The following is a 47,892-nucleotide window of genomic DNA, read 5'->3' as shown; positions in this document are numbered from 1 at the left end:
AGGAGAAGAACGTCGTGGGGTGCTCATGCGGGGTCCCCGCGGCGTTGTTCGGGGGAGCGCAGCGGAGGAGAAGAACGTCGTGGGGTGCTCACGACTCCAGCACCGCCTTCATCCGCTCCAGCGTGGTGCGCATGCCGTGCCGGTTCGTACGCCGACGCAGCGGCCCGAGGACGAGCCAGTAGAGCCGCGTCGGGAGGTTGGGGTCGAGCCGGAAGTACTCCGTCACCAGCGTCCCGCCGTCCTTCGGCTCGAGCCGGTAGCCCCAGTTGTTGACGGTCACCGCGTCGCTGCCGACGGAGAACTCGAAGACCTCCTCCGGCTCGCACTGGGTGACCTGGCACAGGCTCCAGTAGGTCGGGCCGACGCCGTTGCGCTTCACGTGGCCCTTGAAGTAGGCGCCCACTTCCGGCCCGGTCGAGCCGCGCGTCCACCTCGCCTCGAACGTCTCGGGGCTGAACTCCCCGATCCGGGTCACGTCGCTGACGAGGTCCCAGACCGCGGCGGGCGGGGCGTCCATCCAGACGGAGACCTTGTCCCCCAGGGACGGCAGCGTGATCATCGTGTTGCTCCTTCGGTGGTCATGACGTGTAACCCATCAGCTTCGCCGTCAGGTCGCGCAGCACCTCGTCGGCGCCGCCCCCGATCGGCAGGATCCGGGCGTCGCGGTAGTGCCGCTCGACCTCGGAGCCGTGCATGTAGCCGGTGCCGCCGAAGAGCTGGACCGCCCGGTCGCAGACGTACGCCGCGCAGTCCACCGCGGTCTGCTTGGCCAGGCACGCCTCGGCCACGACGAGCTCCCCGGCGACGTGCCGGGCGGCCACGGATCGCGTGTAGGTCCGCGCGACCTCGACCTGGCGCCGCATCTCGACCAGCGTGTGCTGGACGGACTGGCGGGCGATCAGCGGCCGGCCAAAGGTCTGCCGGTCGCGGCAGTAGCGCGCGGAGAGGTCGAGGGACCGGGCCGCGATGCCGTAGCCGTGCACCGCCAGCGCGATCCGCTCGACGACGAACTGGTCGGCGATCTGGCCGAACCCCGCGCCCTCCTCGCCGACGAGGTTGGCGACCGGCACGCGTACGTCGGTGAACTGCAGCTCGGCAGTGTCCGAGCAGTGCCAGCCCATCTTCTTCAGGGACCGGTCGACGCTGAATCCGGGCGTGCCCTTCTCGACGACCAGCAGTGAGATCCCTGCGTGACCGGGCGCGCCTGTGCGGACCGCGGCGGTGACGAAGTCGGCGCGGACGCCGGAGGTGATGAAGGTCTTGGCGCCGTTGACGACGTAGTGGTCATCCTCGAGCACCGCTCTCGTGGTGATCCGCGCGGCGTCGGACCCTCCGCCCGGCTCGGTGATGGCGAGCGAGCCGATCAGGTCGCCGGCGAGCGTGGGACGGACGAAACGGTCGATCAGGCCGGCGTCGCGGCTGGCCGCGATGTGCGGCAGCGCGATCCCGGCGGTGAAGAGGCCAGCCATCAGGCCGCTGGACGCGCCCGCCTCGAACATCGCCTCCTGCATCGCCACCGAGTCGAGCAGGTCACCACCTCCGCCGCCGACCGACTCGGGGAAGGCGATGCCGATGAGGCCGAGGTCGCCGGCCGTGCGGTGGAGCGAGCGCGGGATCTCGCCCGCGTCCTCCCACTCCTGCAGGTGCGGCGCCACCTCGCGGCGTACGAACTCCGCCGCGGTCGCGCGCAGGGCCTCGCGCTCGTCCTCCTCGTCGCTGGTCGAGGAGGGACGAAGTCCCGTCACGAGACCCGGGTCGTTCACAGCAGGCTCTTCTCGATCGAGACCAGCCGCGAGCGCAGCCACTCCCCGAGGCCCTTGGCCTGGGGGTCGAAGCGGGTGGAGGCCGCGACGCCCTGACCGAGCAGGTCGTGCACGACCAGATTGACCGCGCCGAGGTTGGGGAGCAGCCACACGTCGACGTCGAGCTCGGCCGCCTCGGGCAGGAGCCCGGGGATCGCGCGCGGCGAGAGCATCTTGAACAGCCACTGCACGCGGGCGTCGTACGTCTCCTGGTCGGCGCCGTCGTGCGCGACCCAGAGGCCGATGTTGGCGTCGCCACCCTTGTCGCCGGACCGCGCGTGGACGAAGGTGCCGAGCGGCAGGCGCCGGGTCAGCGAGTCCGCGCGGCCAGGGTAGGGCGACGGGCGGGCGCCGGGTGCCTCGCCGGTCGGTGAGCACACGCCGGGGTCGGCGACGACCTCGCGGCGACCGTCGGCGTGCACGACGGTGTGAGTGACGTCGGCGCGGTCGACGTACTGGGCGCGGTAGATGCCGTACGGCGTGGCCGGCGCCGGCGGCGCGGTCATCGTGAAGCCGGGGTAGGAGCCCAGGGCGAGCTCCACCGCCGCGGACGTGAAGACGCGGCCCACGGGATCGGGCGAGCTGTCCTTGACCGTGCAGCGCAGCAGCGTCGAGGCGGCCTCCTCGGTGTCGGCGTCGAGCGCCGGGACGGAGACGTCGGACCACGTCACCTCGGCCGCGGTGAGCAGGGAGCCGAGCTGGTCGCGCACCCACGCGGCCTTGGCCTCCACATCGAGGCCGGTCAGCACGAACTCGGCGCTGTTGCGCCAGCCGCCGAGCTCGTTGACGCAGACCTTGAGCTTCTCGGGCGGTGCCTCGCCGACGACCCCGGTGACCGCCACCCGGTCCTCGCCGTCCTGGGCCAGGTGGATCGAGTCGAGGTGGACGGTGACGTCGGGGCCGAGGTAGCGCGTCGACTGGACCTCGTAGACCAGCTGAGCGGTGACGGTGTCGACGGTGACCGAACCGCCCGTGCCGGCGTGCTTGGTGATGATGCTCGACCCGTCTGCGGCGACCTCGGCGACGGGGAAGCCCAGCGGGAGGTCGCGGCGCGGCAGGTCGAGGAAGCCGCTGAAGTTGCCGCCGGTCGCCTGGGTGCCGCACTCGATGACGTGGCCGGCGACGACCGCCCCCGCCAGGGCGTCGTACGACGTCGGCGCCCAGTCGTGGTGCGCCACTGCGGGGCCGACGACGAGCGAGGCGTCGGTGACTCGGCCGGTCACCACGATGTCGGCACCGGCGGTCAGCGCCGCGGCGATGCCGAAGCCGCCGAGGTAGGCGTTGGCAGTCAGGACGCCCTCGCTCCATCCATTTCGAGGGCCGAGGTCGCGTACGTCGTCGCCCTCGACGTGGGCGACCTGCGGGTCGAGGCCGAGACCGGCGGCGACCTCGCGGATCCTGTCGGCCAGGCCGGCCGGGTTGAGCCCGCCGGCATTGGCGACGATCCGCACACCGCGCTCCAGTGCGAGGCCGAGGCAGTCCTCGACCTGGCGGACGAACGTGCGGGCGTAGCCGAGGCTCGGGTCCTTGAGCTGGTCCTTGCCGAGGATGAGCATGGTGAGCTCGGCGAGGTAGTCGCCGGTGAGGACGTCGAGGCCCCGCCCATCGTCGCCGGTGCCCTCGAGCATCTCGCGCATCGCGCTGAGCCGGTCGCCGTAGAAGCCGGAGCAGTTGCCGATCCTGATCGCACGTGTGCTCATCGCGCCCCCCTCCCCTCGCCCGGCTGGCCCGCGAAGGCCTGGGCGATGTCGAGCCAGCGGTCGACGTCGGCGCCGGCGGCGACGAGGTCGGTGTCCGCGCGGTGCACCCGCTGGGTCACGAGGCGACAGAAGTCCCCGGCGCTGCCGGTCAGGGTCTGGGCGGCGTTCTCCGGTCCCCAGCTCCAGACGTCCCCGGACGGCGCGACGAGGTCGATCCGGAACTCCTCCGACGGCGCCTCGAGCCCGTGGACGCTGAACGCGAAGCTGCGAGTGCGTACGCCGAGGTGCGCGACGTGACGGATCCGGTCCGTGTCCTCCACCGGCGCCCCGAGCGCTTCGTGCACGTCGAGGCCGTGCGCCCACGTCTCCATCAGGCGGGCCGTCGCCATCGAGGTTGCCGACATCGGCGGGCCGAACCAGGGCATCTTCTCGCCCCGCGGGTGGGCTCCGAGCGCCTTCCGCAGGTCGGTGCGAGCGGCACGCCAGCGGTCGAGCAGGTCGGGCTCGCGGGCGAGGCTGTAGGCGCACCGGTCGACGTAGCCCCCTGGGTCGGCGATCGCTTCCAGGACCACGGCGTCCCAGGCGTCCTTGTCCGTCGCAGCCGCGAGCGCCACCTCGTCGGTCCAGGTGAGGTGCGCGACCTGGGTGGCGACGTCCCATCCCACGGCCGGCGTCGGCGTGCGCCAGCCGTCGTCGTCGAGGCCGGCGACCAGCGCCTCGAGCCGGTCGCCCTCGGCGGCGAGGTCGGCGAGCACCTGGGTGAGCACCTCGGTCATCCCGGGGTCCCTGCGGCGTTGTCGGACGGAGGAGCGGAGCGGGGGAGTGCGGGAACGTCGTGGGGTGGATCGAGCTCCTTCTCGAGGACGTCTGCCCACTGCCGCAGGATCCGGCAACGGCGCGCGGAGTCGTCGGAGATCGTGGAGGCCAGGCCGAGGCCGCGGACCAGGTCGAGGGTGGCCTGGACGAGCTCGCGGACACCCGGCTGCTCCTCGTCGGCACCCAGCGCGGCCACGGTCATCCGGTGTGCCTCCCGGCCGACACGCTGCTCGAGCGGTGCGACGGCGGCGAGCAGGGACTCGTCGGTGCGGGCCGCGACCCACAGCTCCAGGGCAGCGGCGAAGACGGGCGACGAGAAGTGGTCGCCCAGCATCTCGACGACCGCGCGCGTGCGCCGCTTGCCGGCGGACAGCTGTGCGACGGCCTCAGCCAGCTCGGCCCCACGGCGCTCGGTGAGGTGCTCGACCGCCGCGACCACGAGGTCGTTCTTGGTCGGGAAGTGGTGCAGCTGCGCGCCGCGGCTGACGCCCGCCCGCTCGGAGACGAGGGTGGTCGACGTGCCGGCGAAGCCCCGCTCGACCAACAGCTCCACCGTCGCCTCCAGCAGCCGCGCCCGCATGGCGCGGGTCCGGTCCGCCTGCGGCACGCGGGTCGCCTGGGCCTGTGAGGTCACCGCGCCAGCATGTCGGCGTACAAACAAACAGTCAAGCCTGACTGTTAGTTCAAAGCACCTGTGTGAGCGTCCCGACGACTCCGCAGGCCGAGGTCGATCCGAGCCAGAGGTCGCCCTCGGGCACCGAGGCAAGCCATGCGTACCAACCGCTCTGCTCGACCTGGAAGCTGAGGGACGAGAACGTCCCGTTGCCCGGTCGGCGTTGGGTGACCTCACGATGGTTGCCCGTGCAGGCTTCGCCCGCAGTCGCATAGGGGCCGTAGAGCGCGGTGGTGACGTCGACCGGCCCGCCGAACGGCAACCCCGTGACAGTGACCTGTGCGGAGATCACGTCGAACGGTGCGGCGGTGGCCGGGGCCGCGACCGACACCGCTGACCGGGCGCGCACCTTGACCGGCGCGTCGCACGCCGTCACGGGGAGACTGGTCTCCGTCCCGTCGACGGCCACCCGCCACGCGAAGTAGCCCCCACCGGACGGCGTGATCGACGGCAGGGCGTAGGCGCCGTCGCCGGCCACGGACGCCGAGACCTGCCCCGCTGATGCGCCGGCACAGTTCACAGCGGTCGCCGAGGCAAACGGTCCCTGGAGCGACGCCGTGGCCGTGCGACGGGTGCCGTCGCCGCCGATCGTGGCGACGACCCTGGCCGGGGCGCCGACCACGACCAGGCTCGGATCGGCGGCGAGCGTCAGGGTCTGGGGACCGCGGACGGCAGCAAGCGTGCTGGCGACCACGGTGCGCCGAGCACCCGCTTCTGCCACCGCCGCCTGGCCCTTGCGGTCGGGGCCCCGGACGTGCAGTCGGTGATCGGGTACCTGCCGGACCTCGGCGGTGACCGTCCGCCAGCCGGCCTTGGGCGCGACCAGGCGCACCTGCGCTCGTCCGTCGTCCCCCGTGACGGCCTCGATCGGGCCCGCCGCGGGGGTCGAGGGTCCGCCGTCGGGCGATGTCACGCTGACCGGGAGCCCCGCGACCGGTCCACCGCCACCGTCGGTCACGCGGACCGTCACAGAGGTGACCCCGCCGACGTCGGCCGCGCCGGCGCTGACGCTCGCGTGGTAGGAACCCGCACTGGCGCGTGACTGGCGCAGCATGAGGCGTACGAACCGACGCACCGTCGCCGGATCGCCGCTGGCCCTGACGCGCGGCGCCCCGCGAACCCCGCCGAGCTGCCAGGCGGACCCTGCCAGCAGGTGGAGGACCGCCGCGTCCACGGCCGCAGCCTGGACCGGGTCCTTGTAGCCGCCGTACTTGGAGAGGACCCATGCCGCGCGCTCGGTCTCACGCGGAGTGGCGCCCTTCCTCCCGGAGAGGTCATCGGTCGTCCTCGCAGGCCGGAATCCGGCGCGGTTGGGCTTGCGTCCGGGAGTGACCACGTACACCGGTGTGTCGCCCACCCGGTAGGCCCCGATCCAGCCGCCGGAGGCCCGACCGTTGCCCGGGATGCGATAGCCGGACCAGCGCTCAGCGGTGTCGTCCGCGGCTGCCGCTGCCTCGGACGGAGGCACCACCAGGACGGCAAGCACGAGGAGGACGGCCAGAGCCGCGGAACGTGGGGCCGTGACGGGGCGGCACGACGTGTCGGTGCGGGACATGCGACTCCTCCTCACCCCACCGGGTCCGGCTCCGTGGTGCCGGGGTCGGTGGGCTCGCTGGTCGGGCTGGGTTGCGGGGTCGGGCTGGGATGGGGGGTCGGACTCGGGTGCTGCGTCGGGCTCGGGGTCGGCGTGGGCGTCGGGGTCGGCGTCGGGGTCGGCGTCGCCACGACGACCGGCGTCGGGGTCGCCTGTACGCCGGGGGTCGGCGCGGTCGTGGCCGGCGGCTCAGATCCACCATCCTCCTGCCCGGCTGCGGCCGCTACCTGCGCCTGCTGCTGCGCCACCCGCACCTGACCGGCGACCGGGTCGGCGGTCGGAGAGGTCGCTGACCACGCGTAGGTGCCGGCCTCCAGTCCCTCCACGACGAGCCGCTGGCCGTCGCGGCTGCGCACCACGACGCTGCGCACGACGTTGACCCCTTCGGGGCCGACCATCTCGAGCCGGACGCGCGCCGGCAGACGGGTGGCCCTGACGACGAAGGCAGCCGCGCCGTCCACGGTCCTGCCGGCGCGGACGACGACGCGCCGGACGTCCTCGCCCAGGTCGGCGGCGGCAGGCCCCTCGACCGCGCCGTCGGTCGACGCCCTCGTCCTGCCGCCGCTCTCCGGACCGACGCCGGCCACGACGACGGAGCCGGCCAGGACCAGAGCGGCACCGGCCGCGAGCCGACCGAGCGCACCTCGCAACGCCGGGGTGCGCGGCTCGGGCACCGGTAGCGCCCGTGGCGGCACAAGGTCCTGCTCGGCGACGTCCGGCACGAGCAGCGCCCGCGACCGCGGGACGCCCGGCTCGGCGACCTCCGGGGCGGGGACGGACCGCTGCCGCGGCACGCGCACAGGAGCGGCGGGAAGCGCGGTCACCTGCTCCGCGGGCGGTCCGGGACGCTGGGGTGCGGGAGGCACACGAGCCCCGACCGAGCCGACGAGCGCCTCGAGCGCCGGCGAGGGGACGACCCCGAGGTCGTCCTGCAGGACGACGCGATAGCGGTCCAGCTCCCGTACGGCCGCAGCGCGGTCGCCATGACCCAGGTGAGCGCGGATGGCGAGCTCGCTGGCCGACTCACGCAGCGGCTCGATGGCCACGGCTGCGTGGGCCGCGTCGGCGGCGAACGCGTGCTCCCCGCGGTCCAGGGCCTGACGTGACACCTGTTCCAACGCGCGGACCCGCTGCTGCTGGAGCCGCTCACGCTCCGGACCGACCCACTCGTCGTACCAGTCGGGCAGCAGCTCCTCACCCACCAGGGCTGCGAGCAGGTCAGGGTCCGCGTCCATCGCACCGGCCCGTGACACGGCGGCTCTCAGGTCGTCGACGTCGACGACGACGTCCGGCGCCAGCGCGATGCTCGTCCGGTCCACCAGGAGCAGACCGGGGCTGCGCCGCTGGGCCTGGAGGACGGCGCGCCGAAGGCTCGCGAGCGCCCTCGCGTCCGTGCTGTCGGGCCACAGGATGCCGGCCACCTGCGCCCGGGCCCGGTGCCCGGTCATCGCAAGGAGCGCAGTGAGCCGTTGCTCGCGCCCGCCCATCGCGACTGGCGCACCGTCCACGATGAGCCGCCACCCGCCCAGAAGGCGCAGTCGACGGCTCACGGTGGCATCGCTGTCCTCCGGCATGGCCCACTCCCCGAGCTCCGGCGCCCGGGAGGCAACGGCGCTCCGGGCCACGGCATGTCTTGCCCGTCGACAATGCCGGAGTCGCATCAGGTCCACCCGGAGCACACACGTTCTTCCCCAGGATTGGGGTCGTGCTTCGAGGCTGATCCGGCTAGTGGGTCGGTGATCACGCACGAGTCACGCTCCGGTCACGCAGCGCACGGTGCCATGGCAGCCACAGATCGACCGCAGCCACGGGGGGAGGTGAACATCATGCGGGAACTGTCATTCACCGAGCTCGACTCCGAGCGCACCGAGCTTCTTCCGACGCGGGAGACGCTGACCTTCGGCAACTACAACTGGGCGAACATCGTGGCGAGCAACTCGTCCATGGCCCTCAACGCCGCGTCCCTGTACGCCGTCGCGAACAGCGCCGCCGCACAGACGATCGTGGTGACCCAGGGCTGACGCCCTCGCGTGGCCTCCCCTGCCGGGAGGCCACGTGGGACGACCGCCCGACGACCCGACCAGCACGAGAGGAGGTGAACCGGCATGGTCCGACGAACCGAGATCGACATGGCCCAGCTGGACGCCGAGACGGCCACGCCATTGCCTCGTCGCGAGACGTTGAGCTGCCAGTTCGCGTGCGTCAACGTCACCAACGTCGTGGGCGTCAACCTCGCCCTCGCCATCAATGCGGCGACCATCAATTCCCAGGCCCAGGCACTCGCGCTGCAGTACCTCGCCTCCACCCAGGTGCACATGCCGTGAGCCCGGACCGGGCGGCGGGTGCGTTGCTCTGGCGCATCCGCCGTCCAGCCAGATCGATCGACCCAGAGCACCCGCAGAGCACCCGCAGAGCACCCGCAGAGCACACCAGAGCACACCAGAGCGATCATCGTGACAACCACCGAGCACCTCACCGAGCCACCGCGGACCACCGAGCCGCGGTGGCGACGCGCGCGCGGCCTGGAGTTCCTCGGCCCGGTCCAGGGATCCGGCCTCAAGGACCCGGCGTTCCTGGTCCGGCGCGAGGACGACCAGGTGGTGCAGCTGTCCGAGCTGCTCCACCTCGTCCTCCGTTCCGTCGATCCTCCACGACCGGCGGCCGAGGTCGCCGACGACGTGAGCGCGGCGTACGGCCTGACGCTCACGGTGGACGGGCTCGCTCACCTCGTCACCACCCGGCTCGAGCCGCTGGGGCTCGTCCTGCCCGACGAGGCGTCCGAGCCTGCGCGACCGCTCCGGGCGCGACCGCTGCTCGCCCTCACGGCCAAGGGCACGCTGATCCCGGCACATCTGACCGGACGCCTGGCCGGCGTGCTGGCACCGTTGTTCTGGGGCCCTCTGGTGCTCGCCGCTCTCGCCGCGCTCGTCGTTGCCGACGTCGCCCTGCTGGCGGGGGGCGGCTTCTGGGCGGCCGTCGCCGAGCTCTTCGCGACCCCGACGATCGCTCTGCTGATCTACGCCCTGCTCACGGTCTCCGCGATCGTTCACGAGCTGGGTCACGCCGCGGCGTGTCGCTACAGCGGCGCGCGTCCCGGTGAGATCGGCTTCGGGCTCTACCTCGTCTTCCCGGCGTTCTACACCGACGTGACCGACTCCTACCGGATCGGTCGGTCCGGACGCGTGCGTACGGACCTGGGTGGGCTCTACTTCAACGTGCTGACGGTGCTGGCGCTGGGGGCGGGGTACCTCGCCACGGGGAGCGCGGTGCTGCTCCTGACCGTCGTCGTGCTCCAGCTCCAGATGCTGCAGCAGCTCATCCCGGTCGTGCGCTTCGACGGCTACTACGTCCTCTCCGACCTCGCCGGGGTGCCGGACCTCTTCGCCCGGGTGGGCCCGGTCCTCCGCAGCCTGCGGCCCGGGCACCTCGACGACCCCCGCGTCAGAGAGCTGCGCCCGCGCTCGCGACGGTTGGTGACCGGATGGGTGCTGGTGGTGGTGCCGCTGCTCACGGCGGCGTTCGGCTGGGCGATCTGGCACCTGCCGGAGTTCGTCGCCCGGGGGCGCGACGGGGTCCGGCTCCAGCAGCTGGTCTTCGACGTCGCCTGGGAACGGCGAGACTGGGCGGGCCTCGCACTGGCGGTCGTCTCGATCGCCCTCCTGCTGCTTCCGCTCCTCGGTGCTGTGCTGGCCATCTGGCGGGTCCTTGAGACCCTGGGCGCCCTCGCCCGGGGACACGTGTCGGCGCGGCTCGCGAGCGCGGCGGACACGTACGACGCGGTGGCGCCGCCCGACCCACCGCACGTCGTCTCGGCCGCCGACTTCACCGACGAGGTGATGTACGCCGCTCCCGCCCCGGTCCCGCGCCATGGCTGGCGCAGCGCCGTCTACCGCGGGAGCGGCCACCTGCTCAATCCCGGCCCGAGCGCCCCGGAGCAGCGGCGCCGAGAGCTCGAGCACCGCCTGCGGACGCCGATCGACGGCTCGCGCCGGGTGGTGGTGATGAGCCGGAAGGGCGGTGTCGGCAAGACCACGATCACCCTGGCGCTGGGCAGCACGTTCGCCCTGCTGCGGGGCGACCGCGTGATCGCGGTGGACGCGAACCCCGACGCGGGCAACCTGGCACACCGGGTGGCGCCGCCGCACGACCGGACGGTCACCGACGTGCTGCGCGACCTCGGGCAGATCACGACGTACGCCACGCTGCGCCGCTACACCTCCCAGGCCGCCGAGTCGCGGCTCGAGGTGCTCGCCTCCGACGACGACCCCGGCATCGGGATGGCGCTCGGCCGCGACGACTACCACCGCCTGATCAGCCTGCTCGACCGCTTCTACAACCTGATCCTGCTCGACACGGGCACCGGGATCCTCGACAGCGCCAACCAGGGGCTGCTCACCGAGGCGGACCAGGTCGTGCTCGTGGTGCGCGCGGGGCTCGACGGCGGACGGGCCGGCGCGCTGACCCTCGACTGGATGGACCAGCACGGATTCGACGACCTCGTCGCGCGCACGGTCGTGGTGGTCAACGCGGAGCGGCGCGGGGGCGAGCCGCCCGCCCCGATGATCCGCCACTTCGAGAAGCGCTGCGCGCGGGTGGTCACGGTCCCGTGGGACGCCGCCCTCGAGCCCGGTGCACTGACCGACATGTCGTCGCTCCACCGCCGGACCCGCGAGAGCCTCGTCGACATCGCGGCGGCCGTGGCGGACAACTTCGTCGCGGAGGGGCCATGAGCGTCCGGGAGCTCGCCGTCCTCGTCGTCACGACGGGGCTGCTGCTGTCCGGATCCGCTGACCCGTCCCCACGCCCGGGCCGTACCCAGGCACGGGATCTCGACCTGGTCGCGAGCGCGCAGCCCTCCCCTTTGCGTCTCCACGACCGGGACTCGGCCGTCGCCGAGGTGGCGGCGAGAGGCGGGCAGGTCAAGGCCGACGCCGTCGCCACGACCGCGACGACCTGCGCCGGGTGTCGGGGAGAGAGCACCACGCTTCAGGTGGTCTACGTGATGGCTCCGGGCTCGGCGCGGCTCGACAACGTCGCCTCGGCCTGGACGCAGGACTGCTGGGACTGCACCGCGACGGCGCTGTCGGTGCAGCTGGTGGTCGTCGGGAAGGACACGCGTGCCCGGCCGAGCAATCGGGCGCTGGCGGTGGGTGAGGCGTGTGCCACCTGTCGCACCGCGACGGCGGCCTTCCAGCTCGTCGTGCAGGTGCCCGAGGTGGGTCCGCTCCCGGACAACATGCTCGACGAGGTGCGGGCGTGGATGGATGCCGAGGACGCGGCGCTGCGAGCCGCCGTGGCCGCGGGCGCGGCGCGCCGGGGTGCCGAACGGGCGGCGACGCGTGCGCTGCTCGATCTCCGAGGGATGGTCGTCGCCGAGCTCGACGGGCGCACGCTGTCGGCCCGCGCGCAGGTCACGCGTTGAGCCCGACCCTTGCGCGGCCTCAGTCCAGCCGCGCCACCAGCGGCAACCGGGACCGCGCGGTCAGCCCCACCACCCCGGCGGTCAGGAGCGGCAGCACCAGCACGATCGTGGCGATGAGCAGCCAAGGGATGGCGAGGAACGGACCTTCTTCGCTGCTACCAGGGCCGAGATAGCCGATCGCGGTCAGTGGCCGCGAGATCGCCACGCCCGGGACGAAGCCGACGGCAGCTCCGAGGATCGCGCCGACGAAGCCGATGACGAGTGCGTACGCCGCTGCCACCCGCCGCCGGGTCCGGGGCGCCGCGCCGACAGCCGACAGCGTGGCCAGGTCGGGCCGCGCGTCAGAGAGGGCCAGGAAGGTGGCGGTCAGGGTGCCGCCCAGCATGAGGACTCCCCCGAGCGCACCGAGCACGAGCAGGAGGATGAGAGCCTCGTCGGGACGTTGGTAGCCGCGCTCGACGTAGACGTAGGTGCCGTCTGCGGCGCCCCCGACCGACTCCTTGATCCGGGTCTCGGTGGCGGGGTCGAGGTCACCCGTCAGTCGCAGGCCGGTCGTGACCACCTCGATGCCCAGGTCGTCGGCCATCGCGCTCGGGACCACCGCCGACGCCGGTGCCGCCTCCTCCCGGCCCCACGCCACGAGCTGCACGGGAACCACCTCGGAGAGCTGACTCTGCGGCTGGTCGCTGTCCTCGGTCCAGGACTCCTGTCGCACTGTCGCCTCGACCAGCTCGCGGTCGACCGAGGCGGTGAGCATGACCGCGCGTCCGGCCGCCAGCGCACTGTCGATGGTGTCGGCGACCTCATCCTCGATCCCGAGCTGGTCGGCCCTGTCCGCGACCAACACGGACGGGCCGTAGTAGTTGACTCCCCACGCCGCCTGCTCGAGGTCGGGCGGCGGCTCGATGTAGGTCGACGTGTAACCGCTGGGGTCGTAGACGTCGCTCGCTCCGCGCAGCGCGGTCACCTCCACGTCGGGCGCGGCCCCCCTCGCCGCCTCCTCGATCCGGCCCCAGGTCTCGCCCGGATCGGGCACCTCCTCGCCGGGCAGGACGTCAGGTCCCCACGAGATGTAGCCGGAGCCCATCGGAGCCTGCGCGGTGTAGGTCTTCTCGTTCGCGAGCTCGTCGCTGGCATTGGCGATGCCGAGCGCCACCACCCCGGCGACGGTCGCAGCCACGGCGGCCACAGCCGGCACCGTGCGGGTGCGGTGCCGCGCCGCATCGCGCGCGGCGTACCTCGCGGTCAGCGGCAGCCGGCCCGACAGCCGGGCGACGGCGGAGACCACGACCGGGACCACCAGGATCATGCCGAGCACGGAGATGATCGCCGAGCCGGCGATCCAGTACGCGCCGTTGCCGCTGTCGGAGGTGACCGCTCCGTACGTCGACGCGGCGATGCCGATGCCGAGGAGGGCGAGGCCCACCAGCGGTGTCGAGGCCCGCGGGTCCCGGTCCCCGCGTCGGCCGGCGAGCACGGCCACGACGTCCTGACGACTCGCGAGGTACGCCGGGACGACCGAGGCGAGCACGGCGGAGACGAGACCGAAGGCCGCGATCGCGGCGAGGTAGAGCCAGGGCAGCTCGAAGGGTCCGAACCACTGACCCTGGAAGCGCTGGACGAGAGGGAGCAAGGCCCACGCGGCCACGATCCCGATGACGAGGCCCACCGCCGAGGCGACGAGCCCGAGCACGACGCCGCTGCCGAGGATGACTCGCCGCGCCTGGGCGGGCGTACCGCCCGACGCGGCGATCAGGGCGAGCGTCCGCGCGTGCCGGCGGGCGCCCACGGCGAACGCCGGCCCGGCGAGCAGGACGACCTCGATCAGCGCCATCACGATGATCAGCGCAGCGACAGCGAGGATCTCGTCCCGGCCGGTGTCGTAGCCCATCTGCTCGGCCATCGATGCGACGTCCGGCGGATCGGCCAGGACGGCGCGGGAGGTGACGAGCGCGCCGACCGTGTTGAGCTCCAGCACCTGGGACCAGGAGACCGGACCGGCATCGACGAGCCACTCGGAGACGTTGCCCGAGTCCGGCGCCAGGTCGTCGGGCGATCCGAGCACCACCGGGTAGTCCCGCACGGAAGCGTCGCGACCGACCCCGACGATCGTCAGCGTCGAGCCGTTGACGTCGAGCGCGTCTCCCACCGCGAAGCCCTTGTCGAGCATCGCGTCGTTGACCACGACGTCCCCGGACGACTCAGGCAGATGGCCGCTCTCCAGGTCGAAGAGACCTTCTGCGATCGGGTCGGAGAGGTCGACGCCGGTGGTGGAGAACTCGATGACTCGGTCGCCGAGCCTTGCCCGCGACCAACCGCTGGTGATCGGAATCAGTCGCGCGTCGTCGCCGAGGGTGGCACGCACGTCGTCGTCCGAGACAGGGTTGTCGAGGTCGAGCTCGGCCGTCGCGGACCACGAACCCTGGCTGGGGTCCGGCGTCTGGATGATCCGTCCCCGTCCCTCCACGCGGATCCTGGCGTCCGCCGCCCCGAGCTGGCGCTGCGCCCCCTCGAGGCCCCTGACGTCGGCCGTCTTGATGATGATCGCGGCGGCACTGACGGCCAGCACGGGCAGGCTGATCATGACCAGCACCAGGATGCTGCGGCCCTTGTGGCGCAGGGCGTCGCGCCAGGCGATGCGCAGGGCTGGGCGCCAGCCGGCCATGCGTGTGCTCATGCGGGGTCCCCACGGCGTTGTTCGGGGGAGCGGAGCGGAGGAGAAGAACGTCGTGGGGTGTTCACCGACCCGCCTCTCCGGCGAGCAGGGCCTCGGGCTCGTCGGCACCCGTCTCGTCGACGACCACGCCGTCGCGCAGGAACACCACCCGGTCCGCCCAGGCCGCGTGCCGGGCCTCGTGGGTGACCATGACCCCCGCGGCGCCGGCGTCGCACCGCGCGCGCAGCAGCCGCAGGATCTCCTCGCCGGTGTCGGTGTCGAGGGCGCCGGTCGGCTCGTCGGCGAGGATCAGGCGTCGTTCGCCGACGATCGCGCGGGCGATGGCGACGCGCTGCTGCTGGCCTCCGGACATCTCGTCGGGGAACCGGTCGGCGAGGTCGACGATGCCGACCTCCTCCAGGGCGGTCAGCGCGAGGCGGCGGGCGATCTTGCCCTTCTCGCCGTCGAGCTCTCGGGGCAACGCGACGTTCTCGGCCGCCGTGAGCGCGGGGATGAGGTTGAAGTCCTGGAAGACGTAGCCCACCGACGTACGACGCATGCGCGCGCGCCCGGCATTGTCGAGCGAGGCGAGGTCGGTCCCCTCGATCCAGACCGAGCCCGCCGTCGGGGCGTCGAGGCCGCCGGCGAGGGTCAGGAGGGTCGACTTGCCGGATCCGGACGGGCCCATCACAGCGACGAGCTCGCCCGGGTGTGCGCGGAAGGTGACGCTGCGCAACGCGTGGACCTCGGTGGCACCCGCGCCGTGGACACGCGAGACGGCCGCGAGGTGGAGGACGGCGTTCATCGCACGCCTCCGTCGGGCGAGCCGTGCGTGTCGTCGTGCGCTGCCTTCTGCTCGGCGGCTGCGCGTCGCAAGCGGGACTCGCAGTGGTCGAGCCACCGCACCTCGGCCTCGGCGTCGAAGACGAGCGAGTCGAGGACCAGGCTCCAGGCCAGGTCCTCGGGAACCGTCGGCGTCGCCGCGCGGCCGCTGCGCTTGAGGCGGGTGTAGTCCTGGAGCGCGGTCATGGTGGCGCTGCGCTGGCGCTGGATGATCGTGCCGACGTCGACGCCGGGGAGCGTCACCGCGATGGCGAGCTTGATGGCGAGCTCGTCGCGCGCGGGTTGGGAGCGAGGCACCGGGGTGGCGAACCACTCCGACACCTCGCTCCGCCCCGCCTCGGTGGCGCGGTAGCTGACGTGCGTGCGGTCAGGTCCGAGTGGTTCGCCGACACCCCCGTGCCCGGCGACCTTTCTCCCGGTCGTGGCCTCCGCCTCGCTCTCGACGACCTCGACCAGTCCGTCCCGCTCGAGCCGGGTGAGGGTGGTGTAGACCTGCCCGATGTTGAGCGGCCAGGTCTCCCCCGTCCTCTGCTCGAACTCCGCCCGCAGCTGGTAGCCGTACATCGGCCCCTGCTCCAGGATCGCCAGCATCGCTTGCCGAATGGACATCCGCGCCTCCGTGGTCTGTCCACCGCCCCCCGCGAGCGATGAATACCGGGTATGTATACCACGTATGCATCCGTTTGGGGAGGCACTAGGCGGGGCAGGAGGCGTTCCACCACGCCCCATCCACGTCACGTCCCACAAGAGGAGATCCCCCATGTCGCAGCCCGGTGACACGTCAAACCCCTACGGCGAGCAGCCCACCGCGCCCTACGGTCAGCCGCCCGCCGGCGGTTCCTACGGCGGAGGCTCCTACGGCGGAGGCTCCTACGGCGGAGGCTCGTACGGTGGTGGGGGTCCCTACGGTGGCGGTCCGCTGACCGGCACGCCGAGCAAGGGCTTCTTCGGGGCCCTGTTCGACATGAGCTTCACGACGTTCGTGACCCCCATGATCATCAAGGTCGTCTACATCATCGGGCTGGCGTTGATCGGCCTCGCCACGTTGTTCTTCTCGCTCAGCGGCTTCTTCGGCGACAGCCCCGGCCTCGGCATCGTGACGATCATCGTGGGCCCGATCGCCGGGCTCCTCTACCTCTGCCTGTTCCGGATGATGTGTGAGTTCTACGTCGCGATCACGCGGATGAGCGAGGACATCAACCGGCGCCTGCCGCAGCTCTGAGCGCGCTCACACCGCAGCGACGGTGAGCACGACCCGCGCCCGTTCGTCGCCCAGCAGCCAGCGGCGACGGGCGCGGACGAGCCTGCGGGTCGACCAGGCCAGGAACGGGACGGCCACCAGGACCGGCAGCCACACCCACGGCAGGGCCGCGACGCCGGTGAACAGCATCCCGGTCAGCGTGGTCACCAAGGAGAGCCGGCCGGCGTACCCGGCCATCGCGCTGTGCGGCGCCGGGGTGGCGCGGGGGGAGGAGAGGTCGACGGAGTAGGGCGAGCGGATCGACCAGGTCATCACGATCGCCAGGACCTGGACGAGCACGACCAGCCAGCAGGCCGCCACGCTGAGCCCGGCGACGAGCGGCGGCAGCCCGTTGCGGAGCAGGGCGAGCACCACGGTCACACTCGAGACCACGGCCATGCACTCGGCGACCACCAGGGCGCGTACGTCGAACACGTCGGCGGCGGAGACCGGGAGGGTCTCGCGCCAGACCATGCCCTTGCCGTCGAGGCACCAGGCGTTGACGCCGAAGAGCAGCGCGGCACCGCTCGCGGTCAGGCCGGGGAGCAGCATGACCGAGCTCCACTCCAGCCCGGCGACGAGCGCGATCAGCCCGGGACCGAGTCCCAGGACGAGCAGGCCGCGGCGCATCCCGACGGAGCGCCAGACCGAGCCGCGGTCGAGGCGGCGCAGCAGCGCGCGATCGGGTGAGCCCCAGCGGGGCTCGGGCACGTGCCTGGCCTCGTGCACGCCGGACTGCACACGCAGCTCCTCGCGAGGAGCCTGTCCGAGCGCCCAGCGCGCCGGCGTCGCACCCAGGAGGACACCGACGACAGCCACCCCGAGCAGCACCGCGGCGGCCACCGGCCAGCGCGAGGTCTGCATGGTCTCGGCCAGCCACGTCGTCGGGAGCGCCCGCACCGCAGGCACGAGGAGGCCGGCGAGGTGGAGTCCCGCGAGGACGACGACCACCAGGCCGGATGCGGCCCGGACGAGCACCACGCCGTGCGTCGTCCGCCGCACGCCCTCGACCGCCCAGCCGATGGCCTGTCCCAGCGCGGTCGCGGCAAGCACCCACGCGAGCACCACGACGTGCGCGCCGAGGACGCCGTCGGGCGAGGTGGCGAGGGCGGTGATGGCGAGCAGGCCCCACACCTGGACGAGCCACGCGAGGTTGAGGGGCGCGAGCACCAGCGCGCCGAGGTGCTCGGTGACGGGCGAGACGGGGTGGATCGCGGACTCGCTGCGAGACAGCAGCTCGCGCCCGCCCCCGCTGCCCATCGCCGCGCTGACGGCCAGCAGCAGGAATCCGACGAAGGCGGCGCCGAGGTTGCCCTGGAGCGTGCTGATCGCCCGGTCGAGGACCGGGGACCCGACGGCATCCAGGTCGACGGCGGCCGGGCCCCACGCGAAGGCGGCGGTGAGGACCAGGACGACGACCGAGCCGGCGAGGGCGGCCCCACGACGGCGTACGGTCCGTGCGCGGAAGGCGATGAGGAGGGCGGTGTCGCGCGCCGCGTCCGCCCAGCTGTCAGTCGAGCGGTCAGGCGAGCGGTCAGTCGAGGAGGGCACGGTAGGCCTCGCCGGTGAGGTCGGCAGCCTGCATCGCGGCGACGCGGTTGCCGCCGCGCAGCACGATCGCGGTGCCGCACGCCTCAAGCGCGAGGTCGCGCAGGTGGGTGGAGAGCAGGACGCAGGCCCCCCGGGCGCGCGCGTCGGCCACCACCTCGAGGGTGGCCTCGACGCCCAGCGGGTCGACGCCGTCGAAGGGCTCGTCGAGGAGGAGCACCGCAGGTTCGTGGAGGGCGGCGAGGACGACGCTGAGCCGCCGGCTCATGCCGTGGCTGAAGCCACCGACCACGCGGTGCGCGACGTCGCCGAGCTCGAAGCGCTCGAGCAGGTCGCGGCCGCGGCCCTCCCAGTCGTCCATCCGGCGCAGCCGGGCACTGAGCTGGAGGTGCTCCCACGGAGTGGCGCGCGGGACCAGCCCGCCGACGTCTGGGCAGTAGCCCACGACCCGCTTCACGCCGAGCGCATCGGTGGCGGCGTCGTGACCGGCGACGGTGACCTCACCGGCCGTCGGCGGCACCACGCCGGCCAGGACCTTCATCGTGGTCGACTTGCCCGCCCCGTTGCGCCCGAGCAGCGCTGTCGCCTGGCCGCTCTCGGCGCTGAGGTCGACACCCGAGACGGCCTCGACGTCGCCGAAGCGGACGTGGAGGTCGCGTACGACGACCGTGGGCGTGGGGAGCGGGATCACCGGACCATTCTTCCCGAGCTGTCGCTCGCGCACAGCCGAATCGGCTCGGCACCGGTCCAGACGGCTGGCGCCCGGAAGCCGGCCCGGGCGCACCATGGAAGGAACTCGGGACACGGCGGAACCCAGGACGGCGTTGGCGGGTCGTTGTGGTCATCCGGAGAGGAGGCCCCGATGGATGCAGACACCGTGATCCTCGGTAGGCCGTGGACAGCGGACGAACACCCGTCCCTGCGCGACGTTTTCGACATGAGCTACCGCCGCCTCGTCGTGCAGCTGTACGGCGTGACCGGCAACCTGGACGAGGCGGAGGACCTCGTGCAGGAGGCCTTCGTCCGGGCCGCAGCCGCTGGACGGCGTTTCGACAAGGTCGAGAACCCGGAGGCTTGGCTGCGCACGACGGCGATCAACCAGCACCGCAGTCGCTGGCGCAAGCTGCGCAACGGACAGCGCGCCCGTGCCCGCATGCTGCCTCCGCGCGACCCGGAAGCGCTCGAGTCACACCTGGAGATCATCACGGCGCTCCGCGCACTTCCAGAGGCTCAACGACAGGTGATCGCGCTGCACTACCTCGCGGACCTGCCCGTCGAGACCATCGCCCAGGAGCTCGGCATCCCGCCCGGCACGGTCAAGTCCCGACTCAGCCGTGGCCGCGACGCGCTCGCGACCCACCTCGCGTACGCCGAAGGGGGCGTGGACCATGTCTGAGCAACTGCTGGAAGCATTCCGCGAGGACGCCGAGCAGCACGCCCGGGTCCCCGCCTTCGAGACCATCCAGGCAGCTGGACGCCGCCGGCGGCTCCGGCGCCACGCGGTGGTCGGCGCCATGACCGCCTGCATCCTCGGCGTCAGCGGAATCGTCGCCGGCACGTCCGGTGACTCCACCGACCCGCAACCCGCCGAGGACCCGGACGAGACCTCGCTCACGACGCCCTACCCGGTGATGACGAACACCACGCTGGAGGCCGGCGCCTACGAGTTCCGTCCCTCCAAGGACACCTCGCTGCCGGCCGTACGGTTCACTCTCCCCGCGGGGTGGAACTCGTGGCTCGGCCCGAACCGGTTCGCAGGTCTGGACGACCTGACGACGGACGAGGGCAGGACCAACGGGAAGCTGCTGGTGCAGGACCCGGAATGGGTGCTCGGAATGGTCGCCCTGGACGTGAAGTGGATCGCCCAACGTGGGTGCACCATGACCGACCTGACCGGCGAGGACACCACCTCACTCGTAGAGGCGCTCACCGCCGTCCCGCGCCTCACGGTGACCTCCGGCCCCGAGAGCACGGTCCGCTTCGGCCACCCAGCGGTGCACCTGCAGATGCGGGAACAGGGCACAGGCGACGCCTGCCCGCAGGACTCCTTGATGACCACCGCCGAGGCCGCCGTCCGCTACCTCGGGCGCGGCACCACCATCGACGCCTGGGTCGTCGACGTGGACGGCCGACCGCTGCTGCTGATGGCGGTGTGGACCGCCAGGACCCCGAGCGCCGAGGTGCAGGACCTCCTCGGCATCGTCGACTCGATCGAGCTGGTCGAGCCGCGCTGACGCTTGGCACACCACACACCCGTCGAGCGTCAGGTCAGGCGGGGAAGGACTCGCCCTTCGCCGCCAGCTCGCGGAGGTACGCCGTCGGGCGGAACCTGTCGCCGTAGGCTTCGGCCAGCTCGTCGGCGCGGGCGAGGAAGGCGTCGAGCCCGATCGGGCCCACCCCGTGCCCTGCTTCGTCCAGCGCCTGCCAGCCCGTGATGAACTGCGCCGCCCCGCCGGTCAGGGCCGGGAAGCCGATGCCCATGATCGAGCCGATGTTGGCCGCGGCGGCGGACGTGATCACGCCCTCCTCGAAGCACTTCGCAGTCTCCAGCGCCTCGATGAACAGCATCCGGTCGCGGATGTCGCGGATCGGGGGCTGCTGGTCGGCGACGGGGAACGTCTCGGCGAGCCCGGACCACAGCGTCGTACGCCGTCCGTTCTCGTCGTAGTCGTAGAAGCCGGCGCCCTTGAGCCGTGACGGCCGGCCGAGGCCGATCATCGTCGCGATGACCTCGCCAGCCGGGTCGGGGCCCAGGTCGATGCCCTCGCGCTCGGCCGCGTCCGCGGTCGCCTTGCGGATCTTGGCCATCAGCTCCATGTTGAGCTCGTCGCTGATCTGCAGCGGCCCGACCGGGAAGCCGGCCGACGTCGCGGCCCGCTCCAGCGACACCGGGTGCACGCCCTCGGCGAGCATGGTCAGGCCCTCGTTGATCTGGGTGCCGATGACGCGCGAGGTGTAGAAGCCGCGCGAGTCGTTGACCACGATCGGCGTCTTGCGAATCTGCTGCACGACGTCGTACGCCTTGGCCAGCGCCACGTCGGAGGTCTCCGCGCCGCGGATGATCTCGACGAGCGGCATCTTGTCGACGGGGCTGAAGAAGTGCAGACCGATGAAGTCGCTCCGGCGGTCGATGCCGGCGGCGAGCTCGGTGATCGGCAGTGTCGAGGTGTTGGAGCACAGCAGCGCGTCGTCGGCGACGTACGGCGCCACCTCGGCGAAGACCTTGGCCTTGAGCGTCGGGTCCTCGAACACCGCCTCGATGACGAGGTCGCAGCCGGCGAGGTCCTCGGGCGAGGCGGTCGCGGTGATCCGGCCGAGGATCTCCTCGGCTTTCTCGGAGGTGAGCTTGCCGCGCTCGACGCCCTTGGTGTTGAGCTTGTCGGTGTAGGCCTTGCCCTTCTCGGCCGCCTCGAGCGAGACGTCCTTCAGCACGACCTGCATGCCGGCCCGGGCGCAGGAGTAGGCGATGCCGGCGCCCATCATCCCGGCGCCGAGGACGCCGACCTTGGTGGCCGTCCAGCGCTCGATGCCCTGGGGGCGCAGCGAGCCGGAGTTGATGGCCTGGAGGTCGAAGAAGAAGGCCTGCATCATGTTCTTGGCCTGCTGGCTGACGACCAGGTTGGTGAAGTAGCGGCTCTCGATCCGCGAGGCGGTGTCGAAGTCGACCTGCGCGCCCTCGACGGCTGCGCTCATGATCGCGCGCGGCGCGGGGTAGACCGCACCCTTGGTCTGCTTGCGCAGCAGGGCCGGGAAAGCGGGCAGGAACTGCGCCAGGGCGGGCGTCTTCGGCGTGCCGCCGGGGATCTTGTAGCCCGCCCGGTCCCACGGGTTCGACGCGGCGTCCTCGTCGTCCTTGTGCGCGCGGATCCACGCCTTGGCCGCCGGGACGAGCTCCTCACGGGTCGTCACCACGTCGTCGATCAGGCCCTTGGCCAGTGCGCCCTGCGGGTCGAACTGGGTGCCGGGCATCAGCACGTCCATCAGGGCCGACTGCAGCCCCAGCATGCGTACGACTCGGGTGACCCCGCCGCCGCCGGGCAGCAGGCCGAGCGTCGACTCGGGCAGGCCGATCTTGACCGAGCGGTCGTCGACCGCGATGCGGCGGTTGGCCGCGAGCGCGATCTCCAGGCCACCGCCGAGGGCGGCCCCGTTGATCGCCGCGACGACCGGGCGTGGGAAGGTCTCGAGCCTGCGCAGGCTGGCCTTGACCGCCTCGCCCATGGCGAAGATCTCGTCGGCGTCGTCGGGAGTGGCGGTGATCATGCGCTTGAGGTCGCCGCCGGCGAAGAAGGTCTTCTTGGCGCTCGTCAGGACGACGCCGGTGACGTGGTCCCGCTCGTCGTAGAGGCGCGTGACGGCCCCCTCCATGGACGACTGGTAGAGCTCGTTCATGGTGTTGGCGCTGGCGGTCGGGTCGTCGAGGGTCAACGTGACGATGCCGTCGGCGTCGCGGTCGTAGCGGACGGCGGTCTGGGGCTCGGTGTCGATCATGGGGATGTCTCCGGAACTGCTCGGTGGGTGAGGTGGGAGCGGAGCGAGCCCATCAACACAGCTCGACGATCGTCGCGATGCCCATGCCGCCGCCGACGCACAGCGTGGCGAGGCCGCGCTTGAGGTCACGGCGGGCGAGCTCGTCGACGAGGGTGCCGAGGATCATCGCGCCGGTGGCACCGAGGGGGTGGCCCATCGCGATCGCGCCGCCGTTGACGTTGGTGATCTCGTGACTGATGCCGAGGTCGCGCATGAAGCGCATCGCGACGGCGGCGAAGGCCTCGTTGATCTCGAACAGGTCGATGTCCTCGACCTCGAGGCCGGCCCGTGCGAGCGCCTTGCGGGCGGCCGGGGCCGGACCGGTGAGCATGATCGTCGGGTCGGCGCCGGAGACGGCGGTCGAGATGATCCGGGCGCGGGGCGTCAGGCCGAGCGACGTACCGACCTCCTCGGTGCCGATCGCCATCACGGCGGCGCCGTCGACGATGCCCGAGGAGTTGCCGGCGTGGTGGACGTGGTCGATGGCAGGGATCCAGTGGTACTTCTCGAGCGCCACGTCGTCGAAGCCTGCATCGCGACCCATCTGGGCGAACGACGGCTTCAGGCCGGCGAGGCCCTCGACGGAGGTGTCGGGCCGCACGGTCTCGTCACGGTCGAGCACGGTCACGCCGCTGATGTCCTTGACCGGGATGACCGCGCCGTCGAAGTAGCCGTTGGCCCACGCCTTGGCAGCGCGGTGGTGGGACTCCGCGGCGTACGCGTCGACGTCCTCGCGGCTCCAGCCCTCGATCGTGGCGATCAGGTCGGCGCCGATGCCCTGCGGCACGAAACCGGTCTGGAGCGCGGTGGCCGGGTCCATCGCCCAAGCGCCGCCGTCGCTGCCCATCGGCACGCGGCTCATCGACTCGACGCCACCGGCGACGATGAGGTCCTCGAAGCCCGAGCGCACGCGCTGCGCGGCTTGGTTGACGGCCTCGAGCCCGGAGGCGCAGAAGCGGTTGAGCTGCACGCCGGCGACGGTCTCGGGGTAGCCGGCCTTGAGAGCCGCGGTCTTGGCGATGTCGCCGCCCTGGTCGCCGATCGGGGTCACGACGCCGAGCACGACGTCGTCGACGCGCGCCGGGTCGAGCGTGGGGTTGCGGGTCTTGAGCTCGTCGAGGAGTCCGACGACCAGGTCGACCGGCTTCACCTCGTGGAGCGAACCGACGGCCTTGCCGCGGCCGCGAGGTGTGCGGATGTGGTCGTAGACGAATGCTTCTGCCATACCGGCGATTGTGACACCATTACTGTCACAGTCAAAGAGGTGTGTCGGGCGTCACGCGCCGACCCGCGCACCCTCGACGACCAGGGGGACGACAAGGGGGACGACGAGAGGATGGGCAGGTGGAGACCCGGGTGGATGCCGACGAGCTGCTGACGCTGGACGAGCTGACCGAGCGCACCGGGGTGAGCGCGCGCAACGTGCGCTTCTACGCCTCGCGCGGCCTCGTGCCCTCGCCCATCCGCCGCGGGCGCTCGGGCTACTACGGCCCCGACCACGTCGCCCGGCTGGAGCTGGTGCGCGAGCTCCAGGGCCACGGCTTCACCCTGTCGGCGATCGAGAAGTACGTCGAGCGCATCCCCGACACGGCCACGCCCTCCGACATCGCGCTGCACCTCTCGCTGCTGGCCCCGGTGATGGGTGACCGCGACGTCGACGTGCCCGGCAGCCTGTCCGGACTGGGCATCTCGCCGGAGGCGGCCCAGGCGGTCGCCCGCGTGTACGCCGAGCACGGCAAGCAGGTCGCCGACGAGCTCTCCGAGGTCGTCCGGACCATGATCTGGCCGCAGTTCCGCGAGCGCGGCGGCACGGCGGAGGAGCTGCGCGAGCTGGTGCACCGCCTCAAGCCGGCGACCATCGCGGGCCTCGTCACGGCCTACGAGCAAGCCATCGACGAGAGCCAGGCGGCCTACGACGGCAAGCGACCGGCTGAGAGATGACCGGCGCCGCGGTCTACCTCATCCTCGGCCTGTCCCTGCTCCTCGCGACCGTCCTCCCCTACCTCACCCAGCGCATCGCACTCTCACCACCGATGGTGCTCGTCGCCGTCGGCATGGGCGTCGGGCTGCTGCCGCTCGCCGACGGCACGAGCCTCGAGCCGCAGGACCACCGGGTGCTCATCACGCACGTCACGGAGTTCACGGTGCTCGTCTCCCTCATGGGCGTGGGCCTCGCGATCGACCGCGCGCTCGACCTCCGGTCGTGGCGCTCGTGGCGCACCTGGTCGTCGGTGTGGCGGCTGCTCCTGGTCACGATGCCGCTCACCATCCTGGGGATGGCCGTCCTCGGGTGGTGGGTTGCCGGCCTGGCGCCAGCGGTCGCCCTGCTGCTGGGCGCTGTCCTCGCCCCCACCGATCCCGTGCTGGCCTCCGACGTCCAGGTGGGCGAGCCGCTGACCGAGGACGTCGAGGAGGCAGAGGAGGAGGACGAGGACACACCCGCCGAGGACGACGACATCCGCTTCTCCCTCACCGCCGAGGCCGGGCTCAACGACGGCCTCGCGTTCCCCTTCGTGCACCTGGCGCTCCTCCTGCTGGCCGGCGGCTTCACCGTCGTGGACGCCGGCTCGTGGGTCGGGTGGTACGTCCTGGGCAAGGTCGCGCTCGGCGTCGCGGTCGGCCTGGCCATCGGGTGGCTGCTGGGCCGCCAGGCCTTCCACGCGCGCAGCGGCACGCTCCGCCTGGCCGACACCGGGGAGCCGTTGCTCGCGCTCGCCGCGCTGCTGGCGTCGTACGGCGCCGCGGAGCTGGTCGGCGGCTACGGCTTCCTCGCGGTGTTCGCCTGCGCGATGGCCCTGCGCGCCTCCGAGCGCGGGCACTCCTACCAGCGGGCGATGCACGGTGCGGTCGAGCGGCTCGAGCGGCTGATGACGCTGCTCGTCCTGCTGGTCCTCGGCATGGCGATGACGCGAGGGCTGCTCGAGCACCTCGACTGGCGTGGGGTGGTGGTCGCCCTGGCGCTCGTGCTCGTCGTGCGGCCGCTGACCGGGTACGCCGCCCTAGCGGTGCTCGGCCGCGACGACCATGAGGAGGGTGGGCTCGACCGCGGCGAGATGGCGGCGGTCGCGTTCTTCGGGGTCCGCGGAGTCGGCTCGCTCTACTACCTCGCCTACGCGACCAGCCACGAGCACGTGCCGGACGAGCCGTGGCTCTGGTCGACCGTGGCCTTCGCCGTCATCGTCTCGGTCCTGCTCCACGGTGTCACCGCGACCCCCGCGATGCAGCGCCTCGACGCCCGCCGGAGCCGGACCTCCACGAAGGGATGAGGCCCGGGCCACGCGCGTGCTGACAGCATGGCCGCCATGGCCACTGTCCTCGTCACCGGCGCGACCGGCTTCGTCGGCCGCCGCCTCGTCCCCGCCCTGCTCGACGCCGGGCACGACGTCCGCGCGATGACCCGGCACCCGGAGACGTACGACGGTCCGGGCGAGGCGGTCGGCGCCGACGTGATGGACGCCGAGTCCCTGCGCCCCGCCTTCGACGGGGTGGACGTTGCCGTCTACCTCGTCCACTCGCTCGACGACCCGGACTTCGAGCGCAAGGACGCCGACGCCGCGCGCCACTTCAGCGCGGCCGCGGCGGAGGCGGGGGTGCGCCAGATCGTCTACCTCGGCGGGCTCGGAGACGACCGCCGGGCGCTGTCCGCCCACCTGCGGTCGCGGCGCCAGGTCGAGAAGCTGCTGTCGAAGGACGGCGTGCCGGTCACCGTGCTGCGCGCGGCCATCGTCGTAGGCCACGGCGGCATCTCGTGGGAGATCACGCGGCAGCTGGTCAAGAACCTGCCCGCGATGGTGGTGCCCAGGTGGGTCTCCACCCGCACCCAGCCCATCGCCGTCGACGACGTCGTGCGCTACCTCGCGGGCGTCGTCGACCACCCCGACGCGACGGGCCGGGTCTTCGAGGTCGGCGGGTCCGAGCAGCTGACCTACAAGGAGATGCTCGAGATCGCCAACGACGTGGCGGGCAGTCGCCCGCTCCCCATCGTCGGTGTGCCGCTGCTCACGCCGCGGCTGTCGTCGTACTGGCTGGCGCTGGTCACCGACGTCGACGCCACCACCGGACGCAACCTCATCGACTCGATGTCCACCGAGGTCGTCGTCACCGACACGTCGATCCGCGACGTCGTGCCCGGCGAGCCGCTGTCCTACCGCGAGTCCGTACGCCGCGCGCTGGCCGAGCGCGACCGGGCGTCCGGTTCAGGCTGAGGCGAAGAGCAGCGGCAGCACGAACAGCATCGACAGCGACCAGGTGATGTGGGTCAGGATCGGCGCGAGCACGCCGCCACTGGCCCGTCGCTCCAGCCCGCAGACCACCCCGAGCAGGATGGCGGCGAAGGCGAGCATCACGTTGCCGGTGGCCAGGGTGGCCACGACGTAGGCCAAGGTCGTCCACGCGACCGGGTGGCGCGGGATCGCCGCATACATCGCGCCCCGGAAGAAGAGCTCCTCGGCGATGCCGTTGAAGAAGGTGATCACGGCCAGAGCCGTGAGCGAGCCCTCGTCGGCGTACTCGAGGACCGAGCTGACGTAGGCGGCCAGCGGGTCGATCTCGCGCACCACCAGGGCGCCGACCACGAAGAGCGCGACGAGCAGCAGGCCGACCAGGATCGGCGCCAGGATCGGCCGGATGAAGACCTCGCCGCTGCCGGCGATCCGGCCCAGGTGCAGGCGGCCCGAGACGAAGGCGCCGACCGCCCAGACCCCGGCGAGCACCACCGCGGCGACGTAGAAGAGTCCGCCACCCGGCTCGAGCCGCAGCGACCAGCCCAGCACGCCGGCGCCGACCAGCACCACGACCGCGGCGACCACCTGACGACGGCGCAGGGCGTCGAGCGTGTCGCGTTGGTCGCGAGGAACCACGTCCCACAACGACCGCTGGATCCAGGTGCGCATGGCGCTCACCCTAGGAGTCGGCCAGGAGCTCCCGGACCCGCGGGATCACTTCCTCGCCGTAGAGGCGGATCGACTCCAGCCGCTGCTCGTGCGGCAGCGCGCCGACGGAGTACTTCAGCTGGAAGCGCGAGAGGCCGAGGGTGCGCGTCGCCCAGGCGATCTTCTGCGCCACCGTCTCCGGGGATCCCACGAAGAGGGCGCCCTGCGGGCTGGCCGCCTGCTCGAAGGCGATGCGGCTGTAGGGACCCCAGCCGCGTTCGCGACCGATGCGGGTCACCAGCTCGGCCTGATGGGGGTAGAGCTGCTCGCGGGCCTCGTCGTCCGTCGCCGCGACGTGGCCCGGCGAGTGCATGCCGATCGGCAGCTCCGCGAAGTCGAACCTGCCGAGGGCCTCGCGGTAGAGGTCGGTGAGCGGCACGAACGCCGACGGCGAGCCCCCGATCACGGCGAGCATCAGGGGCATGCCGTAGCGGGCGGCGCGTACGACGGACTCGGGCGTGCCGCCGACGCCGACCCACGCCGGGAGCGAGCCTGCAGCCGTGGTCGGGTAGACCTGCTGGTCCACCAGCGGCGTACGGATGGTGCCCTCCCAGGTCACCGGCCGCTCGTGCTGGAGGGCGGCGAAGAGGTCGAGCTTCTCGGCGAAGAGCCGGTCGTAGTCGGCGAGGTCGAGGCCGAAGAGGCTGAAGGACTCGATGAAGGATCCGCGTCCCAGCTGCACCTCGGCACGGCCGCCGGACACGGCGTCGAGGGTGGCGAAGCGCTCGTAGACGCGGATGGGGTCGTCGGACGACAGCACGGTGACGCCGGTGCCGAGACGGATGCGCTCGGTCTGGCCGGCGATCGCGGCGAGCACGACGTCGGGTGCGGAGATGGCGTAGTCGGGACGGTGGTGCTCGCCCAGGCCGATGTAGTCGACGCCGACGCGGTCGGCGAGGACGGCCTCGGCCACGACCTCGCGGATCCCCTGGGCGTGGTTGGCCGGGACGCCGCCTAGCGGGACGTCGCCGAACGTGTCCAGTCCGAGCGAGGGGTGCTCGCGGGTGCCGAGCACGGTGTGGTCGAAGCTCTCGTGCGGCTCAGCCATGGGTGTCGCTCCTCCTCCAGTGGTTGAAGGATGAACGATCTCCGGAACGTCTTCATTCCGTGCGATCCCCGGTCAGCCAGGGATCACTGAACTTGTCAGGCTTTGCACGGGCCGACAACTTCAGCGATCCCCGGTCAGCCGGGGATCGCTGAAGTGGGAGCAAAAGGGTCAGCGACCGCGGCTGAAGGTCGAGGCGCTGTGCGCGCGACCGCCCTGCGACGTGCCGGCCGACTGGCCACCGCTGCGACGGCGGTTGCCACCGCCCTGGCCGCCCTGGCCGCCCTGCCCCCCCTGACCGCCGCCGCCGGAGCGACGACGCTGGCCGCCACCGGTGGAGCCGGGGCTCTCGCTGGTGTAGCTGGTCGGGTTGCCGCGACGCGACTGGCCGTTGGTCTGGCCGGAGCTGCGAGCGCGCTTGCGCTGGGCGTTGGCGCCGTTCGAGCGGCCGCCACCACCAGTGGAGGCGGGTACGTCGACGACGAGGCCGCCGGGCACGAGGCTCCGCTCCCCCGGCGCGAGCTGCGCCAGCATCGGGTGGCCGGGGCCGTTGACCTTGGTCGTGGTCGCCTTGATGCCGGCCAGACGGGTCAGGTCGCGCACGTCGCGCTGCTGCTCGTCGGTCATCAGGGTGATCACGGTGCCCTCGGCGCCGGCACGCGCCGTACGACCCGAGCGGTGCAGGTAGGCCTTGTGCTCGACCGGCGGGTCGGCGTGGACCACGAGCGCCACGTCGTCGACGTGGATGCCGCGGGCGGCGATGTCGGTGGCGACGAGCGTGGACGCCTCGCCGGCGTGGAAGGCCGCCATGTTGCGGGTGCGGGCGTTCTGCGACAGGTTGCCGTGGAGCTCCACCGTCGGCACGCCGGACTTGTTGAGCTGGCGGGTCAGCGCCTTGGCGCCGTGCTTGGTGCGGGTGAAGACGACCGTGCGGCCGGGAGCGCTGGTCAGGTCGACCAGCACCGGCACCCGCTGCTCACGCGTCAGGTGCAGCACGTGGTGGTGCATCGTGGCGACCGGCGACTGCGCCGAGTCGGCCTCGTGGGTGGCGGGGTTGGTGAGGAACCGCTTGACCAGGACGTCGATCGCCTTGTCCAGCGTCGCGGAGAACAGCATCCGCTGACCGTTGCGCGGGGTCTTGTCCATGATCCTGCGCACGCCGGGCAGGAAGCCGAGGTCGGCCATGTGGTCGGCCTCGTCGAGCACGGTGACCTCGACGGCGGAGAGGTCGGCATAGCCCTGGCCCATGAGGTCCTCGAGCCGGCCGGGGCAGGCGATGACGATGTCGACGCCCTTCTTCAGCGCGGTGGTCTGGGGACCCTGGCCGACGCCGCCGTAGATGACGACGGTCGAGAGGCCGGCAGCCTTGGCCAGCGGGACGAGCGAGGCGTGGATCTGGCCGACGAGCTCGCGGGTCGGGGCCATGATCAGCGCGCGCGGCTTGCGCGGCATCGCCGGCAGCTTGCTCGCGTCGAGGCGGGCGACCAGCGGGAGGAGGAAGGCGTACGTCTTGCCCGAGCCGGTGCGACCGCGGCCCAGGACGTCGCGGCCGGCGAAGCTGTCGGGCAGCGTCGCGGCCTGGATGGGAGTAGGAGTCGTGATTCCCTGCTGCGCCAGGATCTGGGCAAGCGAGGACGGAACGCCGAGTTCGGCGAAGTTCATGTGAATTGCTTTCGGTTGGCGTCTCGCCACCGTGAGCCGCTCGGCGTCAGTGTCAACGGTTGCGGCGTACGTGCCTCAGAGTGAGGAGAGGTGCCGCGCAAAGCGGCGACCTGCGTCCGGGGCAAGACCGGCCGGACGTCTGTGGACGCAACACTAGCGGTGCTGGTGGTGTTCCGCTGAATCCGTGGTGTCGCGATCCGGACCCGGGGACCTCAGTTGACCTCGCTACGCCGTTCGAGCAGCACGGTGTCGCGCCAGACACCGTCGAGCTGCGCGATGCGCGTGCGCACCGCCAGGGTCCGGTATCCCGCCGAGTGGTGCAGCGCGAGGCTGGCGCGGTTCTCGGGAAAGATCGCGGTCTGGAGCGTCCACAGGCCAGCGTTGTCCGCCTCGGTGACCTGGGCGAAGAGCAGCGACTTGCCCACGCCACGTCCGCGGGCCGCCTCGGTGACGTAGACCGAGCTCTCGCCGACGCCGGCGTAGCACTCGCGGGTCGACACCGGACTGATGGCGGTCCACCCGACGACCTCACCGTCCAGCTCGGCGACCCAGGCCAGGTCGGGCAGCCAGCGCTTGCGGAGCTGGTCGACGGTGGGCACCCGGGTCTCGAACGTGGCGTTGCGGGTCGCGAGGCCCTCGGCGTAGATGGCGAGCACCGCGTCCATGTCCTCGGTGGTGACCGGGCGGGTCGCCACATCGGCGGGCAGGTCCTCCGGGCAGCACGGGGGCGAGGCCAGCGTGCCCATCACGACGTCGGCGGCGTGCGGCAGTCCGGTGCAGCAGGCGGCGTTGACCGACACCATGCTCGAGGTCCCGACCTTGTCGACCGCCACGAAACCCACCTTGCGGAGCAGCTCGACGTGGTGCGAGCACGTGGACTGGCTGACGCCCAGGGCGGCGGCCAGGTCCCCGACGCGCATGGCCGACGTGGGCGAGATGGACAGGGTGTGCAGGAGGCGTACGCGGGTGGGGTCGGCGAGGACGGCGAACCACTCGGCGTAGTTCTCCGCGTCCGTCTTTCCGAGGGCGGTCGACGCGCGGCCCCCGTCGGGCGCGAACAGCGGGAGCTCCGCCCGTCCCTGCGCGGTGACGGGGGTCGAAACGATCGGGGGCGTGCTCATGGCGAAAGAATACCTTGCTTTCATCGACACCGGTCGATACAGTCCATTCATCGACGACCGTCGATGGATAGATCGAGCTTGAGGAGCCAGTCATGCAGCACCCCGTGGTCATCATCGGAGCCGGACCCATCGGGCTGGCCGCCGCCGCCAACGCCGCCGAGCGCGGGATGGACTTCGTCGTCCTCGAGGCCGGCGCGAACGCAGGTGCTGCGGTGAGCGAGTGGGCGCACGTGCGCCTGTTCTCGTCCTGGTCAGAGCTCGTCGACCCCGCCGCCCGCCGTCTCCTGGACGCGGCCGGCACCTGGACGGCTCCCGACGACGGCGCCTACCCCACCGGCGGGCAGTGGCGCGAGGCGTACCTGCAGCCGTTGGCGGACGCACTCGGCGGGACTCCGGGCGGGTCGGTCCGCTACGACGCCCGCGTGGTCGGCGTGGGCCGGGCCGGCCGGGACCTGATGGTCGACTCCGGCCGCGAGGGCGACCCGTTCGCGGTGCACGTCGAAGGCCCGGCTGGCCGTGAGCGGCTGCTGGCCAGCGCGGTGGTCGACGCCTCCGGCACCTGGACCCGACCCAACCCGCTGGGAGCCGACGGCTACCCAGCCCTGGGTGAGACGGAGAACGCCGACCGCTTCACGTACGGCATCCCTGACCTCAACGACCCGGCGGTCGCTGCCCGGTACGCCGGCAAGCACGTCGCCGTCGCAGGCAAGGGCGCCTCGGCCCAGGGAGTCCTCGTCGGGCTCGCCCGGCTGGCGAAGGCCGACCCCGGCACCCGGGTCTCGTGGCTGCTGCGGCGCCCGTCCGTCGGAGACGCGTTCGGCGGCGGCGACAACGACCAGCTCGAGCAGCGCGGCAAGCTGGGCCAGGACGCCAAGGCAGCCGCCACCAGCGGGATGGTGACCAACGTGACCCAGTTCCGCACCGAGTCCGTCACCAGGCAGGCCGACGGCCGGCTCGCCATCACCTCGGTCAACGGCCAGCTGGTGGGGGACGTCGACGAGGTCATCGTCGTCACCGGCTTCCGTCCCGACTTCGGGTTCCTGTCCGAGGTCCGCCTCGACCTCGACCCCGCCCTCGGCGCGGCACGCGTCCTCGCCGACCAGATCCACCCGGACCACCACAGCTGCGGTGACGTGGCTCCGCACGGCTACAAGGAGCTCACCCAGCCGGAGCACGGTCTCTACCTGGTCGGGATGAAGTCCTACGGCCGGGCGCCGTCGTTCCTGGCCCTGACGGGCTATGAGCAGGTGCGTTCTGTGATGGCCGCGCTCGACGGCGACCTCGAGGCCGCCGGCCGGGTCGAGCTGGTGCTCCCCGAGACCGGGGTGTGCAACGGGGCCGGTGCGTTCGACGACCCGGATGCCGTCGCCTCGGTCGAGGGCGGCTGCTGCGGCCCTGCGGCCGCGGAGCCCGAGCTCATCAGCCTGGGCCGACCCGGCCAGTGACACCCGAGGGCGGGCGCGAAGGGACGCCGGCCGCCGTACAGGCCGGCGCCCTCGACGCCGCCGGGCTGCGCGCCGTGGTCGCAGTGCTCAGCACCGTCCAGATCGTCTCCTGGGGCGTCCTCTACTACGCGTTCGCGGCCCTGCAGTCGTCGATCAGCCTCGACACCGGCTGGTCGAGCGTGGCGGTCACAGGCGCGTTCTCGCTGGCCCAGTTCGTCTCCGGCGGTGTCGGCATCTGGGTCGGCAGGCACCTCGACGCCTACGGTCCCAGGCAGGTGATGACCGTGGCGTCCCTGGTCGCCGTCCCGGGCGTCGCCGCCGTGGCGATGGCGCCGAACCTGGGCGTCTTCTACGTCGGCTGGGTGCTCACGGGGGCTGCCATGGCCGGCAGCCTCTACCCGCCGGCGTTCGCCGCACTCACGCGCTGGGGCGGCGTCCACCGCGTCCGTGCGCTGACGACGCTGACGCTCGTCGCCGGGCTGGCCAGCACGGTGTTCGCACCCCTGGCCGCGGTGCTCGACGACGCCCTTGGATGGCGGCAGGCCTACCTCGTGCTGCTGGTGGGACTCGTCGTCGTGACGGTCCCGTTGCACTGGTGGGGTCTCAACCATCCTTGGCGCACCGACGATCCCCTCGCCCACACGCACGCCCGTGGCGCGTCGGACCCTCCGGCCGCCGTCCCCGCGATCGCCCGCAGCACACCTTTCGTGCTGCTGACGCTGGCCAACGCCCTGACCGCGTTGGCGGTCTTCGCCGTCGTGATCAACCTGGTCCCGATGCTCGTGGAACAGGGCCTGAGCCGGAACCTCGCCGCCCTGGCACTGGGGCTCGGCGGGGTCGGCCAGGTCGCAGGCCGGTTGGGATATGCCCGGTTCGCGGTCGCCACCTCCGTGACATCTCGGGGTGTGATCGTGCTCAGCGGGATCGCGGTCGCCACCGCCGCGCTTGCCCTCGCCCCGGGATCCCCCGGCCTGCTCATCGTGCTCGGCATGCTGCTGGGGCTGGCGCGCGGCATCTACACCCTCGTGCAGGCCACCGCGATCACGGACCGGTGGGGTCCCGCCTCGTACGGCACGCTCAGCGGGATCCTCACCGCACCCGCGTTGGTGGCCTCGGCCGCGGCACCGTTCGCGGGGGCGATGCTGGCCGACCTGCTCGGCTCGTACGCCGACGCGTTCCTCGTGCTCGCGGGTCTCGCCGCGGTCGCGGCAGCCCTGATGTCGGGTGCCACGCCTGCGGTGTCAGCGCTCGTCGAGCACCGAGGGAGGCAGCTCGATGTCCGGGACGAGCTCGCCTAGCAGGTCCCGGACCCGCCCGTCGAGGTCGGCGATGATCTCGCGGACCCTCGCCTCGTCCTGACCGCCCGGGTCTGCGACAGGCCAGTCGACGTATGTCACGCCGGGGACATAGGGACACTCCTCGCCGCACCCGAGCGTGATGGCCATGGTGCTGGCCGCCACCGTGTCACGGGTCAGCAGCTTGGGCTGCTCGCCCGTGGTGTCGAGGCCGAGCTTCTCCAGCACGGCCGCGACCTCGGGATGGATGTGGTCACCGGGTTGGGTCCCGGCCGAGAGGGCGATGACACGACCGCCGGCGTAGTGCTCGGTGAGGACACGGCTGATCACGGAGCGGCCGCCGTTGCGGACACAGGCGAACACCACCTGCGGGGGCGTCGTGCTGGGGGTGGTCATCGGGTCGCTCCTGTGCTGGTGGACGTGTCGGGGACGGTCGTGCGGTCGCGGAAGTGCCGGCGTGCCCAGAGGCTGACGTAGACGAGTGCGACGAGGGCCGGCACCTCGATGAGTGGTCCGACCACGCCGGCGAGGGCTTGGCCGGAGGTGACCCCGAAGACGCCGATGGCCACGGCGATGGCGAGCTCGAAGTTGTTGCCGGCCGCGGTGAAGGAGACAGCCGTGGCGCGCTGGTAGTCGAAGCCGAGGGCCCTGGTCAGCAGCATCGAGCCGCCCCACATCAGGACGAAGTACGCCAGCAGCGGCACCGCGATGCGGGCGACGTCGAGGGGTTGGTTGGTGATGGTGTCGCCCTGCAGGGCGAAGAGCAGGACGATGGTGAACAGCAGTCCGTAGAGGGCGGCAGGTCCGATCCTGGGCAGGAGCTGCGCCTCGTACCAGTCGCGGCCCTTGGCTCGCTCGCCGAGAGTGCGCGTGAGGAAACCGGCCAGGAGCGGGATGCCGAGGAAGACGAGCACGGACTTGGCGATGCCCCACACCGAGACGTCGAGGGCCGACTGCTCGAGGCCGAGCCAGCCCGGCAGCACCTGCAGGTAGAAGTAGCCGAGGAAGGCGAACGCCAGGATCTGGAAGACCGCGTTGATGGCGACCAGGATCGCGGCTGCCTCGCGATCGCCGCACGCGAGGTCGTTCCAGATGAGCACCATCGCGATGCAGCGCGCGAGGCCGACGATGATGAGCCCGGTGCGGTACTCCGGCAGGTCCGGGAGCAGCAGCCACGCCAGCGCGAACATGAGGGCCGGCCCGAGCACCCAGTTGAGCACGATGGACGTCACGAGCATCCGCGCGTCGCTGGTGACGTGGCCGAGCTCGTCGTAGCGGACCTTCGCGAGCACCGGATACATCATGATGAGCAGCCCGATTGCTATCGGCAGGGACACCGAGCCGACCTCCACGGCGGCGAGCGCGTCGTCGAGGCCGTCGACGAGGCGTCCCAGCAGGAGGCCGGCCACCATGGCCACGCCGATCCACACCGGGAGGAACCGGTCGAGGGTCGAGAGGCGCTGCAGGACCGGGTCGGTGGACTCGCCGGAGACGGTGTCGCGGACGGTGTCGCTCACGCGGTGGCCCCTTCCAGGGTGCTGGAGGCTGCGACGGTGAAGAGGCTGCCGAGCGCGGCCATCGCCTCGGGACGGGCGATGTAGTAGACCCAGGTGCCCCGCTTCTCCCGATGGAGCAGGCCGGCGTCGTGCAGCACCTTGAGGTGGTGGCTGATGGTCGGCTGGGAGAGGTCGAAGTAGGGCAGCAGGTCGCAGACGCACGCCTCGCCGCCTTCGTGGGAGAGGACGAGCGACAGCAGCCGGAGCCGGGCGGGGTCGGCGACGGCCTTCAGCATCGACACGACGCCGGTGGCCTGTTCGGCGCTGATGGGTTCACGGGCCAGAGGGACGCAACACTCCAGTCGGTCCTCGACCAGGGGCAGCACAGCGGATCCCACGGACTTCGACATGGGTCAATGTTGACAGACGTCGATGTCTGCCGCGAATCTGGGCGTCAGGCGCTCAGGCGGCGCACCAGCGTCGGCCGGATGATCAGGCGCATCGGGTGGCTGCCTTCCACCCCGTCGACTCCATCGACCCGCTCGAGCAGCAGTCGGGTGGCCCGCTCCGCCATCTCCTCCACCGGCTGCCGCACGGTGGTCAGGGGTGGCGTCGTCCGCTCCGCGACCCCGAGGTCGTCGTAGCCCACCACGGCGATGTCGTCGGGCACCCGCCGACCGAGCTCGCCCAGCACGCGCAGCGCTCCGACCGCCATCAGGTCCGAGGCGACCACCAGGCCGTCGAGGTCGGGGTGCCGCTCCATCAGCATCCGGGTCGCGGACACGCCGCTCTCCTCGGTGAAGTCGCCGTGCTCCACGGCGTCGGCCTCCAGACCGGCCGCGGCCATCGCCTGGTGCCAGCCGGCCAGGCGGTCGGCGGCGGCGGTCATGTCCCCGGGCCCGGCGATGGTGCCGATGCGGGTGCAGCCGCGGGCGACGAGCACCTCCGTCGCCTCGCGCTCCCCGGCGGTGTTGTCGACGTCGACGTAGGCCACCCGGTCGCCGCCGGTCCACGGCCGGCCGCCGAAGACGCACGGTAGCCCGAGGTCGGCGAGGTGCTCGGCCAACCGGTCGTCGCGGTGGTGCGACACCACGAGAGCGCCGTCGACGTGGCGGTTGGTGAGGTAGCGCAGCGTCCGCGCCGTGGAGGCGCCGGGCCGGGCCAGCAGGAGCACCAGCTGGATGTCGCGCTCCCCCAGCACCCGCGTGACCCCGCGCAGGGTGCCGGCGAAGAACGGGTCGGAGAAGACCCGGTCGTCGGGCTCGGGCACGACGACCGCGATCGAGTCCGTACGCCGCGTGACCAGGCTGCGCGCCGCCGGGTTGGGGACGTAGCCCAGGCTGCGTACGGCGCTGTCGACCGCCGCCTGCGCCCGGGCGCTCACCCGCTGGCCGCCGTTGATCGCCCGCGACGCCGTGGCTCGGGAGACGCCGGCGATCCGGGCCACCTCGTCGAGGGTCGGCGAACCCGGGCTCGACGGGGGTCGCGGCGGATTCACACGCCCACGCTAGTCGGCCGTCGGGTGGGGGCCAGTCAGGATCCCGGTGCGGGACAGGTCGGCGTACCAGCGGGCGCTGGACTTGGGGATCCGCTGCTGGGTGGCGTAGTCGACGTAGACCAGCCCGAAGCGCTTGGCGTAGCCGAAGGCCCACTCGAAGTTGTCGCAGAACGACCACTGGAAGAAGCCCCGGACGTCGACGCCCTCCTCGATCGCCAGGTGCACCGCGTGGAGGTAGGAGTCCAGGAAGGCGATCCGGTCGGGGTCGTGCACCTCGCCCTGCTCGTCGGGTGAGTCCGCGAAGGCGGCGCCGGTCTCGGTGAGGTAGATCGGCAGGCGCGGGTAGTCGTCGTGGAGGCGACGCAGGAGGCGGTGGAGCCCGTCGGGCTGGATCTCCCAGCCCATGTCCGTGACGGGCAGGCCGCGGCTGGGGAAGGTGACGTGCTCGGAGCCCACGAAGGGCGACAGCGCGACCCGGTCGGGGTGGTCGGCGCCGATCCCGACCACGTCCGTGCGCGGATGACCGGACACCTCGTTGCCGTGGTAGTAGTTCACGCCGAGCACGTCGATGGGCGCCGAGATCGTCGCCAGGTCGCCGTCGCGCACCACGTCGTACCAGGAGGTGCCCTGCCAGGTCAGGTCGGCGGTGTCCTCGAGCAGGTCGGCGGGGTAGGCGCCCCGGAAGATCGGGTCGAGGAAGAGCCGGTTGTGCAGCGCGTCGATGCGGCGCGCGGCGTCGACGTCGACCGGGTCGTCTGGGTTGCTCGGGTCGGGAACCGTCAGGTTGAGGCTGAGCCCCAGCCGGTCGGCCCCGCGACTGCGCAGCTCCTCGGTCACCATCCCGTGACCCAGCAGCAGGTGGTGGGCCGCGACCAGTCCGGCCGGGCCTTCCTGCCGACCAGGCGCGTGGTGCCCGGCCGCATAGCCGAGGAGCGAGGAGCAGAAGGGCTCGTTGAGGGTCGTCCAGGTCGGCACCCGGTCGCCCAGCACGTCGTGCACGGCGATCGCGTAGTCGACGAAGCGGCTGGCGGTGTCGCGGTTGGTCCAGCCGCCCGCGTCCTCGAGCGCCTGCGGCAGGTCCCAGTGGTAGAGCGTCAGCCAGGGCGCGATGTCGTGGCCGAGCAGCTCGTCGACCAGCCGGTCGTAGAACGCCAGCCCGGCCGCGTTGACCGCCCCGCCGTCCGGGCGCACCCGCGGCCACGCCACCGAGAAGCGGTAGGACGCGACCTCGAGCTCACGCATCAGCGCGATGTCCTGCGGCATGCGGCGGTAGTGCTCGCAGGCCACGTCGCCGGTGTCGGCGTTGAGCACCGCGCCAGGGGTGTGGGAGAACGTGTCCCAGATCGACGGGGTGCGTCCGTCCTCGGCCACTGCGCCCTCGATCTGGTAGGACGCGGCGGCGACGCCCCAGACGAACCCCTCGGGGAACCGCGTGCGGACCTCCCGGGACTCGTCGACGGCGGTGGCGGGGGTGCTCGAGATGGTCATCCCTTGACGGCTCCTTGCATGATGCCGGCGACCATCTGTCGGCCGGTGAGGATGAAGAGGACCAGCAGCGGGATGGTCGCGACGGTGGTGCCGGCGAGCACGAGGCTGTAGTCCACGTAGTAGCCGCTCTGCAGCTGCTGGAGGGCGATCTGGACGGTGGGGTTGCTGGCGGGCAGCACGATCAGCGGCCAGAAGAAGTCGGTCCACGAGGCCATGAAGGTGAAGAGCCACAGGATCCCCGCGGCCGGTCGCGCCGCCGGGACAGCGACGTTCCAGAAGGTCCGGAACATGGAGCACCCGTCGACCCGCGCCGCGTCGATCAGCTCGTCCGGAACGGCGTCGAGGAGGTACTGGCGCATGAAGAAGACGCCGAACGCGGTGACCATGCCGGGGACGATCAGCGCCCACAGCGACCCGACCCAGCCGAGCTTGGCCATCACGATGAACAGCGGGATGACGCCGAGCTGCGTCGGCACGGCCAAGGTGGCCACGAGGAAGACGAGCAGCGGGGTGCGCCCCTTGAAGGCGAGCTTGGCGAAGGCGAAGCCGGCCAGGGTGGAGAAGAAGACCACCGACGTGGCGATCGTGCCGGACACGATGAGGCTGTTGCCCAGCGCCTTCCAGAACGGTACGGCCTCGAACGCGCGCTGCGCGTTGTCCCAGAAGTGGCCTCCGGGGATCAGCGGCGGCACCCGCTTGGTCAGCACGTCGCGGCTGTGCGAGCCGACGAGGAAGGACCAGTAGAGGGGCGCGCACGAGCCGAGCACGAAGGCAGTCAGCAGGCCGTAGACGAGGAATCCGGGACGTCTGTTCATCGCTGACCTCGCAGAGTGCCCGCACGCCGGCTGACCAGCAGGTTGACCAGGGCGAAGATGATGATGATCAGGAACAGCAGCCACGCCACGGCCGAGGCCATGCCGAGGTCGCGGACCCGCCAGCCGAGCTCCCAGAGGTACATCGTCAGCGTCTGGTACTGCCGGTCCGAGCCGCCGAGGCCCTGGGTGTCGAAGAGCCGTGGCTCGGCGAAGATCTGGAGGCCACCGATGGTCGAGGTGATGACCACGAACAGGACCGTCGGCCGGATCATCGGCACCGTCATCGAGACGAACTGGCGGATCCTCCCGGCCCCGTCGAGTGCCGCGGACTCGTAGACGTCGCGCGGCACCGCCTGCATCGCCGCCAGGAAGATCAGCGCGTTGTAGCCCGTCCAGCGCCAGTTGACCATCGAGGCGATCGCCAGGTGGCTGGCCAGGGTGTCGACATGCCAGCGGATCGGGTCGAGCCCGATCGCCTGCACCACCTCGTTGGCCAGTCCGTAGCGGTCACCGAAGACGTTGCCGAAGATCAGCGCAACGGCGGCGGGGGCCACCACGAAGGGCAGCAGGACGCTCATCCGCCACAGTCCGCGTGCCCGGAGCTGGGTGTCGAGCAGCCCGGCCAGACCGAGGGCGATGAGCACCTGCGGGATCGACGAGAGCAGGAAGATGCTGATCGTGTTGCGCAGTGCGTTCCAGAAGTAGCGGTCCTCCAGGACGCGCCGGTAGTTGTCGGCGCCCGCGAAGTCGCCTCGGCCCGCGAGCAGGCCCCAGTCGTGCACCGACACCCATGCCGTGTAGGCGAGCGGGAACATGCCCACCACCACGAACAGCAGGAAGAACGGCGAGACGAAGACGTACGGCGAGACCAAGGTGTCGAGCCGCGACAGCCGCTGCCGCCACGCGGCCCGGCGTACGCCCTCGATGTCTGGCCGCCCCCCAGTCGGGGACACCGGGCTACCGGCATCCCCGACTGGCTTCACGGCAGTGGAACCCGCCTTCATCGTCGGAGGGTCAGCCCAGCCGCTCGACGTCAGCAAGGAAGGAGTCCCAGGCCTCGTCGGCCGACTCCTTGCCCTCGTCGACACGCTGGATCGCCTGCTGGAACGCCGTGTTGATGTCGGCGAACTTCGGCCCCTTGTGGGCGATGAAGGGCACTGCCTCGGCGCGCTCGGCCAGGATCTCGCCGGTGGGCGCGCCGTTGAAGAACTCACTCGTGGTGCCGGTCAGCGCCGGGTCGTCCAGAGCGTCGACCTGGCTCGGGAAGGTGCCCTTGGCCTGGAACGCCTTGATCTGCTGCTCGGGCGCGGTCAGCCACTTGGCCAGCTCCTTGGCCTCCTCGACGTTGTCGCCCTGCGCGGGCACCGTGAGGTAGGACCCACCCCAGTTGCCGCCACCGCCGGGGAAGACGTTGGCGATGTCCCAGCCCTTGACGCCTTCGGCGTTGCCCTCGATGACACCGAGCATCCAGCCGGGGCAGGCCATCGTGGCGAACCCGTCGTCCTGGAAGGAGGCGGTCCAGTCCTCGCTCCACTGCACGAGGTTGGTCGAGAGGCCCTCCTCGGCCATCGCCGTGACGGTGTCGAAGACCTCCTTGACCTCGGGGTTGTCCGCGGCGATGACGTTGTTGTCCTCGTCCTCGAAGGAGTACTCGACCTGGTTGATCATCGCCTGCGCCGTGGCGCCGGAGGCGTCGTACCAGGCGACGTCGGGGACCTTCTCCACGAAGTCGCGACCGGTCTCGAAGTAGTCGTCCCAGGTCCCGAAGAGCTGGGCGACCTCCTCGCGGTCGGTCGGCAGCCCCGCCTTCTTGAACAGGTCGGAGCGGTAGCAGATGCCCTCGGGACCGATGTCGGTGCCGTAGCCGATCAGCGCGCCGTCCGGCGAGGTCGCCGCCTCGGTCTTCCAGTCCAGCCAGCGGCTCTCGACCTCAGGGTCGGACAGGTCGACGAACGCGTCGGACTGCTCCATGAGCGCGGCCCACCAGTCGACCTCGATCGCCTCGATGTCGGAGAGACCCGACCCGGCCGCGAGCTTGGTGTAGAGGTTGTCCTGGTGCTCGTTGGCGGTGCCGGCCTTCTTCTGCTCGACCACCACCTCGTCCTGCATCGCGTTGTACTCCTCGATGAGCTCCTCGTAGCCGAACTCGTTGAAGGTCGCGACCGTGAGCTTGATCTTGCCGTCCGCGGTCGTGCCCCCTTCGTCACCGTCGTCGCCGCCGCAGGCGGCCGCCGTCGTCGCGAGGGTGAGCGCCAACAACGCGCTCGTGGCGAGCCGCACTCGCCGGGTGTTCGGTGTCTGCACCACTGCACTCCTGCCGTCCTGCGAAGTGCCGGACTGGTTGTCCGGCCGGGAGGTGGACGGTGAGCGAAGGTGTGAGAGCGCTTCCATTCCCGTCCGCGACAGACCATCGCAGGCGTCACATTCCGTGTCAATGGCGCGCTCGGAAGTTGTCGTGAAATTGTGGGAGCGCTTCCACAACGCGCACGTCAGGTGCGGGCGTACAGCTCCACGAAGCGACCGAGCAGCCGCACCGGTTCGGTGACCATGGCCTCGCGCGCGGCGGCCTTCAGCGACTCGCGCTCGTGGGGCAGGTAGTAGCCGTGCGAGCCGTAGGCGTCGATCCGGTCGCAGATCGCGACCGCGTCCAGCTCGGGGTGGAACTGCGTTGCGTAGACGTTCTGGCCGAGCCGGAAGGCATGGACCGGGCAGGTGACGGTGGAGGCGAGCAGGACGGCACCCTCGGGGAGCCGCGCGACCGCCTCCTTGTGGCCGAGGTAGGCGGCGAACTCCTCGGGCATCACGCCGAAGAGCGGGTCCTGCCTGCCCTCCTCGCTCAGCCTCACCGGCAGGGCGCCGATGGGCTCGCCGAAGGTGCGGTCGACCGTGCCGCCGCGCAGGCCGCCGAGGACGCCGATGCCGTAGCAGGCACCCAGGAACGGGAAGTCCGCCTCGAGCACCTGCTCGGCCAGCGCGCGGAGGTCGGCCTCGGCGCTGCGCTGGGCCGCCGACTTCACGTCGTCGGGGTCGGAGACGTTGAAGGGGCCACCGCCCAGGATGACCCCGGACCACTCGTCGAGGTCGACCTCGCCGAGCGGCCCCTGCTCGAGGCGGACGCGCACGAGCTCGTCGGGTCGCAGGCCGCAGCCGGCCAGCACGGCGTCGTACTCCTGCTGGGCGACGTCGTCCTCCGCGCGGGTGCCGAGGAAGAGGAAGGGTCGCATCACTCAGGCCTGGGTCGCGGCGCCGCTGGCCAGCAGCGCGTCGATGTCGCCGATCCCCCATGCGGCGAGCGCCTCGCGGGTGTGCTCACCCGGCAGGGCGGGCGGGCTGCTGATGGTGGCCTCGGTGCGCGAGAAGCGGGGCGCCGGCGCGGGCTGCGTGACGCCGCCGCGCTCGACGTATGTCCCCCGGGCGGCGAGGTGGGGGTGGCGCGGCGCCTCGGCCAGGGGTACGACGGGCGCGACGCAGGCGTCCGTGCGGTCGAAGACCTCGCTCCACTCGGCCTGCGTCTTCTCACGGAACCGGCGAACGAGGGCCCCGCGGATCGTGGCGTGGTTGGCCGGGTCGTCACGGTCAGGGAGGTCGACCCCGATGCGGGCGACCAGCTCGGCCCAGAACTGCGGCTCGAGCGCGCCGACGCTCACGTGCTGCCCGTCCGCGGTCTCGTAGACGTCGTACCAGGGAGTGCCGCCGTCGAGCAGGCCCGACCGGCGCTCCCCCGAGGCGACGCCGAGCGCGGCGAAGGTCCACCCGATGGCGTTGAGGTGGGCCGTGCCGTCGACGATCGCGGCGTCGACGACCTGACCCTTGCCGCTGGTCCTCGCCTCGAGCAGCGCGGCGAGGATCCCGATGACGAGGTAGGTCGAGCCGCCACCGAAGTCGCCGAGCAGGTTGCCCGGGAAGTGCGGCCGGTCGCGGTCCTGGCCGAGGCCGTGGAGTGCGCCGGTGGTGGCGATGTAGTTCATGTCGTGCCCGGCCACCTGGCTCCACGGGCCGTCCTGGCCCCAGCCGGTCATCCGGCCGTAGACCAGCGCGGGGTTGCGAGCGTGGCAGTCGTCCGGCCCGAGGCCGAGGCGCTCGAGGGTGCCGGGCCTCATCCCCTCGACCAGCACGTCGGCGTGCTCGACCAGGCCGAGGACGGTGGCGGCGGCGTCGGGGTGCTTGAGGTCGAGCGCGACGCTGGGCCGGCCGCGGTTGAGCACGTCCTTGTCGCCCATGCCGAACATGCCGCCGCCGGGGCGGTCGATCCGGATGACGTCGGCGCCGAGGTCAGCCAGCAGCATGCAGGCGTGCGGTCCGGGACCGATGCCGGCGATCTCGACCACCTTCACGCCCCGCAGCGGCCCGGTGCCCTGCCCCAGCTCGTACGTCATGGGGTGGATCATGACACCGGCCCTGTCGCGATGGGATCTCTGGAACGCTGGTGGCATGGGTGACCAGCACAACTGTCGCGAGGAGCGCCTCGCCGCTTCGCGTGAGGCTCACGCTCGAAGTCCACTCGTGGATTCCGCGAGCAGACTTCGAGTCAGTGGTCGCCGATCGGGCAGGTCGGCGAGCACGGCGTCGGCTCGCCCTCCCAGCCGCCGAGCACCAGCAGCCGGGCGATGAGCGCGGCGGTGCGGCACGGCCGGTCGTACACCTGACCCCATCCCAGCCGGACGCTGCGCCGCCCGGTCGTCGCCGTCTCCAGGTCGCGCTCCAGGTCGCGGTCGCGCTCCGTGAGCGCGCTGTGGTCGAGGTAGCCGTCGAGCTCCACCTGCAGGTCGTACGCCGAATAGGGGGCGTCCCGGTAGATCCGCCCTCCCGCCACCCGGTCCGCCTGCTGACGGTCCGCGGCCGGCAGGCCGTGCGCGCGCTCGACGCGGTCGAGGTAGCCGTGCTCGAGGACCGAGGCCGTACCGGCTGCCACGTCCGCCAGGATCCGCGCGATCCACGTCCTGCGCGGGAAACGATGGCGCGCCGTGAGCGCGCTCGCGAGCCGGTCGGCCGTCGTACGCCGGCTGCGCACCGCCGCGGCCAGCGCCTCGATGACGTCCCACTCCCGAGCGAGTCCGGCGACCACGTCGAGCACCGCCTCCTCCTGGCGCAACCGCGGCGGCGAGGCGTTCCAGCGGGTGCGGGCCGCCATCCCGGCCATGCGGCGTACGCGCACGTCAGGCTTGTCCTGGACGGTGCGCGCCACGTCGACGGCCACCTCGATCGGGTCGCCCTCGTCGAAGCCGCGCACCCCCGGGCCGTTGTCGGCTCGCAGCGCAGACGTGCCGGCGAGTGCCGCCGGCCAGCACGAGAGCACGGCCACCCATGCCCGCTGCTGCCAGGTGCGCGGACCGTTGTGGGTGATGTAGACGCCCGGGAGCGCGACGAAGACCTGGTGGCGTCGGAGCATCCGCTCGATGTCGTGCGGCTCGCAGCCGACGTCGACCAGCTGAGCACGGGACGCGACGCCGTCCTGAGACCGGAGCAGGGCGGTCACCGCGTCGTCGGACGGCTGCGGGGTGGGTACGGCGGTCACCCGCTCCACGATGTCGGCCCCGTGGTTCCCGTGCCAGTGGGTGCCGCCGATCTGTGGAGGGACCCGGCCCAGGCCGGCTTCAGGGTCCGCTTCGACCCTTTCCCGACCGAGCCCGGCCTGAGCGGAACCAGGTGCCGGCGGCGAGCCCGGTGTACTTGTCCAGCCTGGCCCAGGTCGCGCACTCCGCGAGTGCCGGGCACGGCCTGCAGAGCTCGCCGATGATGGCGAGCGTGAGCGCTTGCTCGTAGCGGTCGGCCTGCGCGTAGTCGTGCTCCAGAGCGTCCCAGTTCTTCCGGTGCGCGCCACACGGAACGGTGTCGGAGATGCTCGCCGCGGCGGCGCCGGCGTCCCGCTCGACAGTGGAGCGCTCAGACACGCGCGGAGATCTCCTGGAACGAGACGGAGGGAAGGCCGACTGCTGCACCGACCGGGGCGTTGGTGAGCTCCCCGGCATGGGTGTTGAGACCCAGGGCGAGGCTGGGGTCCTCACGCAGCGCCTGCTCCCAGCCCTTGTCGGCCAACGCGACCGCGTAGGGAAGAGTGGCGTTGGTCAACGCGTACGTCGAGGTGTTGGGCACCGCGCCGGGCATGTTGGCCACGCAGTAGAACACCGAGTCGTGCACCTCATACGTCGGGTCGTCGTGGGTGGTGGCGTGGGAGTCCTCGAAACAACCACCCTGGTCGATCGCGATGTCGACCAGCACCGACCCCGGCTTCATCCGCGACACCAGCTCGTTGCTGACGAGCTTCGGCGCGGCCGCGCCCGGGATGAGGACCGCACCGATCACCATGTCGGCCTCCATCACCTGCTGCTCGATCGCCAGCTTCGACCACGCCAACCCGTGCACCCGGTTGTTGTAGCGCCAAAACGACATCCGCAGCTTGTCCAGGTCGGTGTCCAACAACGTCACGTCCGCCCCCATGCCCAGCGCGATGTTCGCGGCGTTCTGACCCGACACCCCGGCCCCGATGATCACCACCTTCGCGTTCGCCACCCCACCGACGCCACCCATCAGCACACCCCGACCACCATTGGCCTTCATCAACGCATACGCCCCCACCTGCGGTGCCAGACAACCGGCGACCTCCGACATCGGATACAGCAACGGCAACCCACCCGAGGGCAGCTGCACCGTCTCGTAGGCGATCGCCGTCACCTTGCGCGCCAACAGCTCCTCGGTCAACGCCTTGTCGGCAGCCAGGTGCAGGTAGGTGAACAGCGTCTGCCCCTCCCGCATCCGCCCGTACTCCTCCGCGACCGGCTCCTTGACCTTCAACACCATCTCGGCCGCGCCCCACACGTCGTCGGCCGACTCCAGCATCGTGGCACCCGCGGCGACGTACTCCTCGTCCCCGATCTGCGACCCCACACCCGCAGACCTCTCCACCAGCACCTCGTGACCGTGCTGCACCAGCTCATGCACCCCGATCGGCGTCAACGCCACCCGGTACTCGCGGTTCTTGACTTCCTTGGGTACGCCGACCTTCATGATTCTCCTTGGAGCGCTTGTGTGTGGGGCGTCACAAGAGTGAAGATGTGGGAAGGACTGCGCAAGATGGTCGAGCAAAGATGCTGAGAATGCCCCATTGGCCGAACAAAAGTCAGATTAGTGCCCCGAGAGAGGCCCACCAGTGAACGTTGTTCGGCCCGCGACCGACCGCCCGCCCGTGGCGCAGCTCGACGACATCGACCTCGCCATCCTGAAGCTCCTCGCGATGGACGGGCGCATGGCCAACAGCGCGGTGGCCGAGGAGGTGGGCATCGCCCCCTCCACCTGCCTCAACCGGATCCGACAGCTGCGCGAGCAAGGGGTGATCAGGGGCTTCCAGGCCGACATCGATCCCGCCGCCCTGGGGCGTCAGCTGCAGGCGGTCGTGGCCGTCCGGCTCCAACCGGGTGCGAGGTCGAAGATCGCGAGGTTCGCCACCTATCTGGCCGGATTGCCCGGCGTCCTCAACGTCTACGTCCTCGCAGGGGCCAACGACTTCGCGGTGCACGTCGCGGTGCGCGACAGCGAGGCGCTGCGCGAGTTCGTCTTCGACAACCTGAGCGCAGTGCTCGACGTCGCCGGCACGGAGACCAGCCTGGTCTTCCAGCACCTCACCCCGTTGCACCGGCCCGATCCGCAGCCGCCCGCCTGAGGTCTCAGGGCGCGGCGGCCAGCGCCCGCGCCAGGTCGTCGCAGAGGTCCTCGGGGTCCTCCAGGCCGATCGAGAGCCGGAGCACGTCGACGTCCGGCTTCGCGTCCTCGGCCACGGGCCGGTGGGTCAGCCCGGCCGGGTGCTGGATGAGCGAGTCCACCCCGCCCAGGGAGACCGCGTGAGTGAAGACGCGGACCGACTCGGTGGCGCGCGCGGCGGCGGCGTACCCACCCTCGACCGAGAACGCGACCATCGCCCCGGGCCCGCGCAGCTGACGCCCGACGAGACCCAGGGGGTCGCACTCGGGGAGCCCGGGGTAGCGCACGTCGCGGACCCCGGGCTGCGACGCGAGCCAGGCGGCGACCTTGCCGGCGCCGTCCTGCGCGTGACGGACCCGCAGCGGCAGCGTGGCGAGGCCGCGGTGGAGGAGGTAGGCGCCCATCGGGTGCAGCAGCGCACCGGTGACGGCGCGGACCCGGCGCAATGCCTCGGCCCACTGCTCGGAGCAGGCCACGACGCCGCCCATGGCGTCGCCGTGGCCGCCGAGGTACTTCGTCGCGGAGTGCAGCACGAGCGCGGCGCCGTGGTCGGCGGGGTTCTGCAGGACCGGGGTGG

45 protein-coding genes (1 of these 45 cut by a window edge) are annotated in these 47,892 nt (G+C 71.8%); 13 read left to right on the top strand and 32 right to left on the bottom strand.

Annotation, left to right across the window (positions count from 1 at the left end):
• Positions 1 to 88 precede the first annotated feature (88 nt).
• From J3P44_RS12255 to J3P44_RS12225, 7 genes are read right to left on the bottom strand one after another with little or no spacing between them, the layout of a single operon-like run.
• Positions 89 to 559, bottom strand: coding sequence for an SRPBCC family protein (locus tag J3P44_RS12255; protein WP_255890649.1), 471 nt, complete (start codon positions 557 to 559; stop codon positions 89 to 91).
• Between the two features lie 19 nt (positions 560 to 578).
• Positions 579 to 1,763: an acyl-CoA dehydrogenase family protein gene (locus tag J3P44_RS12250; protein WP_255890648.1), complete on the bottom strand. Its 1,185-nt coding sequence runs from the start codon at positions 1,761 to 1,763 to the stop codon at positions 579 to 581.
• Complete coding sequence (locus J3P44_RS12245; protein WP_255890646.1) at positions 1,760 to 3,502, bottom strand: acyclic terpene utilization AtuA family protein; 1,743 nt, start codon at positions 3,500 to 3,502, stop codon at positions 1,760 to 1,762. The genes J3P44_RS12250 and J3P44_RS12245 overlap by 4 nt, the downstream gene beginning before the upstream one ends.
• On the bottom strand, positions 3,499 to 4,278 hold the full coding sequence (locus tag J3P44_RS12240) for a TIGR03084 family metal-binding protein (protein ID WP_255890644.1): 780 nt from the start codon (positions 4,276 to 4,278) through the stop codon (positions 3,499 to 3,501). Before J3P44_RS12240 ends, J3P44_RS12245 begins: the two co-directional genes overlap by 4 nt.
• A complete protein-coding gene (locus J3P44_RS12235; RefSeq protein WP_308212257.1) occupies positions 4,275 to 4,952 on the bottom strand; it encodes a TetR/AcrR family transcriptional regulator in 678 nt (225 codons plus the stop codon). The genes J3P44_RS12240 and J3P44_RS12235 overlap by 4 nt, the downstream gene beginning before the upstream one ends.
• Positions 4,953 to 5,001: 49 nt before the next feature.
• Entirely contained in the window at positions 5,002 to 6,546 is a 1,545-nt protein-coding gene (locus J3P44_RS12230) for an Ig-like domain-containing protein (protein ID WP_255890643.1), read from the bottom strand.
• Positions 6,547 to 6,557: 11 nt separating this feature from the next.
• On the bottom strand, positions 6,558 to 8,159 hold the full coding sequence (locus tag J3P44_RS12225; RefSeq protein WP_255890641.1) for an AfsR/SARP family transcriptional regulator: 1,602 nt from the start codon (positions 8,157 to 8,159) through the stop codon (positions 6,558 to 6,560).
• A 252-nt stretch (positions 8,160 to 8,411) separates the two neighbouring features.
• Here J3P44_RS12225 and J3P44_RS12220 point away from each other — a divergent pair, with 252 nt between their 5' ends.
• From J3P44_RS12220 to J3P44_RS12205, 4 genes are all read left to right on the top strand, one after another.
• Positions 8,412 to 8,606: a hypothetical protein gene (locus J3P44_RS12220; RefSeq protein WP_255890640.1), complete on the top strand. Its 195-nt coding sequence runs from the start codon at positions 8,412 to 8,414 to the stop codon at positions 8,604 to 8,606.
• Positions 8,607 to 8,690: 84 nt separating this feature from the next.
• Positions 8,691 to 8,909: a hypothetical protein gene (locus tag J3P44_RS12215; protein WP_255890639.1), complete on the top strand. Its 219-nt coding sequence runs from the start codon at positions 8,691 to 8,693 to the stop codon at positions 8,907 to 8,909.
• A gap of 129 nt (positions 8,910 to 9,038) precedes the next feature.
• Positions 9,039 to 11,315 (top strand): MinD/ParA family ATP-binding protein, encoded by a 2,277-nt coding sequence (locus J3P44_RS25520; RefSeq protein WP_255890638.1) that lies wholly within the window; start codon positions 9,039 to 9,041, stop codon positions 11,313 to 11,315.
• On the top strand, positions 11,312 to 12,007 hold the full coding sequence (locus J3P44_RS12205) for a hypothetical protein (protein ID WP_255890637.1): 696 nt from the start codon (positions 11,312 to 11,314) through the stop codon (positions 12,005 to 12,007). Before J3P44_RS25520 ends, J3P44_RS12205 begins: the two co-directional genes overlap by 4 nt.
• A 19-nt stretch (positions 12,008 to 12,026) precedes the next feature.
• On the opposite strand, the gene J3P44_RS12200 is transcribed toward J3P44_RS12205, so the two are convergent.
• The 3 genes from J3P44_RS12200 to J3P44_RS12190 all read right to left on the bottom strand — a co-directional run bounded on the left by J3P44_RS12200 (position 12,027) and on the right by J3P44_RS12190 (position 16,115).
• Positions 12,027 to 14,684: an ABC transporter permease gene (locus tag J3P44_RS12200; protein WP_255890636.1), complete on the bottom strand. Its 2,658-nt coding sequence runs from the start codon at positions 14,682 to 14,684 to the stop codon at positions 12,027 to 12,029.
• A gap of 61 nt (positions 14,685 to 14,745) precedes the next feature.
• A complete protein-coding gene (locus tag J3P44_RS12195) occupies positions 14,746 to 15,468 on the bottom strand; it encodes an ABC transporter ATP-binding protein (RefSeq protein ID WP_255890635.1) in 723 nt (240 codons plus the stop codon).
• Positions 15,465 to 16,115 (bottom strand): PadR family transcriptional regulator, encoded by a 651-nt coding sequence (locus J3P44_RS12190; protein WP_255890634.1) that lies wholly within the window; start codon positions 16,113 to 16,115, stop codon positions 15,465 to 15,467. The genes J3P44_RS12195 and J3P44_RS12190 overlap by 4 nt, the downstream gene beginning before the upstream one ends.
• 151 nt (positions 16,116 to 16,266) lie before the next feature.
• Here J3P44_RS12190 and J3P44_RS12185 point away from each other — a divergent pair, with 151 nt between their 5' ends.
• Positions 16,267 to 16,728 (top strand): DUF4282 domain-containing protein, encoded by a 462-nt coding sequence (locus J3P44_RS12185; protein ID WP_255890633.1) that lies wholly within the window; start codon positions 16,267 to 16,269, stop codon positions 16,726 to 16,728.
• 6 nt (positions 16,729 to 16,734) lie between these two features.
• On the opposite strand, the gene J3P44_RS12180 is transcribed toward J3P44_RS12185, so the two are convergent.
• Both J3P44_RS12180 and J3P44_RS12175 read right to left on the bottom strand, forming a co-directional pair.
• Positions 16,735 to 18,297: a hypothetical protein gene (locus J3P44_RS12180; protein WP_255890632.1), complete on the bottom strand. Its 1,563-nt coding sequence runs from the start codon at positions 18,295 to 18,297 to the stop codon at positions 16,735 to 16,737.
• Complete coding sequence (locus J3P44_RS12175) at positions 18,281 to 18,985, bottom strand: ABC transporter ATP-binding protein (protein ID WP_255890630.1); 705 nt, start codon at positions 18,983 to 18,985, stop codon at positions 18,281 to 18,283. The genes J3P44_RS12180 and J3P44_RS12175 overlap by 17 nt, the downstream gene beginning before the upstream one ends.
• Before the next feature lie 171 nt (positions 18,986 to 19,156).
• Here J3P44_RS12175 and J3P44_RS12170 point away from each other — a divergent pair, with 171 nt between their 5' ends.
• Positions 19,157 to 19,690, top strand: a complete 534-nt coding sequence (locus J3P44_RS12170) for an RNA polymerase sigma factor (RefSeq protein WP_255890628.1) — start codon at positions 19,157 to 19,159, stop codon at positions 19,688 to 19,690.
• Positions 19,683 to 20,528 carry a hypothetical protein gene (locus tag J3P44_RS12165; RefSeq protein WP_255890627.1) on the top strand — a complete coding sequence of 282 codons (846 nt, stop codon included), beginning with the start codon at positions 19,683 to 19,685 and terminating at the stop codon, positions 20,526 to 20,528. The genes J3P44_RS12170 and J3P44_RS12165 overlap by 8 nt, the downstream gene beginning before the upstream one ends.
• A gap of 34 nt (positions 20,529 to 20,562) precedes the next feature.
• Here the strand turns inward: J3P44_RS12165 and J3P44_RS12160 are convergent, their stop codons facing one another.
• Positions 20,563 to 22,785: a 3-hydroxyacyl-CoA dehydrogenase NAD-binding domain-containing protein gene (locus tag J3P44_RS12160; RefSeq protein ID WP_255890626.1), complete on the bottom strand. Its 2,223-nt coding sequence runs from the start codon at positions 22,783 to 22,785 to the stop codon at positions 20,563 to 20,565.
• Between the two features lie 52 nt (positions 22,786 to 22,837).
• On the bottom strand, positions 22,838 to 24,049 hold the full coding sequence (locus tag J3P44_RS12155; RefSeq protein ID WP_255890625.1) for an acetyl-CoA C-acetyltransferase: 1,212 nt from the start codon (positions 24,047 to 24,049) through the stop codon (positions 22,838 to 22,840).
• A gap of 119 nt (positions 24,050 to 24,168) precedes the next feature.
• Here J3P44_RS12155 and J3P44_RS12150 point away from each other — a divergent pair, with 119 nt between their 5' ends.
• From J3P44_RS12150 to J3P44_RS12140, 3 genes are read left to right on the top strand one after another with little or no spacing between them, the layout of a single operon-like run.
• Positions 24,169 to 24,765, top strand: a complete 597-nt coding sequence (locus J3P44_RS12150; RefSeq protein ID WP_255890624.1) for a helix-turn-helix domain-containing protein — start codon at positions 24,169 to 24,171, stop codon at positions 24,763 to 24,765.
• A complete protein-coding gene (locus tag J3P44_RS12145; RefSeq protein ID WP_255890623.1) occupies positions 24,762 to 26,090 on the top strand; it encodes a cation:proton antiporter in 1,329 nt (442 codons plus the stop codon). The genes J3P44_RS12150 and J3P44_RS12145 overlap by 4 nt, the downstream gene beginning before the upstream one ends.
• A 36-nt stretch (positions 26,091 to 26,126) precedes the next feature.
• Positions 26,127 to 27,029, top strand: a complete 903-nt coding sequence (locus J3P44_RS12140) for an NAD(P)H-binding protein (protein ID WP_255890622.1) — start codon at positions 26,127 to 26,129, stop codon at positions 27,027 to 27,029.
• Here J3P44_RS12140 and J3P44_RS12135 read toward each other — a convergent pair.
• The 4 genes from J3P44_RS12135 to J3P44_RS12120 form a co-directional block, all read right to left on the bottom strand.
• Positions 27,021 to 27,716, bottom strand: coding sequence for a CPBP family intramembrane glutamic endopeptidase (locus J3P44_RS12135; protein ID WP_255890621.1), 696 nt, complete (start codon positions 27,714 to 27,716; stop codon positions 27,021 to 27,023). The genes J3P44_RS12140 and J3P44_RS12135 overlap by 9 nt on opposite strands.
• Positions 27,717 to 27,726: 10 nt before the next feature.
• A complete protein-coding gene (locus J3P44_RS12130; protein WP_255890620.1) occupies positions 27,727 to 28,803 on the bottom strand; it encodes an LLM class flavin-dependent oxidoreductase in 1,077 nt (358 codons plus the stop codon).
• Positions 28,804 to 28,971: 168 nt separating this feature from the next.
• Complete coding sequence (locus tag J3P44_RS12125) at positions 28,972 to 30,462, bottom strand: DEAD/DEAH box helicase (RefSeq protein ID WP_255890618.1); 1,491 nt, start codon at positions 30,460 to 30,462, stop codon at positions 28,972 to 28,974.
• Between the two features lie 212 nt (positions 30,463 to 30,674).
• Positions 30,675 to 31,583 carry a helix-turn-helix domain-containing GNAT family N-acetyltransferase gene (locus J3P44_RS12120; RefSeq protein ID WP_255890617.1) on the bottom strand — a complete coding sequence of 303 codons (909 nt, stop codon included), beginning with the start codon at positions 31,581 to 31,583 and terminating at the stop codon, positions 30,675 to 30,677.
• Between the two features lie 92 nt (positions 31,584 to 31,675).
• On the opposite strand from J3P44_RS12120, the gene J3P44_RS12115 reads away from it, so the two are divergent.
• Together J3P44_RS12115 and J3P44_RS12110 are read left to right on the top strand one after the other, a co-directional pair.
• Entirely contained in the window at positions 31,676 to 33,028 is a 1,353-nt protein-coding gene (locus tag J3P44_RS12115; RefSeq protein WP_255890616.1) for an NAD(P)-binding domain-containing protein, read from the top strand.
• Complete coding sequence (locus tag J3P44_RS12110; protein WP_255890615.1) at positions 33,025 to 34,326, top strand: MFS transporter; 1,302 nt, start codon at positions 33,025 to 33,027, stop codon at positions 34,324 to 34,326. Before J3P44_RS12115 ends, J3P44_RS12110 begins: the two co-directional genes overlap by 4 nt.
• Here J3P44_RS12110 and J3P44_RS12105 read toward each other — a convergent pair.
• From J3P44_RS12105 to ald, 13 genes are all read right to left on the bottom strand, one after another.
• Positions 34,270 to 34,719, bottom strand: a complete 450-nt coding sequence (locus J3P44_RS12105; protein ID WP_255890614.1) for an arsenate-mycothiol transferase ArsC — start codon at positions 34,717 to 34,719, stop codon at positions 34,270 to 34,272. The genes J3P44_RS12110 and J3P44_RS12105 overlap by 57 nt on opposite strands.
• Entirely contained in the window at positions 34,716 to 35,840 is a 1,125-nt protein-coding gene (arsB, locus tag J3P44_RS12100) for an ACR3 family arsenite efflux transporter (protein ID WP_255890613.1), read from the bottom strand. The genes J3P44_RS12105 and arsB overlap by 4 nt, the downstream gene beginning before the upstream one ends.
• A complete protein-coding gene (locus J3P44_RS12095) occupies positions 35,837 to 36,229 on the bottom strand; it encodes an ArsR/SmtB family transcription factor (protein WP_255890612.1) in 393 nt (130 codons plus the stop codon). Before J3P44_RS12095 ends, arsB begins: the two co-directional genes overlap by 4 nt.
• A gap of 44 nt (positions 36,230 to 36,273) precedes the next feature.
• Positions 36,274 to 37,317 (bottom strand): LacI family DNA-binding transcriptional regulator, encoded by a 1,044-nt coding sequence (locus J3P44_RS12090; RefSeq protein WP_255890611.1) that lies wholly within the window; start codon positions 37,315 to 37,317, stop codon positions 36,274 to 36,276.
• 9 nt (positions 37,318 to 37,326) lie between these two features.
• Positions 37,327 to 38,805 carry a GH1 family beta-glucosidase gene (locus tag J3P44_RS12085; RefSeq protein ID WP_255890610.1) on the bottom strand — a complete coding sequence of 493 codons (1,479 nt, stop codon included), beginning with the start codon at positions 38,803 to 38,805 and terminating at the stop codon, positions 37,327 to 37,329.
• On the bottom strand, positions 38,802 to 39,620 hold the full coding sequence (locus J3P44_RS12080; RefSeq protein WP_255890609.1) for a carbohydrate ABC transporter permease: 819 nt from the start codon (positions 39,618 to 39,620) through the stop codon (positions 38,802 to 38,804). Before J3P44_RS12080 ends, J3P44_RS12085 begins: the two co-directional genes overlap by 4 nt.
• Positions 39,617 to 40,573: a carbohydrate ABC transporter permease gene (locus J3P44_RS12075; RefSeq protein ID WP_255890608.1), complete on the bottom strand. Its 957-nt coding sequence runs from the start codon at positions 40,571 to 40,573 to the stop codon at positions 39,617 to 39,619. The genes J3P44_RS12080 and J3P44_RS12075 overlap by 4 nt, the downstream gene beginning before the upstream one ends.
• A gap of 61 nt (positions 40,574 to 40,634) precedes the next feature.
• Positions 40,635 to 41,924: an ABC transporter substrate-binding protein gene (locus tag J3P44_RS12070; RefSeq protein WP_255890607.1), complete on the bottom strand. Its 1,290-nt coding sequence runs from the start codon at positions 41,922 to 41,924 to the stop codon at positions 40,635 to 40,637.
• Positions 41,925 to 42,109: 185 nt separating this feature from the next.
• Positions 42,110 to 42,844, bottom strand: coding sequence for a glutamine amidotransferase (locus J3P44_RS12065; protein WP_255890606.1), 735 nt, complete (start codon positions 42,842 to 42,844; stop codon positions 42,110 to 42,112).
• 3 nt (positions 42,845 to 42,847) lie between these two features.
• Entirely contained in the window at positions 42,848 to 43,996 is a 1,149-nt protein-coding gene (locus J3P44_RS12060) for a CaiB/BaiF CoA transferase family protein (RefSeq protein ID WP_255890605.1), read from the bottom strand.
• 152 nt (positions 43,997 to 44,148) lie between these two features.
• Positions 44,149 to 45,135 (bottom strand): hypothetical protein, encoded by a 987-nt coding sequence (locus J3P44_RS12055; protein WP_255890604.1) that lies wholly within the window; start codon positions 45,133 to 45,135, stop codon positions 44,149 to 44,151.
• Positions 45,136 to 45,214: 79 nt separating this feature from the next.
• Positions 45,215 to 45,511 (bottom strand): hypothetical protein, encoded by a 297-nt coding sequence (locus J3P44_RS12050; RefSeq protein WP_255890603.1) that lies wholly within the window; start codon positions 45,509 to 45,511, stop codon positions 45,215 to 45,217.
• The gene (gene ald, locus J3P44_RS12045) at positions 45,504 to 46,625 is read right to left on the bottom strand and encodes an alanine dehydrogenase (protein ID WP_255890602.1); all 1,122 of its coding nucleotides are present in this window, start codon (positions 46,623 to 46,625) and stop codon (positions 45,504 to 45,506) included. The genes J3P44_RS12050 and ald overlap by 8 nt, the downstream gene beginning before the upstream one ends.
• Before the next feature lie 142 nt (positions 46,626 to 46,767).
• Between ald and J3P44_RS12040 the strand changes: the two genes are divergently transcribed.
• Positions 46,768 to 47,277, top strand: a complete 510-nt coding sequence (locus J3P44_RS12040) for an Lrp/AsnC family transcriptional regulator (protein ID WP_255890601.1) — start codon at positions 46,768 to 46,770, stop codon at positions 47,275 to 47,277.
• Positions 47,278 to 47,281: 4 nt separating this feature from the next.
• On the opposite strand, the gene J3P44_RS12035 is transcribed toward J3P44_RS12040, so the two are convergent.
• Positions 47,282 to 47,892: the 3' portion of a trans-sulfuration enzyme family protein gene (locus tag J3P44_RS12035; RefSeq protein ID WP_255890600.1), read on the bottom strand. Its footprint extends 556 nt past the window's final position; the window shows 611 of its 1,167 coding nt (coding positions 557–1,167); its start codon lies off the right edge, out of view; its stop codon occupies positions 47,282 to 47,284.

The sequence above is a fragment of the Nocardioides astragali genome (genome assembly GCF_024436375.1).
Taxonomy (GTDB): Bacteria; Actinomycetota; Actinomycetes; order Propionibacteriales; family Nocardioidaceae; genus Nocardioides; species Nocardioides astragali.
This window is presented reverse-complemented; position numbering and strand designations above follow the sequence as displayed.

Coding starts and splice junctions, on each gene's coding strand:
- J3P44_RS12255 (WP_255890649.1), bottom strand. CDS start 559: ATGATCACGCTGCCGTCCCTGGGGGACAAGGTCTCCGTCTGGATGGAC.
- J3P44_RS12245 (WP_255890646.1), bottom strand. CDS start 3,502: ATGAGCACACGTGCGATCAGGATCGGCAACTGCTCCGGCTTCTACGGC.
- J3P44_RS12240 (WP_255890644.1), bottom strand. CDS start 4,278: ATGACCGAGGTGCTCACCCAGGTGCTCGCCGACCTCGCCGCCGAGGGC.
- J3P44_RS12230 (WP_255890643.1), bottom strand. CDS start 6,546: ATGTCCCGCACCGACACGTCGTGCCGCCCCGTCACGGCCCCACGTTCC.
- J3P44_RS12225 (WP_255890641.1), bottom strand. CDS start 8,159: ATGCCGGAGGACAGCGATGCCACCGTGAGCCGTCGACTGCGCCTTCTG.
- J3P44_RS12220 (WP_255890640.1), top strand. CDS start 8,412: ATGCGGGAACTGTCATTCACCGAGCTCGACTCCGAGCGCACCGAGCTT.
- J3P44_RS12215 (WP_255890639.1), top strand. CDS start 8,691: ATGGTCCGACGAACCGAGATCGACATGGCCCAGCTGGACGCCGAGACG.
- J3P44_RS12205 (WP_255890637.1), top strand. CDS start 11,312: ATGAGCGTCCGGGAGCTCGCCGTCCTCGTCGTCACGACGGGGCTGCTG.
- J3P44_RS12200 (WP_255890636.1), bottom strand. CDS start 14,684: ATGAGCACACGCATGGCCGGCTGGCGCCCAGCCCTGCGCATCGCCTGG.
- J3P44_RS12195 (WP_255890635.1), bottom strand. CDS start 15,468: ATGAACGCCGTCCTCCACCTCGCGGCCGTCTCGCGTGTCCACGGCGCG.
- J3P44_RS12190 (WP_255890634.1), bottom strand. CDS start 16,115: ATGTCCATTCGGCAAGCGATGCTGGCGATCCTGGAGCAGGGGCCGATG.
- J3P44_RS12185 (WP_255890633.1), top strand. CDS start 16,267: ATGTCGCAGCCCGGTGACACGTCAAACCCCTACGGCGAGCAGCCCACC.
- J3P44_RS12170 (WP_255890628.1), top strand. CDS start 19,157: ATGGATGCAGACACCGTGATCCTCGGTAGGCCGTGGACAGCGGACGAA.
- J3P44_RS12165 (WP_255890627.1), top strand. CDS start 19,683: ATGTCTGAGCAACTGCTGGAAGCATTCCGCGAGGACGCCGAGCAGCAC.
- J3P44_RS12160 (WP_255890626.1), bottom strand. CDS start 22,785: ATGATCGACACCGAGCCCCAGACCGCCGTCCGCTACGACCGCGACGCC.
- J3P44_RS12155 (WP_255890625.1), bottom strand. CDS start 24,049: ATGGCAGAAGCATTCGTCTACGACCACATCCGCACACCTCGCGGCCGC.
- J3P44_RS12145 (WP_255890623.1), top strand. CDS start 24,762: ATGACCGGCGCCGCGGTCTACCTCATCCTCGGCCTGTCCCTGCTCCTC.
- J3P44_RS12140 (WP_255890622.1), top strand. CDS start 26,127: ATGGCCACTGTCCTCGTCACCGGCGCGACCGGCTTCGTCGGCCGCCGC.
- J3P44_RS12135 (WP_255890621.1), bottom strand. CDS start 27,716: ATGCGCACCTGGATCCAGCGGTCGTTGTGGGACGTGGTTCCTCGCGAC.
- J3P44_RS12130 (WP_255890620.1), bottom strand. CDS start 28,803: ATGGCTGAGCCGCACGAGAGCTTCGACCACACCGTGCTCGGCACCCGC.
- J3P44_RS12125 (WP_255890618.1), bottom strand. CDS start 30,462: ATGAACTTCGCCGAACTCGGCGTTCCGTCCTCGCTTGCCCAGATCCTG.
- J3P44_RS12120 (WP_255890617.1), bottom strand. CDS start 31,583: ATGAGCACGCCCCCGATCGTTTCGACCCCCGTCACCGCGCAGGGACGG.
- J3P44_RS12115 (WP_255890616.1), top strand. CDS start 31,676: ATGCAGCACCCCGTGGTCATCATCGGAGCCGGACCCATCGGGCTGGCC.
- J3P44_RS12105 (WP_255890614.1), bottom strand. CDS start 34,719: ATGACCACCCCCAGCACGACGCCCCCGCAGGTGGTGTTCGCCTGTGTC.
- J3P44_RS12095 (WP_255890612.1), bottom strand. CDS start 36,229: ATGTCGAAGTCCGTGGGATCCGCTGTGCTGCCCCTGGTCGAGGACCGA.
- J3P44_RS12085 (WP_255890610.1), bottom strand. CDS start 38,805: ATGACCATCTCGAGCACCCCCGCCACCGCCGTCGACGAGTCCCGGGAG.
- J3P44_RS12080 (WP_255890609.1), bottom strand. CDS start 39,620: ATGAACAGACGTCCCGGATTCCTCGTCTACGGCCTGCTGACTGCCTTC.
- J3P44_RS12065 (WP_255890606.1), bottom strand. CDS start 42,844: ATGCGACCCTTCCTCTTCCTCGGCACCCGCGCGGAGGACGACGTCGCC.
- J3P44_RS12060 (WP_255890605.1), bottom strand. CDS start 43,996: ATGACGTACGAGCTGGGGCAGGGCACCGGGCCGCTGCGGGGCGTGAAG.
- ald (WP_255890602.1), bottom strand. CDS start 46,625: ATGAAGGTCGGCGTACCCAAGGAAGTCAAGAACCGCGAGTACCGGGTG.